We start from the raw sequence: 57242 nt of genomic DNA, 5'->3' as shown, positions 1-57242 counted from the left end.
GCGACGGGACGCTGAGCATGAACGATGACGCCTACGCCCCGTACTACCCCGGAGATGAGGCAGTGGACTGGGTAGGAATGTCCCTGTACCACTGGGGCAGCACCTATCCGTGGGGTGAGAACGAGCTGCCGGAGGCTGACAAGTTTGCCGACCAGTTGACCGGCAACTATGTGGGCGCTAACGGCGATGACAGTCTTCTGGCGGACTTCTACGGCGTGTATGGCACACAGCACGGCAAGCCCGTGGCCATCCCGGAAACAGCGGCCCTCTTCGCGCCCGGAACGGCCGGGGCATCCGAGATGGCCATCAAGGAAGCGTGGTGGAACCAGCTTTTCAGCTCTTCAACCCATGAACGGTTCCCGAACTTGAAGATGATCAACTGGTTCGAATGGGACAAAAACGAGATCGAGGTCAAGGGCCGCGTTGACTGGACCGTGACCAACACCCCCGCAGTACGCGACGCCTTCACCGCCGCACTGCCGGGCTGGCTCCGCTACGGACCCACACAAACCTGCCAACCCCCACAATAGCGACACACACTCCAGGGAGCTGAAGCAGCCAGGTTGGGAAGTAACCCACCAGCGGCGTTCCGAATCCAAAGAACTGGGACACCGGGAGACCCTTTGGTTGTCGCGTTCGCGGGCTATGGCGCAAGAAGGCGGAGTGGCAGTCAGGCGTCATTGCGGCAACTAAATGTCTGTTACGACGGTCAACTCAGAAGAGGCAGGTGTGGGCCCATGGCTCAGTGGCCTTTTGGCGCCTTGAGCACAATATTCTCCAGTTCGTCCCGCAGGCCGTCGGGGTTGACGTCAAATTTTGCCAGGACTTCAAGTTCCAGGGCGCGGGCCTCGTGAAGCAGTCGCTTGCCTGCATCGGTGATGGAAACGTAGTGACTGTTGCGGTTCCCTGGTCGGCGATCTATGTGCCCTTGTGACTCGAGTTTCTGCAGGGTCGGGCCCAAGGTCTGGGCCCGCACGTAGATAACGTCGGCAAGACCCGCTTGCGTGATGGGGCCCGTGGCCGCCAGCGCATCCAAGGCGATCACTGACGGGTACGTTAGCCCGAGGTTGCGCAATTTCTCGTTCAATCCTTGCTCGACAAGCCGGGCCGCGGTGTAGAGCAATCTGCTGGTGGGCCAGCGCTTTACATCAGGCATCGGCGCGTCCGAAAACTGGTAGAGACGGCGTCAGGATACTGGAAGGGAAGCGCCGCCCCAGTCGGTTCCGGAGGCCGTGCACGAGTTCGTGGGTCTCACCGGCCGGTTGTGGTTGCGGTTCGCCCTGCCACTTTTCGTCGGCTAAGTGCCAAGCCCAGGGCCAGCATGCCGACACCCAGGACCAAATGAAGCCAGTTGTCGGCGTTGTTGACCGGAACGAAGTTCGCGGCGGATTCCTGGTCGATGAACAGGCCATAGATCCACAGAACCAAGTAAATGGCTCCGCCGCCCACCAGGTAGTTCCGGGCCTGCCCCGCAGTCCGGGCCATCAAGATGCCCGCTACTCCGAAGAGCAGGTGCACGATGTTATGCAGTATTGATACCTGGAAAATACCCAGCAGGAGGGCATCGGAGGTGTGGCCGGCGAACGACAGGGTCTCGTAGTTCGAGGTGATCCCCGGAATGAAGCCAAGGACTCCTACAAGGAGAAAGACCGCTCCGACTATCTGCGCTGCTCGCTGAATGGTGGTGCGGGTTCGGGCGGGGTTATGGGTGGGGGTCATTCGTTCTCCTCAGTCGCCTTACGTGAGTCTGGATAGTCTGGGACGGTCCCAATACATAGATAATAAGGTTACTTAGCAGTGTTTACCAGCATCTCTCAGCAACCTCACCCCTCCATGCGGCCCGCGCTATTGGGGAGGCTAGGTTTTGATGTCGGCACCCCTTCCTTGGGACCGATTCTTCCTATTGACTGCAAATGATAAGGGTGCTTAGCTTTAGCTACCGGCCTGGTTCTCGACCTCTCCGGCGGGAACCGGGGCCGGTCCAACGGCACCGACGAACCGAGACCCCATGCAAGCGAGCAGACCGGGGCCCCTCGGAGCAGGAGGGGAACAGCACCAAAGTAGTTCCCGTCCGATGGCTCCCTTGGCGCACCATAACCCAGTGACGGAACAGCTCCTCATTGTGGGTAAACGCCGCGAGGCTGCTGAATTCCATCTTGAACGACGACTTCGTCCACCCCTTGAAGGAGATACGAAAACCAACCCTTAGGGGGGACGAATGGGGGAAGGGGAACATTGGTAAAGCCAGGGATTGAGACTTACAACCAGGACGGGCAGTGGAGAAGCCGACGTCAGGGCTCAGACGGGCCCTTCGCCAGCAGAGCTCGCTGAACTTGTTGGTTTGTCCGACCGGACGGTTCAACGTCGTATCTCCCGGTTGATTGGGACACGCGACATCGATTTCCGCTGCGATATCTCGCGCCCCGACGCGGGGTGGCATGCGGCGGCGGTGCTGTGGCTCGAAATGCCGGACGAGATGCTCGAACGAACGGGCAACGCGCTCCTCACCTGGCCGGAAACCCGTACCTGCGCCGCGATTGCAGGATCGAGCAACATGCTCCTGACCCTTGGGCTACACGCAGTAGCGGACCTGCACTCACTCGCATCCCGAGTCGCTGAACGATTCCCTTATGTCCGCATCGTCGATCGGCAACTGGTCATGCGTCAGGTCAAGCTTTACGGCCGGATCCTGGATCCTTCAGGACGGTCGACCGGGGTTGTGCCGGTCGACCCTTGGGGCCTCTCGGAGAGCCAGCAAGGGCGAATCGACGTGCCCAGAACGCCCTGAGACGGCAAACGGTCTCCACAATGAGGGTTTTGTGGGCAGAATGGGCTCATGTGCGGCAGATATGTGATGTCCAAAGCAGCGAGCGATCTTCTAAGCCATTTCGAGGCCAAGGAAGTTGAAGGCAGCCCGCCCGGGCCGAGCTGGAATGTCGCCCCGACCCAGAACGTGCCGATCGTGGCCGAACGCCTGGATGAGGGCACAATTGACCGGCGCCTGCTGATCGCAAAATGGGGTCTGGTGCCGTCCTGGGCCAAAGATGTGAAGATCGGCTCCAAGCTCATCAATGCCAGGAGTGAGAGCATCTTGGAGAAGCCCTCGTTTAGGTCGGCCGCGGTGAAGCGCCGGGCGATTGTTCCGGCCGAGGGCTATTACGAGTGGCAGAAGACCAAGGACGGCAAGAAGATCCCGAACTATCTGTTCTCCGAGAAGGAGCCGTTGCTGGGTTTCGCCGGCCTGTACGAGTTCTGGCCTGATCCCGCGTTGCCCGAGGATGATCCAGAACGGTGGCTGCTGACCTGCACGGTCCTGACCACAGTCACCCAGGACGCGTTGGGACACGTCCACGATCGGTCACCGGTCGTCATCCCGCAGGACCGCTTCGCGGAATGGCTCGACCCTGACCTGACCGACAAAGCAGACGTCCAACACCTGCTCGATTCCCTGCCGGAACCAACCCTGACGCCCCGGGTTGTTAGCACCCGCGTCAACAGCGTTCGCAATAATGGCCCCGAGCTTATTGAAGCGGCTGAGTGATCGGCACCGACTCTCGAAAATCTTTCAATTTTCCCGTCACGATTGCCAATAAGCCGGCACATATAGAGGGGCGGTCCAGTCATTCGCCGTTAGGCTGGGCGCAAAATCACACTGGTGGGGGAGTGTCCCATCATCCCGAGTGTTCCACTTCTAAGGAAGTGGGACACCTGGGGATGGCCAATGTGTAATGCTCAACTCAGGCTGGGTGATCCGCATCGTAGACGAGGCCGATCTGCTGACGGATCGTGTCCATTGCCGCGATGATTGCAACGCTGTCATGGGGCGGAAGGATGCGTCTTGCGGAAGGAGAGTTTTTAATTAGAGACTCCATTTCCAACGCCTGGAATTGCATGCCTCTGCCCTTTGCCGGCTGAGCGAATATCTCAACCATGTGGCCTTGGTGGTCGTAGCGTCCGAAGGTTGCGCTTTGGTTCCAGACGGATTCGATGTTAATCCAGCCTTCGGTTCCGATAATGGTTGCCCGACTGGATCCGGCGGCGTCCAAAGCGCAGTCCAGTAGCGCCTGTTGTCCGTCCGCGTACGTAAGGATCACCGCGGTCTGTCGGTCAACGCCCGTTGTGGTCTTGATGGCGCTTGCCCGAATCTGTTGTGGTGCTCCTAAGACATCGAACGCGAAAGAGACAGGGTAGACGCCCAGATCCAGGAGCGCCCCGCCACCCAGGGCAGGGTTGTTGAGACGATGCGTAGGGTCTTTCGACAGGTTCCGATTGTGGCTGGCTGTAATCTTGCGGATCTCCCCGAGTAGTCCGTCCTTGATGATTTCGCGGACCCGGACCATATGGGGGAGGAACCGGGTCCACATGGCCTCCAGTACTACCAGACCATTCTTCTCGGCCAGCGTCACGACTTCCTGTGCCTGATGGGCATTGATGGTGAAGGGCTTTTCGACCAGAACGTGCTTTCCGGCGTTTATTGCCAGTAATGCATGAGCATGGTGGAACGAGTGTGGAGTGGCAACGTACACGACGTCGACGTCCGGGTTGGCGACCAGCGCATCGTAGCTGCCGTGGGCGTCGGGTATGCCGAATCTTGCGCTGAACGCTCTGCTTGAGTCCAACGAACGTGATCCAACGGCTTGGACAGTGAACCCGTTATCGAGCAAGTCCTGCGTTTGTGCGGTAGCGATTCTGCCTGCCCCGAGGATGCCCCACCGGATGGGGTCGGTATGCGTACGGGTCGCTGTGTCATTCACTATGGGCGGTCTCTCTTATAAGTCCATGGGCTACGAGGGCATCGCCATCGGAAGGTCTTGAACAACCTGGTGGGTTGGTGGAGTCGGCATTTGTTGCAGCCTCTGCCTCCACACGACCTGACCACTTTTCTCCAGCCTGGTCGCCCTCGGGGGTGTTGGAAAGCCAGGCGATCGCTTCAAGCTCGGGGTATCCCAGGGCTGCTGTTTCCGGCCATTGCTTCGCGATCCGTTCAAGGGCTTCAGTGGGAGAAACGGCCCAGGGCACGTGTCGAATATCGGTCAAAGAACCTATGGCCATATGACCGTTCGACAAGGCTCTTTCGAGCAGCCGCAACACCGAGTTTCTTAGGTCTTCACCGCCAACGCGCATGTGGGCTGAGACGTAGTCGGTGAACATGCCCAGGCTCATTAGGTCGCCGTGGTTCTCCCCCAAGATGCGGTGTAGTACCTCGGGTGGCGGATCGGGGTGGACCAGTAAGTGCTGATCTGGGGTCCGCGGATCGCTGCGCGGTATTTGCCCTTCGTTGGAGGACGCGGACGGCTGCGAGGTTCGTTGGTGCTCTCTGTTTCCTGGAGCGAAGAGATCCCGCACCGCGGCAAGCACGGTCCCGCTTACTTGCAACGCGAGGACAGGGTCGAAGACCGTTTTTGATGTGACGGTGACGTAGTTGTCCCACTTGAGTTTTGGGGTTCTGATGTTCGCTGCAGAGATGCCCTCGGTCCACTGGTCTTCGGCGATCAGCACAAACTCTGCCGAGCAGCATTGCTTTGGTTCGGGTGGGTCATGCGGGTGCTGGTTGTCTGCATCTGCAAATGTCGACATCTCTAGGCGGCTTTCGGTTCGGGAGTGGACCAGTCTGGAGCCGCGAAGCCCCCGCACGGCTCCAGACTGGGTTTGTTGCGCCCGCCATCTGCATGACGGACGCAAGCCTTCTTTTAGCGCTTTACGCGCTCGTTGTAGGCCTTCAATGCTGCGGTTCCCTTGTCCTGGGCCGTAGTCAGGGTTGCCCGTACGTCGGCTCCATCAGCAATGGACTGGATGGCGCTGCGTACGTCGGCGCGGCTCTGACCAAATGCCCCGTTGTGGCAACCAGCAGCTGCGTTGGCATCTGTGGTGCTTGCCAGTTGTTCCAGAAGAGCCTTCTTCGCCGGAGCGGTCTCAGAACCCTTCAGCTCGTCCAATGCAGCCTTGGAGGAGGGAAGATAACCACTGTCCTTGAAGATTTCCTTTTGAACATCGGACGATCCCACGAACTCGGCGAACTCAAGGGCTGCGGCCTGCTCGGCGGGCTGGCGGCCTTCTCCGAGGATCCACAGGGCGCTTCCGCCAGGTACTGCTCCGCCCTTGTCGGAGGCTACAGGGAGCGGCAGTGCATCAATTGTAAATTTGGCTGCTGCGGCCGTTGTGCCGAGGCTTGCTGAAGAGGCCAGCAGCATCGCGGCCTGCTGGCTGCTAAATGCGCGCTGCGCGGCAGTTCCGTCACTGCCGACGTTGAGGATTGCACCCGTCTTCAGTGACTTTTGATAGTGCGTCCAGATAGCGACGAGGTCATCGTTGACGTAGGCGAAGGCGTTCGCCGGCTCCGACCCGAGCCCGTTGTCCGGTGTGCAGTAGGCGACGCCGTTGGAGGCGCTGAACTGTTCGTTCCACCACTCATTGTGCTGGAACACCAAACCAGGAGTGCCGGTGGCTTCATGAATCTTGTCAGCCCAATCGAAGAGCTCCTGTATGTTCTTGGGCCGATCGGCGGGATTGATCCCGGCTTTGCTCATTACTGCAGGGTCAAAGAATACGGCGGGCTGGGACACCATCATCGGAACGGCCCAGAGTTTCGAGTCGATCGTGTAGTAGTTTGCCGCAGCCGCGGCGACCGAGTCCGGGTTGAACTTCTCTCCCTCAAACGGGCTGATGGAGCCAGGGATTGTCGCGAGCCCGGAGTCGTGCAGGTAGGCGGTATAGGTGTCTCCGCCCTGGAAGAGGGGAGGGGTGTCCCCGCTCTGGACTGCATTGGTGAGTTTGGCCGCTGTGGCGGCGTAGTCGCCTTGGTAGATCGCGTTGATGGTGATCTGGTGTTTGTTGCTTGAATTGAAGGCGTTGACCTGCTTTAGAAGAGCGTCCGCCGATGAGCCTCCGACTGAATACCAGAAATCCAGTTTGATCGGGCCTTCGGACTTGACTGTCGTTTCTGTCGTTTCGCTCGCGCAGCCGGTAAGACCAACCACCAGGGCGGCCACGGCGCCCACGGCGCCAAGGCGGAGGGACGTAAGATGTTTCATTTCACTGCTCCTTCGGTGATTCCTCGTGCGAGGAATTTTTGACCCACGAGCACCAGGATGATTGTGGGAATACTGACGATGATCAGGCCCGCGAGGCCTGCCCCAATGTCTGTGTCCGCCTCGTCGAAGAGCGCTTTGACGCCCACTTGAACGGTGCGTGCCTCAGGGGACTCCGTGACCAGAAGTGGCCAGAGATATCCGTTCCAGGCGGCGATGGCGGAGACCAAACTGACCGCCATGACGGTGGGCTTGGTTAAAGGAATGAGAAAGCGGGTGAGGAATCTGATGGGTCCCACGCCGTCGAGTCTGCTGGCTTCCACAATTTCGGTCGGGAAGCTGAGGAAAGACTGGCGCAGCAGGAAGATTGAGTATGCGGACGCGATGAAGGGCAAGAAGACGGCCAGAAGCGTATCGAAGAGCCCGAGGCTTCTGATCGTGAGGTAGTTGGCGACAACAGTGGCCTCGTTGGGGATCATCATCGTGACCAGGTAGAGACCCAGAATGAGCGTTGGCCGCTTGAAGCGTCCAAAGACAATCGCGTAGGCCGCAAGCAGGCTGGTGAGCACCTGTAGTCCTGTCTGGGCAACGAGCACCAGCGTGGAATTGAGAATCTGTTGAAACAGCGGCGCCCTGTTGAACGCTGACACGACGTGGTCCCACGTAAAGCCGGTGGGGATGATGTCCAGGAGTGTCCCGGTCACCGCGGGGGAGGGTCTGACTGCACCGAATGCCACGTACGCGATGGGGAGAACGATTACCAGGGCGACGGTACTCAGATATGTAAGGAGCGCTATCCGGGTTGCTGATTTCATTTGTAGTTGACCCTTCGCTCGAGCACGCCGAATTGGATCGCGGTGAGTGCCAAGATGAGTATGAGAAGGACGATCGATCGGGCCGAAGCTGCACCGTAGTCGGCCGTCCCGCCGAACGCGGCGTCGTATATGTCCAGCACGAGTGTCTTGGTGGAATCGGCCGGCCCGCCGCCGGTCAGGACGCTGATCACAGTGAATTCCCTGAGGGACTGAATTGATTGCGTCACAACGATGAAGAACAGCGTTGGTGTGATGAGCGGAAGCGTCACTGACGTTAGCTGGCGCCAGAACCGTGCGCCGTCAATAGCGGCGGCTTCGTAAATTTGCGTCTCAATGGAGTCGAGCGCAGCCAGAAGCAAAAGAACAGTGAAGCCGAGAGCGGTCCACACATCGACCATGATCACGGAGATGAGCGAGATGCTGGTAGACGTCAGCCATCCCACGTTTTCGCCGCCGAACGTATTGGCGATCACGTCGAACAAGCCGCTGGATGGTGTCATAAGCGCCCGGAACGCCAAGCCCGCGACGGCCACTGACACAGCCATCGGAACGAGGACCGTGGCCCGGAAGATAGCGGTACCGCGGAGCCTGGATGACAACGGGACGGCAATGGCCAGACCGAGGACAAGTTTGCCGGTGACGGACCCGGCCATGAAGGCCAGCGTCGTTCCCAGGGTCCGCCAAAAGTCAGGATCGCTGAGCATGTCGGCGTAGTTCTCGCCGCCGACAAAGCCCTTGGGCTGCCCGAAGAGGTTCGTCGTTTGCATGGACAGGAACAGTGTCCGTAAGAGCGGCCAGTAGTCGAAAAGGGCTATGGCGCCGAGACTGGGAATCAGGAACAGGATCGCCCAGAGATGGGGACCCTTACGGCGCCGTGGCGGACCGTTCCGGCCCTGTGGCGGCTTGAGCGCCGGTCTTGATGGATTCGATTGAAGCGCAACCATGATCATTCTCTTCGTTGGGAAATTGGACTATTGTGAAAAGTGTAGGGAACGTTCCCTACAAAGACAACAGGTTTCGGTGAATTGGCCGTGGGCTGCCCGCCGAAACCGGAAAGGGCAGATCATTGCTGCACATCGATTGGGTCAATAATTCAACTCTGACGGAGCTGGCGCTAGTGGGCATGGCTTACGTTCTCTCGGCGCTGGTGGGGATTGAGCGCCACCGCCAAGTCAAGAGCGCGGGGCTGCGCACGCACACGCTCGTAGGCCTCGGAGCGGCGGTGTTCACCCTGGTATCCGGCTACGGATTCAGCTCCATTACAACGACTGATGTCATCCTGGACCCGTCACGCATAGCCGCGCAGATCGTTTCCGGTGTCGGCTTTCTGGGCGCCGGCGTCATCTTTGTGCGTCAGAATGTCGTCTCCGGTCTGACGACTGCGGCATCTGTCTGGCTGGTTGCGGCGATTGGCATGGCTTGCGGGGCGGGGATGCCGGTTCTCGCTGCGACCGGAACGGTGCTCCACCTGCTCACGGTGACCCTGCTTTCACGGGTCGCTCGTCAGATTCCGGTGGCCGGGAGGGGCCGGGATCTGACAGTCCACTACGGCGACGGGAAAGGCACTCTTCGTCTCATCCTTGAGCGTGCGACAGAGCTTGGCTTTGAGGTCGCATTGAAGGGAACCCGTCGTCAGGAAACGGCCCGTGCTGGCACCGTGATTGAGGCGAACCTTCGCTTTAATCGAGGCAGGGTCTCGATAGACCACTTGGTTGAGCAGCTCACTGACGTCTCAGGCGTTCAGCGGGTCGTCAACGCGGCGGGCGCCGATAGTTCCCTGTAAGAATGAGTACCCAGGCCAAACACGACAATAGGAGCTTGAATGACTTCCCCATCCGCGCGGGAGCAGGCAATCGGCCGCGTTGCGGCCGGAGAGCCCGTCAAGGACGTCGCGCTGCGCTTCAACATTCAACCTGTAGCTTTGCAGCGTTGGGTGGCCGAGGAGACGGGTGTTGAAGGACTAGTCTCCGCTGAACAACCAGCCGTACGCAACGGGCACGTGACGATCGTTGATGTAGCCCGGCGGGCCAACCTGTCAAAGTCCGTCGTCTCACGGGCTCTCCGGGGACAATACGGCGTCAGTGATGAGGCCCGCAAAAAGGTGGAGCAAGCGGCCCGCGAGCTCGGCTTCGTGTTCAACGCCGCCGCGCAGAACCTTAGCTCCTACCGGACGAACACCATCGGAGTCCTGGTCCGGGACGCTTCGGCCGCCTTCTATGGTGAGATGCAAAGTGCACTGCAGAAAAGAGGGACCCAGGTTCAGAACCGGGTTTTCATCACGTCCGGGGCACTGGACAACCATGATGAGAGACGTGCCCTGGAGGATCTCATTGCCCTTCGCGTCGACGGCCTCATCGTTTGCAGTGGCAGGCTTCCGGCAGAGGAAGTGAAGCGCTTTTCCGGCCGTTTCCCCGTGGTGGTTGCCGGCAGGCCGGAAGCAGATCCGGCTCTGAACAGCGTGTTCGGAGATGAAGACGCCGGAGCAGCAGACCTGGCGCAGCATCTGATGGACCTGGGTCACAGGGAAATTGGCGTGCTGCACCCATCAATGACCGCCTCGCCCATTCTCCACCGACGTACGAACATCATGGCCGAAGAACTTAAACGGCGCGGCGCCACCCCTCACTTCTTGCCTATCGAGTCAACAGAATCTGTGTCATCCTCGCTGGCGGCAGCACCCGCCGCGGTCACTGCCCTCATGTGCCCCAACGACCGCTACGCTGCTGCCTGCCTGGAGCTCTTCGAACAAGGCCGGCCACGGCTTTCCGTCACCGGATTTGATGGGGTGGGAGGACTGGCCAGCGAACTCATCGGCATTACGACCTGGCGTCAGCCGATAGATGAGATGGGAAGCGCTGCGGTCGATCTCCTCATGAAGGTAATCGCCGAGCCGGGACGACCGGTCGAGCGGATCGCCATTCCCGGACAGCTCCGGCCTTCCCGGTCCACGGTCGGGATCTAAGAATCATCTGGACAACGCCCTGGTTTTATCGGACCATTGTAGGGAACGTTCCCTACAACCATTGAACAGCACTCATTAGGACTAAGAAATGACGACAAAGTACACATACGGGGTCTACCTTCGACCGGACCCGCTCACCTGCAAGGCCGTTTCCGACCTGACCCGCTTGGTGCGTCGGCAATTCGGTATTGTCTCCGCTGCGGCTTTCCCACCTCATGCAACCCTCGCTGGTGCCGTTCCCAGCAACGCCCTTGAAGACGATCTCATTGCAGCACTGGACCCCGTTCTGAGCACTACAAGCGCGATTGAAGTCCACAACGCCGGCATCTGCCGACACAACGTCGCCATAACCTTCGACGTGGACCACACCATCAGTGGGCAGAAGAACCAAGCCATCAAGGATCTGGCTGTGGCCGTCAATGCAGCGCTGGCGCCCTATACCGAAAGCGGCGAGGGACTGCGCGCTAAACCCTTTGACGCCGAGAACTTCCGCGCCCACCTGTCCTTGGCCTCACATGATTTGGAAGCGGCCCCCCATCTGCGCGAAGAAGTCGAGTCATTCCTGAGGGCAATGCCCCACAGCGCACCCTCTGATTTTGTGGCAAACACCGTGACGCTCTTCCGGTTCTACAGCCAAGACTGGGCAGGGGAGTGGTGGCACGATCTCCAGTGGACCCACCTGCGGTCGTGGATTCTTAAGTAGCCACTGGTTCATTGGACGCGGTCTGCCCGCGGGAAAGTATGCGAATGATTAAGCCAGAGAGTATTCAAAGGCACGGCCTCACGGGACTCCTCGTTACGGTCACGGCTGCCGCGGATATTGAAGCACACCTGACATCTGCGGTCGAGCGCATCAGGATATCCACGCGAAGCCGAACCCAAGGCATATTGGTGACGCGGCAAGCACCTGGGACGTTCATTGTTGATATCAGCGCCGATGTCCCCTCCGGTACCGTTTACGAAAGGGATGCAACATGAGAATCTTCGCCACCGCTGGATCGCAACGTCTGCTGCGGCAATGACGATGAGAATTCTTGTTACGGGTGGCTCCGGTTATATCGGTTCCCACACCGTTTTGTCCCTTCAGGAAGCCGGCCACGACGTCGTCGTGCTTGATAACCTCGTGAATTCCAGCGAGGAATCCCTCCGCCGGGTTTCGGAGCTCACCGGCAAGTCTGCCGCGTTCCACAAGGTTGATCTGGTGGATGAGTCCGCTGTTGAGGCCGTGTTCGTCCAGCACCAGATCGACGCCGTGATCCACTTCGCTGGGCTGAAGGCCGTGGGAGAGTCCGTTCAGGAGCCCCTGGCTTACTACTACAACAACATCGTGGGCACCTTGAACCTGCTCCGGGCCATGGACAAGCACAACGTGCGCTCCATCGTTTTCAGTTCTTCTGCCACCGTCTATGGGGAGCACAACCCGATCCCGTACATCGAGAAGATGGAGATCGGCGCGAACAACCCGTACGGCCGCACCAAGGAACAGATCGAGGACATCCTTTCGGACTTGGGCAACGCGGACGACCGCTGGCATATCGCTCTGCTGCGTTATTTCAACCCGGTGGGCGCGCATCCGTCCGGCCGGATCGGCGAGGACCCTCAGGGCATCCCGAACAACCTTGTGCCGTTCATTGCGCAGGTAGCTGTGGGACGCCGCGAGAAGCTGATGGTCTTCGGCGGGGATTACGACACCCCGGATGGCACCGCGCAGCGTGACTACATCCACGTGGTGGACCTGGCGGATGGCCACGTAGCAGCCCTGGACTATATCGCCGAGCGCGCAGGCGTTCGGCGCTGGAATCTCGGCTCCGGCCGCGGCTCCTCGGTCCTGGAGGTGCTGCGCTCCTTTGAGAAGGCCGTCGGTCAGCCGATTCCGTACGAGATTACTGGCCGCCGTGCCGGCGATCTCCCCGCTTTCTGGGCCGACGCATCTTCCGCCCTGGCGGACCTCGGTTGGTCCACTACGAAGACCGTGGACCAGATGTGCGAGGACCACTGGCGCTGGCAGAAGAACAACCCTTACGGGTACAAACGCGATGACTGACCCGTAAAACGGGAAATCCAGCGATCGACCTTCTGAGCTACTTCGATGCCAAGGAAGTTGAAGGCAGCCCACCGGGGCCGAGCTGGAATGTCGCCCCGACCAGAACGTGCCGATTGTGGCCGAACGCTTCGATGGGGGCAACTATTGACCGGCGCTTGCTGATAGCAAGCTGGGGTCTGGTGCCGTCCTGGGCCAAGGATATAAAGATCGGCTCCAAATTTCTCTGGACTAACTGATTCCATCAGCTGCTGGGCAGCGTCCCACTCTGGGCTGTTCCACTTCTAAGGAAGTGGGACACGTAACCGTGTGGCTTTAGGGCACCTTCACCGGGCATTCATCGGCCGGGTCAGGTGGGAATCCCGTAGTCCTGGAACGGCGTGGACTTCGATACACCTTTGGACGATTGGGACCTTTTCGGCGCGATTCTGAGCGGCGGATGGCTATTGTTGCGTAGGGTGCTGGCGGCAGTCACTACCCAGCTAGAAGAGGATAAGTGAGTAGAGCCAAGTGATGTCTCGTAAAGCCGATAGGCCAACGGCCCCGTCAGTCGTTATTCGTTTCTCTGACTGGATTGCAGGCGGCGACCCCAAAAATATAGAGGGCATCTGCAAGTGGGTTCTTCGTCAAGGCGACGACGGGGCGTGGACTGTACGCTCTGCTGAGGCTGCAACTGGCAAGAGCCCTTCCTTGCTGACAATCACAAACATGGCCACTTCAAAAAACGCTGGTAACCCGTCTGCATATTCGAGGATTCATAGACTCAAGAGCTTTGACGGAATCCAGGCTGATTCCGTTACCGAAGCCGCCGCGGAGAGCATCGCGGGGCTGATCGAGATGTATGGGGAATCGGGACCCCCAACAGCTCCGTTGATGACCATGAAAATCGCCGTAAGCGCAGCCGAGAGTGCGGAGGTTGCTGCAGAACGACTGGCGCACGCGTTTTCCAATTGGCTGCTCGGACAAGCCCCCCACGCTTCTTGTCACCTGGTTGAAGTAGACACCGTTCTCGGCTATCGGTATTCGCTGGTACGCGGATTCTTGGCTGTGGAACCTCCTCAGATGGACACTGCTGACGGTGTGATCTTCGCTTCTGCCAAGGAGCTAATCTCGGACGTCATTCTCGGGTTTTCGGCCTACCTTGACACCTTGTTCACAAGCCTGAGTCCTGAGGTGTGGGGCATGTCCATAGGGCGACCCGGGGGAGTCATCGTGTTGTTGTACGGCGGACTCATAGCAGGGCAGGACAATCTCCCTGCCGACAAAATTCAGCTCCTTGGACCGAGCATTCACCTTGCCCGTAGTGAGAGGACCGATCCTGGACTGGAGCCCAAGGCATATGCGAAGGCGGCTCACTGGTGGGTAGCAAAGCTGAACACCATGTTCTCCATCGCAACCGAACCAGCCAACTACGCCCCAGTCGGCGTTTACGACGAAGCCATGGCCCTCGAGAAGCTAGTGACGTTGGAACAGGTGTTCCGCGACTGCCAATCGCTTGCGACGATCACCCGCGATAACCATGCGCGGCTGAGCCTCAGCTTTCAGGCGTTGGGAAGATTCGATGGGCTCATCAGTGGATTCAAGTGGGATTCACTGTTTACCCATAGGACTGCCAGTGGCTTGCTGCAGACCCTTCGGGACCGTATACCGCCAGAAGTCCATCCAGTCCTCCTCCCGCGAGCCGAACGGGCAGTCGAGGCACTGGTCAAAATCAGGGACGGATTCTTCGAAGCTCGACGAGCGTCGGCTGACGGTATCCAGGTTCCGAATAAAAAAACTGGGCAGCTGGAGGAAATCTCGTTAGAGCAAGCTACCCGTGAATGGCTGACGTTGTATAGAAACAGCCTGCATGGGTTCGATCAGAGTCATCGCAAACCGCGGGATCGTGCTCTATTCGCTGCACATGACGGCAGAATACCCGGGGAAATCGCTGACCTTGCATGGCTACAGTTGTTGGTTCTCGTCTCACGCCCGGAGCTCCTGATCCGGTTCAGTCCTCCCAAGAAATGACGTACAGCGGAGTCGCTTGTAGGGCTGAATCGTAGGTCGCATATTTAGCACCTACAGGTCTTGACTGCAATTGGCGGAGGTCCATCATGGGAAGCCTAGGCGTCGGCAGCAATCCCTGTTGAAAGGTTTGTCCGTGGCACGCTATCGCATCACGATCACCAACGTGGTTGAAATGGACCAGGAAGCCCTGCAGGAAGCAGCGCTAGAGTTTCCCACCGTCAAGGCCGGCCTCCGGCAGGAGGCTGAAATCTCGGTGGCGACGACGGCTGATCCTCAACACGCCGGGTTTTTGTTAGGCCTGGAACTGCATAATCAGATGCTGATGTTGCTTCGCGGTCGGCGTCCTGTTGTACCGAGCGGGGTGCCTGATGTTCAGGTGGAGCGGCTGCCGGATCCAGGGGGTACGGGGTGAAGGCCGTGGTGCTTGCAATCCTACGGACAACGGCGCGGTTAGGATGACCTCGTTAGGTCAGTTCCCCGTATTGCCGCCCGTGGGGGTGGGCATCATGAAGGAGGATCACGCATGGCAGGAAAATTCGAAGTTTACAAAGACAAATCCGGCGGCTACCGGTTCCGGCTGAAGGCCGGCAACGGCGAAGTCATCGCCAGCAGTGAGTCTTACACCACCAAGGCCGCCGCCCTGAATGGCGTTGCTTCGGTGAAGAACAACGCCAGTTCCGACGTCGTGGACCTGACCGGCTCTTAACCCACGCCATCCGCCTGGTATCGAAAGCAAGGCCCCCGCAAACTGCCAGAGAGCAGCAGCGGGGGCCTTTGCTGTGTCATGTAAGCATTTACCGACTCTGGTTATTGTCGGTGCCTCCTGAAAGACTACCTGTCAGGAAACCCTGACAGGAAGGTGTATTCGCATGGGCTGGACATCAAACGACTACAACCATGAGGGCTGGGTGGCTTTTGGCGCACCCGACGGGCGGCTCTCACGCAGTTCAACCGGGGCGGGAATACTCTTCCACGGGATCACCGGCGAATACCCACCTGCAGGGGAATTCGACCCCAATCAGGAAATCGTCCCTGACGACCTGATCATGAGCTGGCGTGGCGCTTGTACCTGTGGGTGGCAGGGCGAGCTCTGGCACAGAGTTGCCTCAGCTGCAGAAGCTGACATTGCTACGCGTAAGGAATACGTCCCCGTAGGGGACACAGCGGATGTCTCGGGGGAGGTGGAGGACGCCATCCAGCAGGAGTGGCACGTCCATATCGCGCCGTCCGAAGCGATCCTGGGCGTAGAGGCAGCGGCCAGGGAACATCGCCAGGCGGCCAACCGTCTGGACAAGACAGTATCGGCGGCGAAAGCAGCAGGTGCATCCTGGGCGGATATTGGCCGCGCCGCTGGGATCACCCGCCAAGCCGCACACGAACGCTGGGCCGACAAGTAGCCTTGCGAATCAGCTCAAAGACTTGGGACCAGGGGTGCGGTCCCATCCAGGCATGCGCGTGTTGAGTTCTTTGATACGGCCAGGGTATTGGCCCTTGTTGGCATACACTTTTTGCCTCGCGACCCAACCGGCCAGTGCCCTTTCGGTTGGGTCCCCGGAGTTGCGGTGTGGTCGTCTGCCGTCCTCGTTGACCCAGTTGATGAACTCTGTCGCCCGAGTTTGCCACTGGCGTTCAATTTTGAGTGTGGTGCCATCCGACCAGGCCGGGAAGACTGCGTCGAGTATCTGTGTGGCTTCGTCCGCGAGACGGCCGCGCCGCTTCTGATGTCGTAGAGCAACGAGAGCCCCGGCGAGGCGTTCAGCCTCACTTCCGCTCTGACCATCGGAGGTAGGAAGGCCGCCAGTGCGCTGAACGTAGGCGGCTATGTGGTGCGCCGATTCCACGTAAGAGCGTCTGTTAGCTGGTGCGGATGGCAATAGCTTTGGAGCCTTCAGGGATCAGTGTTTCGGCGGCCGCTTTGGCGTTCTCGTACGTCTCGCCTTCGGCGTCGACATGGCTGAGTTCGCCGTTGCCGGCCTCTACTGTCAGGGTTACTTTCACTCCCATATTTTAGGCTGCCTTGCCTTGGAAGGTCCGTTCGAGCCCCACGAGCAGGGCCGATGTCCTGTCGCTGCGTCGGAGGTCCACTGGCCGTGATCCCTGCAGGGCGGGAGAGGGGACCATCATCCAGAGCGCGAAGTAATTGTGTGGGATCCGTAGCTCCATGGCCCGTTCGAAGAGTTCCAGCACCACCGGGTCCAAGGTCAGGTCTGGGCGGAACTGGAAACCAGGGCAGTATGTCCCTTCGTCGTCGATGAAGACGCGGACGAGCTGCCGCATCATCGGTTCGGGATCCTCGTGGATGGCGGAGAGCCTTTCGCGGACCGCTCCAGGGAAGGCAGATGGAACTCGTTGCGGATCCGCCCCCACAATTGATCGGGGATCGGGGAGCGGTACAAGTCAGCGGGCACTAGCTGACGGATTCCAGCTGCCACACGGCAGCCAAGGGCTCCCGCCGCAATGTGAAGGTCCGAAGTTCCGCGTTGGCGGACGGCAGCTTGGCTTGGACCTGCCAGTGCTCGACGCTGACCAGGTCGCCGGTTCCGATCGCTGCCCGGTTCCGGCTTTCCCACCAGGAGTCCCTGGTGAACCAGTGCGCGGTGTGGACGTCTGGATCGACCATTCAGATCCGGCCGTGGTGACGGATCGCCAACGGGGTGCCGTCGGGGCTGAACCGGACAGCGACGTCATGGCCTGTGGTGGGTGATTCAGGTGCAAGAGTCATGGTGGTTTCCTTTCTTACGTGGCGCCGGTCAGGCGGCCTTGACGAGGGGGAGTTCGTCCCAGTGCGTGGTGTACCTGGGGGAGAGCATGTTGCGTTTCATGGACCAGTCCGGCCCGCCCTTGATCCCGGCATGGCCCAGACCGATGGAGCCACGGCCGTACCGTTTCGCCACGTCCTCCAACAGAATCCCAACGCCCCGTTCTTCGTGGGGGTTCTCGAACAATTCCAAGGGTTTCTGGTTCCCGGACGGGCGCAGGTCGGTGACCATGATCCCGGCACGGACATATTTCACGCCCTCGTGCACCTGGGGGAGCAGCGCGTGGGCAGCCTTGGTGAGCAGCACCGGGTCAGCGGTTGGCATCGGCAGCGCCAGGCACACTGAGGGAAAGGACTTCTCGTTCGGGTTGAAGTGCGACGTCGCCGCGAATGCCGTCAGCACTTTGGCTTGCAGGTCGTGTTTGGCCAGACGTGCGGAGGCCATTTGCGCGTAGACGCTCATGACCTGCCGCAACCCAGCCGTTGTGGTGATCGGTGTGGAGAAGGACCGGGAGAAGATCAGCTGGTCCCTGCCGATCCGTTCCTCTTCCATCGGGATGCACGGTGTGCCTTGCAGTTCCAGGACGGTGCGCATCATGACGATGGAGAACTTGTCCCTGATCGCTACCGGGTTCGCACGGGTCAGGTCTGCGATGGTGAAGATCCCCATCGCGTTCAGGCGCTTGGTGAGCCTGGTGGCCACGCCCCAGATTTCGATCACGGACAGCTTGGCCATCAGTGCTTCGCGCTGCTCGGCCGGCACTGACTCCCACCGGCACACGCCCCCAAAGGCGGGGTTGTTCTTCGCCCACTTATTACACAGCTTGGCCAGTGTTTTCGTTGGTGCGATCCCGACGCAGACCGGCACGCAGACGTGCCGTCGGCACGCGGCCTTCATCGTCCGGCCCAGAGCCAGCAGCTCGTCCGGTTCGCCCTTGATGCCAAGGAACGCCTCATCGATGGAGTACACCTCCAGCCAGGCCGAATAGCGGCCCAGGAGCTCCATGACGCGTGAACTAACGTCTCCGTAGAGCTCGTAGTTGCTGGAGAGGGCTACCAGGCCCCATTCCTTCGCCCGGGGTCGGAGCTTGAACCACGGATCCCCCATGGCAATGTCCAGACGCTTCGCCTCAGGGGAACGGGTGACAGCGCAGCCGTCGTTGTTGGAGAGCACAATGACAGGCTTGCCCTCCAAAGAAGGGTTGAAGGCACGCTCGGCCGAGGCGTAAAAGCAGTTCACGTCCACGTGCGCGATTTCCTGCATCCGGCGCATCACCGCGGGCTTAGACATGGTGCAGACACCGTTCAGCCACCCCAAAAATGCTCAGGTCTGCCAAAGCTGGAACCTTGATGTCGGGGAAGGTCGGGTTATCGGCCTGCAGGACAACGCCCGCGGGTGTGATCCGCAGTCGCTTGATTGTCAGCTCACCATCGAGGACCGCGACGGCCACGGAACCGTCCTTCGGTTCCCGTGCCCGGTTCACCACAAGCTCGTCGCCGTCGCTGATGCCGGCCTGCTCCATGGATTGGCCGACAACGCGGACGATGACGGTGTTGGTGACGTCGTTGACCAGGTGCTCGTTGAGGTCGATCCTGTCGTCAAAGTAGTCCTGGGTGGGCGAGGGATAGCCGGCGGCCACCGCTACCGGTGACAGCTGAACCGTCACCAGAGAGAGTCCCGTATCTATCACACGGGGGCCAACTATCACGCCCACAACACACCTTTTATTCGAATATATGTTCGGGTTAACTGTACTCCAGGGGGACCGACAGGATAGCCGCCCTAGGGGCGGCGTGGACGGCTTGCACGCCAATAGGGGACAGCTTTGAGCTGTGCGGAGGGCTCCACCTGCCCCCAGTGGGCACAACCCGTCCACGACGGGGCATTACGGGCGGTTCGGCCACCCCGGCCGGGGTACGTTGCTGGTATGCAATCGATGGTTCTGATGTGCATCGTTCTGGGGGCCGCCATTTTGTGGATTGGCTTCGTTTTCTTCATGCTGTTCCGCCTCGATCGGGCCCAGAGAAGAGCCCAGCGGGCCGCCCGTAGGGACGCACGTAGAGACACGGAATGGAACCTGGCCAGAAAGAAGGCCCGGGGTTCTCTGAAGAGTTCGGTCCGAGGTCTCCGGAAGCGTGCCGCGTTCCCACGGTCACGACGGTGAGCCAGGACAGGCGAAAGGCCGGACAGGCTTCTGGTTACCGCTATCCGGCCTTGCCGGCAGATTACTAAGGCATTGATCGACGAAATGGGGGATTATCGCCGTCTGCCACTAATCCGCTGACTCAATTGAAGACCTCTCCTTGGTCCTGCACACGAGTAGTTGGTACTCGTTTTCAAGGGTGCCACCCAAGCCCCCTACTTGGCTTCCGTTCGGAGTCTGGCGTCGAACCAAGTCCGTCGTGCCGCCCGACCAAGGGAGCAGCCAAGTAACTGCCGAAGGCTGGTAGGAACTACCTCTTGAGATGCGGCGGGAGTTCTACCTCATCGGGATCCAACTCCGGACGGACCCGAACGTACCCGACGGGATGTCTGAAGGATTTGCCGGTCCACGCGACGTCGGCCGATATCTCAACGACTATCGGCTCGACCAGCGTCAGCCGCACTGTCCCTTTGTCGTTGCTGAACCTGTTCAGGGAAGTTTCGGTGATCTCTTCGGGCCACGGGTGCCCTGGCCGTGCCGGTCGGAGCTGGCGGCCCAGCTCACGCCCTATCCGCGTTGAGAGCACCGTCGAGCGGCCGACGATCCGTAGCTGTCCATCGACTGGCAAGCCGGCGATGATCGCCTGCGGCTGGGTCAGCGGGCCGATAACGGCCGCGCAGACCTTCTGTAACCAGGAAGCTGTTGTTGTAGGTGCCTCAGCGCAGCGGTTGTAGACGCTCCTAATGGCGCAGCCCTAGGTTCTCTTTGGCCGGGTTATCCGGCACTGCCAAGGAGCCGGGCCGTGTTTCAGTAGACCGAACGCTTAAAGACGCGGCCGGAAGTGGCGGAATCTGCCGCGCGGCGGGGCAACAGGTCAATATGAATGCGGGAGCTGGTGAACGTTCCCCCATTGAGAAGGTGGGAGACCTTGGGCGAGGGTGGGCCGCTGGCATCGGAGGCAGCGCAGGAGAAGTCTTGTTGCGTGAATGACGCTTGGGCTTTGGTCAAGCTGAAGGGAGGACCGCCCCTATGGCGGTCCTCCCTTCATGTGGTGTGTGGTGGCTGGGCTTGCGCTGGTGGGCCAGCGCATCATCGAGGGGCGACTAGGGGATCAACTGCGCGACCAAACCCAGTCCGGGGACGATTATCGATACGGAGATGGCCATCGAGATGGTGTTGCCGATGAAGGGGTGGAAGTCTTTCGGGAGTCGGGCAGAAACGGCGCGGGCTATTAGCGGGCAAAGCAGAGCGCCTGCGATGGCGCCGCCGATGATGGAAAGTGCGCTGCCGTTGTAGGCGAGTACGCTGGCCGGTCCTACGGAGACGACGGAGATGTATGTGGGCGCCCACCCTCCGGCCCGGTAGAGCTTTCTCCAGACGATAACGCCAATGGCTGATGTGAGAGCCTGGACGAAAAGGATCTGGGGTAGGAGATTCGTTCCGTATGCCGGGAACAGTGGGTTCATCAGGAATGCTGCGACGACTCCAACGATCACGCCGATGCTGGCTAGTTCGTTGGCGTAGAACTGGGTTTCGGTGAAGTCAGCGACAACCCTTCGGACTGTCCAAATGGCATCCTTGAGAATTGTGGGCGTTCCAGGAATGGTGCGTACTGGGGCTGGGGGCTTGGTTGGGGCATCGGTGTCCTGTTGTGGAGCGGGTTTTGGCAACCGCATCCAAGGCAGGTAACGGGCGATGATAAATGTGGCCGCAGCACCGATGGACATTGCCAGGGTGTTGGCAACAACCGGGGGCAGGGCGAGAGGGCCCGTCACGAAGTTGATGAGAAGCATGGCGACCGGGGTGGTCGTGGCTGCTCCCAGGATGGCGCCGGTCAGGAAAACCGGCCAACCTTTGCCGTAGACCAAAACGGTAGCGGTTGCAACGCAGACGAACGGCACGAAGGTGGGCTGCCATCCTTCGCCGAGTCCTCCGCCAAAGGCGAGGTTCGACAGGACCAAGCTCAGTGTTGCCGATCCCAGAATCCATGGCCACAGTCCGGTTCCATAAGATATGGGCATCCCGGCCCACCTCTTGCCGCGGCTGCCGGCCCACCATGCCAGCGCTGCGCCTGCCAGCAGGCCGAGAGAGGCCAGCCAGGACTTGTAGAACTGGGGTTCTGTCATGTCGCCAAGGGCCCATTGGGCGCGGGTGAGGAGATCGTTCGGCAGGGGTTGGACCCACTCAGTGTAGGTGGGACCTTGTCCGGTGAACAGGGGAGAGAGTGCGCTGATACCTGCGGTTAGGGCTCCGAAGAGAGCGACGACAGCTGTGGCGCCGATGAGAAGTCCTACGAGGCTGAGTTCGGTGCGGGGCGTTGGCGCCGAGGTTGCCATTTGTGGGGGAGTGCCGAGTTGGGTGTTGGGAACCGGTACGTCGGCGAGCATTTCTTGAGACGGATTTTGTCTCGTGTTGTCGGTCATGGGGGAGGCCTTAGGTCAGGGTCTGAGTGGCTGGACTAGCGGACGAGGGGGGTGCCGTTGAACCCGAGAAGGGGGTCGTAGAGGTCTGTTCGGCGGTCACGGGCCAAATCGTTGAGGTCGTTCCAGATCATGGCTGCCCGGGATGCTGTGAGGTCGAGATCCGCGTAAATGATGGTTTTGGCTTCGGCGTCTGCGATCCCTCCTATCGGCCAGCCGTTCGTTCCGGTGATCAGCGAACAGCCGAGGAACTTGCCTCCTCGTTCTTCGCCGACCCGGTCGGCTGCGACGATTGGGATGGTGTTGACGTGCGAGGCGGACATGGTGAGGTAAGAGGCCATGCAGTTGCCGGCGTCGTCAAAGAGGGGCGGAGGCGTCCAAACCCAGTTGTTGGTGGAGCAGATGATGTCCGCGCCTTGGGCAGCGAGGATTCGTGCTACTTCCGGGAACCAGATGTCCCAGCAGATCAGCAGGCCGATGCGGCCGATTTTTGTATCGAAGACCGGGTACTCAGTGCCAGGTGTGAAGAGCAGCTTTTCCCGGTTCCACAGGTGAGTCTTGCGGTATTTTCCGATGAAGCCCTCGGGGCCGATGAGGACGGCTGTGTCGTAAAGCGCTACGCCTTCTTGTTCCAGGATGCCTGCGACCACGTATGCGTCGTGTTGGCGGGCGGCTTCAATCCAGGCTTGCGAGGTGGGGCCGTCGGGGACAGATTCGGCGTGGAGATATGCTTCTTCCCTGGTGTCGAAGGAGTACCCCGTGCTGGCTAGTTCCGGCAGGACGATGAGTCGTGCACCTTCGCGGGCAGCCTCAGCGATAAGTAGCAGAGTGCTTTCGACATTTGATTTCTTGTTTTCGATGCCGACCTGGGGATCGGACTGTACTGCGGCGACTTTGATTTCGCTGGCCGCCGGGGTGGTTCCTGTGCGCATTTGGCTGGTTCCTTTTGATGTGAGGGTTATTTGGGGTGTGAGTAAGCTGCTGTTGAACTGATGAAGGAATTGCGGACCTCGTCAGGGGTGTCGACATACCGAGTCGGTTCGGCGCTCATGGCAATCCGGATCTCCTCGATGTCAGCACCGGAGGCCACTAGTGCGGCCAGAAGGATGCGTGCCTGACTTGGTCTGAGGTGGCCGGTGGGGATGGCTCCGGCTGACATCAAGTCAGCACCCCCGCCACCTCCTCCGTAGACTCCCCGGATCGGGCCTCCGGCGACCCGGGACGAGACGACGACGGGAATCCCGTTCCGAACGTGTTCGGCAACGGCAGCCACGATGTCGGGATTCGCATTGCCATACCCGGTCGCTTGAAGGACGATGCCCCGCGCGCCGGCCTGGATATTGGCATCCAATGCCACTCGGTCCACGCCGGGGTATATCGCGATGGTGTCGATGCGTGTGGCTCCGATCGCGACTGCACGCCGCGGCCCGTCAGCCGGCGGACTGACTTTTGAATGCACACGCACACAGCGGTCAATCACGATCCCGAACGGCCCATGGTCTACATCGAAGAAGGCTGACAGGGCACTGTTGTGGATTTTGCGTGTTCCTCTTGCCGCATGCAGCACGCCTCCAAAACAGACGAGGACACCACATCCACGGGCATTCGAGGACGCCGCCACAGCAATGGCATCCGTCAAATTCTCGGGACCGTCAGTGTTGGGATCATCAGCGCTTCGCTGGGCACCAGTGAAAACCACAGGACGGGGATCATCGTGGAAAATATCGACCAGCATGGCGGTCTCTTCCAGGGTGTCGGTTCCATGGGTGACAACGACCCCACAGGTGTCCAGCTCACCCAGGGCTTCTCTGACAGCGTCGTGGACGGCATCCATATCAGCCAACGTCATCGAATAGCTATTAGTCGAAAGAACCTGAACGACGTTGACGCCGACACCATCCGGCGTTGCAATGCCCGTCACCAAAGCTGACCCTGGGATGGCGGCAGATTTCACCCCGCGACCATCGGTCGTGCTGGCAATCGTTCCGCCAGTCGTGATGACAACCACTTTTCTCATTATCTGCCCAATCGTTTGCGCGTCGTATCTGAGTCAACCATAAGTGATATGGTGTGGATCACGCAATCGTTTGTGCAAAGTATTTCGCGATTCCAGAAAGCAGGCCTGATGAGCACCGATCCACTGCCGTTCGCAGATGAGGCTGGCCGCCCTACGCTGCGGACAGTTGCCGAGATGGCAGGTGTTCATGTTTCGACGGTGTCGCGTGTGTTGGCCCCGTCGCTCCGGCCCGGCGTTCGGACAGCTTCGAAGGCCACGACTGAACGGATCAAGGCCATCGCCGATTCGCTGGGCTATTCACCGAATCCAATTGCCGCCGGTTTACGCACCAGTCGCAGCTCCTTGGTAGGAGTGCTTGTTCCAAGGCTGACTGACATCGTGCTTGCCACAATCTATGAAGGGATTCACGAGGCTGCCCGCGGTCATGGATACCAGACCTTCGTTGCCAATAGCGAGGACAGGCAACCCGAGCGGGAAGCCGGGGCGGAAATGCTTCTCGCGCGGCGGGTCGATGGGCTGATCCTCGGAGACTGCACACTGGATTCCACGTTTGCGGATTCACTGCAGCAACGCGGCATCCCGTTTGTGCTGGTAAGCCGCCGCTCCGGCAAGCATCCTGCCGTCGTGGGCGATGACTACGCTGGAGGCCGGCTCGCGGCCGAACATCTGCTCTCTCTCGGACATGCCGATGTGGGGATAATTGCGGGCGAGGCCTACGCAAGCACGGGTTTCGACAGGACCGCAGGGTTCGTGGACGCCTACGCGGAGGCAGGAATCAACATACCGCACTCCCGGATAGTTCACTCCAGCTTCGACGTCATAGGTGGGCGGGAAGCATCGACCCGGATCTTCGCCAGCAAACCCTGGCCCACAGCACTGTTTGCAGTAAACGACTTCGCGGCCATTGGAACATTCGGCACACTGCGCGGTCTGGGACTCCGCGCCGGGGAGGACATTGCTGTCGTGGGCTACAACGACACCGTCCTGGCCGCTGAACTCCCCGTTCCTCTCACGTCCGTACGTTCCTCAATGCGTGAGATGGGCGAAAAGGCTTTTGAACTGCTTCTTTCCCGCCTCAACGGTGAGCCCGTCGTATCCCACATAATCCCGCCAACCCTCGTTGTCAGAGAATCAAGTTCCGGCGCACGTTCAAACCTCAGCGTCGGAAGCACCTAGATCGCAACTCCGACCTGACCTCACAGCCGTAATTCGACCAGAGCGCCACGCATGCCGACTCCAAGGACGTGGACCCTTCTACCGACGGAACCTGACGCACTTTGTTCTGAAGATGCAATGTCATGGAAGCCTGGCGAGGCGGCCATTGCTGGGTTTTGAAGGTGTCTAGAGGAACTCTTAGCGGTCTGAATTGATGTGGACACGGAATGGCGCTGGTGGGCATGGAGGAACTTTATTTCCCCGGGATTTTCTAGACCTCGATGCAGGAACGCCACAGGGAATCGTCCCGCTGCTGGCCACTTCGGCCCTGTTTCGGCTAGGGCACTCCCCATCTACACTCATGGGCGGAGTCCCCTTCCTTCCAGGGCCAGGACTTCGCCGAGCCACTGATGGCTACGGGCCTCTTCCAGGCGTTCTTCTGCGTGGACGGTCACAATCCTTCAGACGATCGGCCTGTGCCGGTCCACCTGCAGACCTCTGTGTGGCCCCTCTCAAGAGCTAGCTGTGTACGGCGATCGGAATGACCCTCTCTCGACGGGCCAAGTTGTCTTTGAGTGCGTCCCTTTCTTCGAGCACGTTCAGGAGGGCGTTCGCATAGGCTGTCGAGGTCCCGGTTAGCTGCGACAAGCCGGGCATTGCGTTCCCGTTCGTGGGCCACGGCCTTTCGCAAGATTTCGACCTCGGGTTTTGTCCGGTTCAGTTCCCTTGCGCGCTTTTGGAACAGTGCGTTGAGGTCGGGGTTGTCGTGGGTCAGGCGATGGCGCTTGACGCCAGCGAGCTCGACTAAGCGAAGACTTGTGAGCGGACCGGGGACCCCGCCTTCCAGTAGATTGCCCATGGCTTGCTCGAGGGCTTGCCGGGTCCGTTCCTTGTCCGGGGTCGTCACAGGGTGCCCTCTCCATGGGTGTCGATGATGCCTTGGATTGATTCTCTGATGGTGGTCGTGCGCTGGTGACGGATACTCGGGGCCAAGGAGTCATCCGGAAGGCGCTCAAGCCTTGCGCGAAGTTCATCGATGTCCTGGCCGGTCCGGGCGATGTTGGCGCAGGATGGCTGACATTCACTCAGATCGGGGCCCTCGGCCGTGGCGGTGATGCAGCGTGCCTTGGCGAGATCGAAGACGCAATGCAGGCCACGACCGGGGTGTACCTGGAGCACGGGATCTTCGAGAAGTTTCCGTGCCTGGCGGCCGGTGAGGAGGACTTTGCCGGAGAACTTCTCGCCGGTTGCGTGGACTCGCCTTGCGAGTTCGGCGGCGGCCGGCCCGCTGACGTGGCCCCCAGCGTCAAGGTAGGCTTCGAGGTCCACCGCCTGATCGATTCGTTCAAGCCACTGTTCAAAAGCAATCTCGTCAGGGAATCCTGAGGCGTAGTTTCCTGCGTAGCCCTGAGTGACATGGACATTGATATGCCCGTATTGGATGGCGGCCGCGACCAAGCCGCGGGGCCGGCGTACGATGTGCCAGGCGAGGGTTCGGCGGAACCTGCTAGGGGTGATGCGCCCATCGGGATCGTTTGGGATGGTGCCGGGATAGTTGTGCCGGTGACAGAAATCGTTGACCCATTCCATGAACGAAGCGATGTCCAGTGCCATTTGCGTGGCTGTCAGGGCTTGGCCGGGCCGTGATCTGATGATCTTGCGGGTACTCGGGCGGGTTTCCTTTGGCCGGATGCTTCTGGGAAAGAGTAAACGTCCGTCACCGAGTTTCTCCGCGACGGTGATTGCTTGTGCGACGAGGGGATGGACAACCCATGGATTCGCCCGCGGTGCTCCTTCCTCTGCCTTCCCACCATCTGTTCCGGTTGCTCCCTTCCACCGGGTGCCTCTAACTGTCCACTGGTTCCGCTCGGGATCGTGAAGGAGGCATCCGGCAGTGAGGTTCAGGATTTCTCCTGGCCGCATGCCAGAGAGATAGGCGGTCACGACGTAGCAGGCGGTGAGGAGCAGCCGAGCATAACCCAGCGCGTCGTCGTACTTCATAGGACCTTTGTGCCAGGGGATTCCGTCGATGGTCGCGGTACAACCCGGGGTCAGATAGGCGTCGTGGTCAATCCTGATGCCCGAAGCTTCGATAAAAGGTCGGTCGTATTTGGCGTGGGTCGAGCCCAGCGTGCCGGTCAGTCGTCCGAGATGGGCCCATCGGACCTCATGTGAACCGTCGGGAAGCACCCGGCCTGGTAGCCCCAGGCCTGCTGCGCGATGCTGCCCCATGACATGCGCCAGCTTCTCACGGCGGCGGGTCTCATACAGCCTTTGGCCCACTGGACGGTATCGGGCGCCGCCCTTGAGGATCCTGCTGTATTCGTCGAAGTTGGGGAGGATGTCCGAGGAGATCTCTTCCACGAACCGGATTGCCCATGTCAGGAGTGGGACGAGTGTTGCGTCGCTGATCCGGGGAGTCCTGTTGTGTGGCTGTTCTTTTGAGCGGCCGCCCAGCAGCTCCCTGGCGGGTGCATCGTCCCAAGGTGGCGCTTGCGGCATGGCCAGCCGATGTGGGACGACATCCCGATACGCCCAGAGCCGTCGAACTTCAGCTACGGAGTGTTGTCGGGAACCGTAGGACACCCCGGTATCGGCTAGGTGCGCCAGGTACTCATCAAGACGGGCCGCGTCCATCTCGATGAAGGACTGCAGACCTCGTGCGCGAGCCCAAATAATGAGCCGCTCGATCGGGCCCTTCACGAAGGACACCGATCGCAGTGAGCAGCGTACCCCGGCGCGCGCGGAAGCCAGGGCGCGCGGTGCTTCTTCGTTGATCAACTGCCACAGGTACTCCTTGACGGCGTTCCGCCATGGCTGCGGAATTCGTTGAAAGTTGATGGTGGTTGAGTCGCTGTGGTCCTCGAAGATCCCGGGAGTAAGGTCCCACCGGTCTTCGCCGAATCGTGACAGTGTCTCCGGGTCGATTTCCGGCCGTAGCGGGCGGCTGAGCAGGACGGGGGTTCCGGGCAGTGGTGCTTTTCGGGTCGGTGCGATGGCGTGGGTGCTCAAGGGATCTCCAATTCATTTTCAAGGAGCGCGTGGACGAGGCGGTTGTCTTGGTCGGAGGCTCTGCTGGCTTCCACCGCAATGTCTGCGTGCTGGAGCTGAAGGACATCTTCGAGTCGAGCGGCGGCGGGTGCGAAACGGTGGTCCCAGTGCGATGGCGGCATCTGGATGCGTCGTCGCCGGAGCTCGGTCAGCATCAGGGCTTGAATTGGCACGTGCCGGGGTTCGGTAAGTGAGCACGGGCATGTCAGGCACAGCAGGAATGATGCCGTGCACGGCTTCCCTTGCTCGCTGTAGGGGCTGTGTTGGTTATCCACGCAGGCGGTTCCGACGGTGTCGAATCTCCCGGTGAGTACTTGTCCGAGGATCTCCTTGCTGACACCGAATTTCTTCGCTATCCCTGCTGCGTCGTCAAGGGCAGCACGGCAGTCTTCATCGCTGAGGGTGCGGCTCAGGTTCTCGGCGCGGATCCTATTGACCTCTCCCTTGAGAGCGCCTGCTACGACGTCCTGGTAGGTATGGAGCGATGTTCGGTCTCGAGCGAGGTAGGTAGAGGCCAGCGTGGAGCTGGTTTGGGCCACCGGGCGCTGATGCAGCTCGAGGAAGGTCCGGCGGAGCCGACGTGAATCCACACGCTGGGGGATGCCGTCTTTGTCCGGGAAGCCCTCCAACGGGCAGAACAAGCCAACAGCAGGGGTGCGGTAACCCAGACTCCCGGGGGTGCCTAAGCGATAGCTGAAGGAGTGGTAGACGATCAGATCGGGATAGTCGAGATACTGTCTGGCGTCACGGCCGAGCTCAAGGGCAACATCGTAAACGCCGTGGGCTGAGCCGTAGTCGTCGCGATCCATCCTCGGTTTATGCCGGGTGGAAAGAATCAGGTCCATTTCTGATCGACGTGGCCCGCGCCGCGGTTTGCTCCCACGGGTGACCAATGCGGGAAGCTCGCCAGGAGCTGTCGCCGTCGTATGTTCGGCGGTCATTCCCAGCACTGTTGATGCATTCAGTCCCGTCATGCACATCATCAGGATGGCCATGGCTTCGGCTTCGAGCCGTGAAGGATGCAACTCGGAGACCAGGCCCGCGCAAGACGTGTACCGCACCTTGCCGCATGGTTTTCGGGGGACGCCCCCATGAGCTTCGATGTACGCCAGTTTCGCGGCCTTCGGTCCCTTCCGGAATGAGGTCTCGCCCGGGCGAGGGTTTACGGATAGGTAATTCTCGATCTCGGACCGGGCTGCACGAATACGCGCCAGGGCCGCGCGGACGATACGTCTTGCCGCACGGCGGATTTGACGGAAGTCGGCCTCGGTATAGGCCTCGATGGCGGCACGGGGTGACACCGCCCGAACTGGTGTGTAGAGGGCATCTCGGAAGTCATTCGGAACCTCGTCGACCCCTCGAAGGACCGCTCTGAGGGCATGAATGACGACTAGGCCTTCTCTGGTCCCGAGCATGCGAAGCTCAAGGATGTAGCCTGCCCTGAGCTGACTTACGTGTGCAGCCGGTTTCGGACCGGCACGGATGAGGTTCGCGAAGGTGCGCAGGTTTTCAAAGAGGCCCTCGGCGGACGGTATGGTCCGCCGCGTCCCCGATGGTCCCGTCGCTCGTGCGAAGCCTGCGGCAAGTTCCCGGGTCAGCACGGGGGGCAGCTTGAGCCTGCCGAAATGGAAGTCACGAGAACCCCTTCCGCGCTCCGGATATACCCGAACGAAGGGAGCCTCACCTTCGAGGAAGAGCGTCTGAGGTGTTGAGTATCCCGCCGTCGGCAGGGATGCCGGCCGTCCCGTCACGTCCGGTCCGCGGGGTCGAGCAGGCGAACCCGGGGATCGGAGCGCAGGAACGCCAGGACACCGTCCCCGCTTAGCTCATCGCCGCTGTGTGCCATGAGGAACTCAACGTCCAGCCCGATGAAGGGTTCGAGATAGATGTTCCTGGTGGTGTTCACGTCGGAATGGCCGAGCATTGTCTGCACCAAAGACCATGTGTCGCCGAACTGCTCGCGGAAGTCTTCCAGCCGAGATGACCCATTCGTACCTGTCGGCGCTCCCATATAAGCCGTCCGGCGGCGTACCATTTCAGCGCGAAGCTGTGCCGGAGCATGTGGGGATGGCATTCGAGGCGGTCGATTCCGGCCTTCCGCACCCGTTTATTGGCTAAGGCGAAGGACTTGTACCACGCGCTTTTCGCCCGTGGTGATCCGTCTTCGTTCAACCACAATGCCAGCGGTTCCAGACCGTCCGGTCCTTCGAAGAACAGCAGTCTCCGTTCTGCCGGGAACAGGTCGTTCAGAGCCACCTGAACATCACCTCGACCCGGTTCCCTCATCCGCATCAGGCCTCGGTTGCTGATCCCTTGGACAATCCGGAGTCCAGGCAGGGTTTGATATAGACCGCTCTCTTGTCCGCGGCGAACCGCGGCGGCCCGGTCGGTCTGGACGTAGTGCCATATGCCATCGAGCGCCTCGCGACCCATCCAAAAGCGTCTACCCCTTCCACCCTTTGCGCAGCTGGCCGCCAGCCGAGCGGATGCATATGCTTTCGCGACACCATCGGCAGGGAGCTCGCTGATAAACATCGAGGAGAGCTCCTGCAAGCGGAGCCCGGTCCCGTAGAGGCCGTCAACGAATGCGGTATCCCGCGTCTGGGATCGTGGCCTCCAGCGCGTTTTCTCAACTCCGCTGCGGTCTTTTCCATGGACGCCGATGTCACGCCAGAGGCGGAACGCCCCAGGGGAGAGCCATTTGACGTCCGCTGAACGGATTGCCGAGGCCTGAGCCCGGGAATCACGCACCGCAGCCCGGTTCCCATTCCAACTTTGCGTATGTACCGGAGGTAGAAGCCGATGGGCGCCAAGACGAACCGCGGCCCAATCATGGAAGGCAAGGATTGCCGCGAGGTCACCCTGCCATGTCGCGCCCGAAACACGTCGAGGATTCGCCAGATCCGAGGTCCTCCAAAAGCGATAGTCGAAAAGATCGCTTTCTGAAGTTCCTTTCCATTCCTTGCCCCGAAGCTCGAGGAAATTGAACCAGGACCGAAGGGCAAACGCGTACTTTCGATTCGTTCCGGACGCTAAACACCGCATCCGACCGCTCGCAAAGAATCTGTTGCCCGCATCATGTGGAATGCCGTCCTGATTCAGAAAGAACGGGCGCCCAGTATCAGGGCGCACTCCATGCTCGCCCACACGGACCAGCAGACCCCCATCTGCTACCGGGGAAGAATTCTCCGCGAAATGCAGCCACCACGTCCCACCCACAGATTCGACCATGGCCTGACAGTACGACCGATCTCTTGAATGCCCTGTGCAACACGCAAGACATGGCGAGAGAACACACCACGTCCGTGACGTCTTTGTGCTTGACCTTCAACCACGCCCTTGCCCCGGGCTCGTAGGTCTGGGCTCCGCCCTTGACCACGAGCCCTTCCACGCCGGTGGCGGGCAAATCCCGCAGCCAGGTTTGTGCCAGCTCACGGTCTGTTGTGGTGGGGGAGAGGTTCAACGGGGCGGTCCATTCCCGGGCAAGCTCCTCGAGCAAGGACCGGCGGCCGGCGAACGGCACGCTCCTGATGTCCTGCCCGGCGACGGCCAGAACGTCGAAGGCCGCGAAAGAGGCCGGCAACTCATGAGGGCCGGCATCGCCGCCCGGGATGTGACCATCCGCCGCTGCAAGGCGTCGAAGTCCAGACGGTCCCCGTTCCAGATGACGGCTTCACCGTCGATAACGCACCCTGGCGGGATCTGCGCCGCAGCGGCAGCGGCAAGATCAGGGAAAACCCTCGTGAGTTCTTTGCCCTGCCGGGACCAAAGCGTCACGGATTCGGCGTCGACGACAAGGACCGCCCGGCATGTTAACTGCACTTTGAGTTGGCTTGTTGGTCATCGTTGAAGGGGAGGCTTAGCACATGGAGCAGCTGGGGAGAGTCGTGGAACCGAAGCAAGGTCTACCCTGCAGGGTGGTGTTTCCGGATACGGAGCATCCTGCGGCGACTTCGTTTCTAAGGGACTTGTCAGCTTCTGATTGCTCTCCCGCGACTCTGCGCAGTTACGCTTACGACCTTCTGCGGTGGTTTCGATTTCTTCACCAGAGGTTTACGCCATGGGAGAAGGCTGAACGACTGGATGTTCGGGCGTTGGTTGAGTATATGCAGGCTGCCCCGACAGCTAATGCCCTCCGTCGGGGCCTGGATAAGCCGGCTCCTCTGAATGCGGTTACAGGTAAGCGGGGCCAGGGTATGGCATTTTCGGCGAACTCCATCAACCATCAACTGACCGTACTGTCGAGCTTCTACGATTTCGCTCTGGAGATGGATATGGGGCCGCTGGTGAATCCCGTTCCCCGGCAGAGAGACGCCGGATCGCGACTAAACGCGCACCACAACCCGATGGAACCATTCCGGGTCTCTCGCCGGGGGACCCTATCGGCAGCGTGTGCCGCGTCCGGCATGGCGTGGAATTCCTGACGATGCCGTATCTGCTATCTTCACGGAGTTGAAGCACCACCGTGATAGGGCCTTGCTTTCCTTCTGGCTTAGCAGTGGTGTCCGTGCGGAGGAACTACTTACCCTCCGGCACGGAGACTATGACTTCGGGGAGCACACCTTTGTTGTGACAAGCAAAGGCACCAGGAATCGTGACCTCGTCCCAGCCAGCGCTGATGCTTTCGTTTGGTTGGCCCTGTATATGCGGGAAGGGCAGCCAGCTTCACCAGGAGATCCTGTGTGGTGGACTCTTGCCCCGAGGAACCGGAGGCCACTGACGTATGGTGCGGCGCGGCGGATGTTCAGTAGGGCGCAGAAGTCCCTTGGTTCGAACTGGACTCTGCACGATCTGCGGCACACTGCTGCTGAACGAATGATTGGAGACCCTGCGTTCACGCTGGTGGATGTCCAAACAGTTCTCCGTCATGCCCAGGTCACTACGACAACTGTCTATACGCAGCCGAGGATGGAAGATGTGCTGCAGAAAGTCCTGGAGCATTACGCCAGACCGCGGCCACCAGCGCAGACCATTGAACCGGAATATGACGGTGCTGCCGTCCGCGAGCTACTGGGACTGGGCGAATGATCAGTACCAAAACCACAACGGATCCCCGGTCGCCAGCAGGAATTGCAGCGGCCGAGACCTATCGGCGGGGAAGGGAACTCCGGCTTCCGGCTGATAGCGCCCTCACCACTGTTAACAGGGCATGGCCGCGGCAGGCTTTCGACGGGGGTGTTCCTGCCCCGGCCGGTCAGGACGAGCAGCTTCTCGGCCTTCAGAGTCTTGGGGTAGAGGAAGCCATCGAATGGGCGAGGAAATCCACTCTCACCTACGGCTTGTCCCCAGCAAGCTTGACGAAACGGGTTGCGGCATTAGGCCATGCCCTTCGGTGGCTGAACGAGTTTCCCGGCAGTACTTGGGAGGAGCGCTGGTTAGCCTCCGGACTGGATCAAGCCCCACGTGAAGGGTTGAAGGAACTCAGTGAGCGGCTGTCAGTCGGACAGGCGTACCTCAGCTCCGGCATCAGCGCTCTGGTCCGGGCGCGGCTCATTCGTCCTTCCTACGAGTGGATGTTTTCCGCCAAGAACTGGATCCGAAGCCAAAGCCGTGGTTCGTTGTCCTTCCTCGAAGTTTCCGAACCAGCTGAGACAGCACGGTTACGCGCGCTGCCGGAGTACCAGCGGGCCCACGAGCTGATCCGACGAAACGCCGAGAATGCCATCACCAGGATTTTGGTCCGAACAGGAAAACGACTTTCCCAACTGACTGGAGAGGACGTGCTCGCGTACTCACACATCGCACGGTCCACCCGCCACGCCAAGGAACACCTGGCGTGGGAACTGCTCGTCGCATTAGGCCCGCTTGCGGAAGAACCGCCCACACTGCGTGCAGCCTGGCACGCCAGCGTCTCCTCACGCCGCCACACTGTCAAGACCTTGGTTGAGCGATACCGGATCCCGGAATCGGGCGTCCGTGACCTGCTCATCGTCTACCTTGAAGAACTCAAACCCAACATGGACTACGGGTCACTTGAGGGAATTGCTTACCGGCTTGTTCGCTTGTTTTGGGCCGAAGTCATCGATATTAATCCTGAACAGGCGGACCTTCGGCTTGCCCCGGAAGTGGCCGCGCAATGGCGGGAACGGATTCACCGCACCCTTGCGGGACGACCCCGGAGTGATACCGCATCAACCTACTTCGCCATCAGGGCTCTCTACAGGGACATTGCCGAGTGGTCTCATGATCAGCCTGAACGGTGGGCGGTCTGGGTCGCCCCCATCCCGTTTCCGCGCACCGAGTCCAGAAGCGTCTCCAAGCAGCGCAAACATGTCCAAGCCAGAATGCAACAACGAACCCGCTCTCTCACCCCGCTGCTGCCGGGATTCATGCGCTCGGCTGCCGCCCTCCGGGAACGAGGCACGGCCCTACTGGCCGCGACATTGTCCGCGCGCCACGGCGAGATCTACGCCGTCGAAGGCATAACTTATCGCCGGCACGACCCGCCGATACTCAAATCATCGAGCATAAGGGCTCGGGTCTGGGCTGAGGTGGTCGCTGCTGATGAAGGCTGCATCCCGCCCACGCCGGTTGGTAAAAAGACTGACGTCACTGCTGTCGAAGCAGACGGATTTTGGGGGTGGGCGGTCGCGTCGACCCTGAAGGAAACGGGCATACGCCTTGAGGAACTTCAAGAACTGACCCAGCTCTCTCTGCGGCACTATGTCGCACCGACCACCAGCACGATCGTGCCGCTGTTGCACATCGTTCCATCGAAAACCGACCAGGAACGTCTCGTACCGATGTCGCCGGAGCTGGTCAAGGTGCTTGTTGATGTCCAACGGAGGGCTCGAGGAATCGGGCAAACTGTACCGCTGTCCGTTCGCTATGACCCGAATGAAAAGACGTTTAGTGATCCGCTTTCTCATCTGTTCGCACGGCTGGTAGGGCCCACCCAAAACGTGCTATCCCACACCTACATCAGCCGGGTGCTGAACGCCATCGCGGCCCACGGGCGCCTTACAGAAGCCGGCACGCCGGTGACTTTCACCCCACACGACTTCCGCAGGCTCTTTGCTACCGAGCTCGTTGGAACCGGTCTGCCACTCCACATCGTCTCCACGCTTCTGGGCCACCTCAACCTGGAAACAACCAGAGGGTACACAGCGGTCTTCCCCGAACACGTGATCCAGGCGCACCATGCCTTCATCGAGCGCCGACGGAAGGTCCGTCCCGACAACGAGCTTCGCCCGGCATCAGCTGAAGAGTGGAAGGAATTCGAACAGCACTTCCTGCTCCGAAAGGTGGCATTAGGTACGTGCCATCGTCCCTACGCCACTCCATGCATTCATGAACATGCATGCGTGAAGTGTCGCTTCCTGCAAGTGGACCCAGCCCAAATCGGCCGTCTTGAAACCATGACCCTGAATGCAGAGGAACGCCTCGCGGAAGCGCGTGACCACCAATGGCTCGGAGAGGTTAGCGCACTCGAAGAGAGCCTCGTTCACCTCCGTAGGCGCAGCGGCGAAGCAGAGCTGATTCGCCGGAACCCGGCCCCGGCCGAAGTGTCTCCCACGGGTTAGGGCCATCGTTTCGGCGGCCTTAGAGCTTGGCCGCCCTTCTATGCGTTTACCGTGGCTGCGCCGGCTTCTTCCGTCGCTACTGGGGGACCAATCAGCACCGGCGCATTGATGAGGGCCCGGTCGTAGACCACCAAGGCGTTGTTCTCGATGATCTGATCCTTGGATGTGACCAGGCCTGTTCGCTTGTCCCTGGATAGCCTCACAACCCTGTTATGGCGGTAGACCTGACCCGCGGATTCGTAGAAGTAGGCATCCTCTTCGCGGATGTGGAACTTGACCTCGGGAACACGTTCGGCACGAAGTTCACCGCACAGGTACTCGTCATTGGTGCTGACCAGGAATTGGAAGGACTGGTCAGTGTCGTTGCGAACCCTGTAGTCCAGGTAGTTGTAGATGATTGAGGTGCCCGAGCCAAAGGGGATTTGACGGTTAAAGTCCGGAAATAGGTCCAGATCTCCATGGTGGTGGTGCTCGACCACCGTGAGTTCGCTGTGCAAGACCATCCAATGCAGAAGGTTGGTGAACTGACACAGCCCACCGCCAATGCCTGAATCGGCCCGGCCATGGTTGATGACCAAGCCTTCGCGGTAGCCCTTCGCTTCAGTGCAACTCCCTACGAGCTTCCAGAACGAAAAAGTCTCACCCGGTCGAATAACCACAGAGTCCACCAACGGGGCCGCGATTCCCAGACTCACCGCTTTATTCTCTTGCAGGTGTAAGTCCACGTTCCCGAGCTTGCGGCGGATCAGCGAGTTGTGGCGGTAGACCACAGCCGGCAGGCGTTCGCCTGTCCGACGCTTGGCAAACGTCGTAGGAGAAAACAGGTCCTGCAGCTGCCGCGTCAGAATCATTCGTTGAACAGCAAGTCGGTACGTCAGCGGTGAGATCTCACAGAACAGTTTTCGTGCCATCGTTCCCCATAAAAAAGCCCCCTCCGGGGCGACCCAACCGGAATGCCGGCATCACTTCAATCATTCCAGACGCTGGATGAAAAGCTGAAAACGAGAACCGACGTTGCAGCCCTTGCGGCCCACGTCGTCCGAAACCTTGACAGGGTCCAGTGAATATAGCCGTCCCACTTGGGCTCGTAGTAGGAAGCGCCTGGGAGCGCATTAGGACCGGGGAGAGCCTTGACGAGCTTCGCCAGGGCAACAGCAACCGGTGGTTGCAGTGCCCGTGGGATGGACTCGTCCATGAGCTCAGCCTAGAGGACCAAGACCAGAACGGACCTTCGCTGCGCTTCGGCCTGTAAAAGCATCTTCTTGCCTTACATGTGGCTGGGTTGTTCTCCGTACAAGGCCACTGATCGTAGCCGTCCGGGGGCCCGACCCGTCAACCCACGCAACCGGGCAATCCCACGCGGTCGCTGCGCTCCCTTATTTCGCGGGATTCCCCGGTCACTCTTCGGGGTTGACGGCCCACCCTCGACCGGCTGGACCAGTGGGGGCCTCGCACGGCGGGGCAGGAAGGAGGTGGCTACATGAGCATCGACGAAGCGATCAAGCTCGCGACTTCGGTCGTGAGCTTGATGACAGCTGTCATCGCTCTACTCTCCATGCGGAACGCGCGCTTAACAAGCAAACGCTCCCGAGGTGCAACTCGGAAGCGTAAGCGTAAAGCAAGGAAGTAGGTGTAGCTACGAAACCCGGTGGTCGTGACCGCTTCGGTTGCGGCCACCGGCTCCTTCTCAGACTAAGTCCTACTCACCGATAAGGAAACCTCATGGAACCACTGACCATCGTGAACTTCGTTCTCTCACTCACAGCACTGGGAGCCTCGATCATGGCGTACCGCGCCACCACAAAAGTCCCCAAGGAAGACGGCAGCTAGACCGGATCCGGGGCGGGTCTGCCAGACGGCGGCCCGCCCTACGGGTTTTAACCCGTGAAACCCGTAGCTATGACGCAGCTCAGAAGTAGCCGAAGTCGTCATCCATCGGGCTGGAGGCTTCCAATTCTGCGATAGCCCGCAGAGCCGCTTCTTTTGAGACCTCCCGCCCACGCGGATCCAAAAGAACCCACACAAAATCTGGATTTGGACCGGACCGGACAGGACGACGCCTCCAGCGGTACCCGTATTCTTTGAGCTTTTCCTTCTCTGCATGGAACTGTTTGTCCTTCTGGATAGCCCTCTGAGCACGGGCTTCCTCGGAATCACCAGCAACGCAGTTTCGACAAGTATGCCGCCGGCCGTCAGCGCTGGAAGGCCAGGGCTGGAAATCAGAAGCCGGAAGCTCCGTCCTGCAGCGCTTGCACATCTTTGGGTCATGAACGTGGGGGTGCTCACTGAGATCGACTTGCTCATTGCAGTATCCACACGATTTCAAATCCATGCCCGCAAGTTAGCAGAGAGCAAGGACAAAAATGTCCCGCCTGGGATTGGGGGAAACCAGGCGGGACATCCCTACCGTACCAACCCAGCCTGACAAGACTCAGGGAACAAGCATGCTCGCAGGGCTCGCACCCCTTGGGGCGTCCACTCCGCTTCGCTCCGTGGCCGGCTGTTGGGGCCAGGGCGCGCCGTCGCAGAGCTCCGGAGACCCTGGCCCTGATGTGTCTACGACGTTTTTTGGCTGCTGTCCTTCGGATTGTACGTGTCCGCTCCACCCCGTCTAGCCCCTCCTACGTCGGGGCCTGCGGCGCAGGAAATGTCCCTCCGGCGCTCCTGCGTCGCTTATTTCCTCCGGGAATTTCCTGCCCCTTGCCCAAGGGTAGACAGACCTCCGTCGGCCACAGCTCCGCAAGCTTCGCCAGCAGCCAAAAAACAACGGGGGGAGCGGGGAGCTGGCCGGTCACCATTGGTCGCCCCACCCACCCAACTTCTCGGACAAGAAGGACCAACACCACATGGATGCAATCACCACCACGACGGTGACCACGGAGGACACCGGCGAAACCATCGACGGGGTCACCGTGCTGGGCGACTACCACATGAACGACGGCTACGACTGGATGGGGCTCATCTCAGAGCACGGCTGGGCCGTGATGCCCAGTTGGGGTTCCGAGGGCTGGGAATTGGGCCAGTGGCCCTATGTCATGGTCGCCGGGATCCGCACCGCCGATGAAATCGGCAACCTGTTCGGCATGGCCACCTACTGCGAGGGCGACGTGAAAACAACGTTCTACCGGACCAAGGCCCGGTACTGGGACGCGGTCAGTGAACAGGCGTTCCTCCACTGGAAGAACGGACAAGCCCACGGCCCGGCAGACCTGCCCGAAGCCGCCGCAGAGCTTCCCAGCCGCTACCGGATTCCACCCTTGTTCCAAACAGCCGCCGCCTAACACCCCTCGACTCCTTGCCGGGCGGAACCCCCACCGCCCGGCAAGGCCCAATCCCACCAGCAAAGGATCCAGGACAATGACCGAAAACCGCACCATCACCAACAGCCCCGCCCAAGCCGTGGTCTTCCTCGAAACCCTCGCCGCGATCGCGGAGATATCCCCCGTGGCTTACAGCACCGACGGAGCCGAAACCCTCGCCGCGCATATCCGGGGAATGGCCGAAGCCGTCAACACAGAGGCGCACGTGAACCCGTCCATACTGGAGACCACCCGGCAGTACGCGGCACTGGACTGGCACTGCGAAGCCATAGCCGTGCTGTTCGCCGCCGAACACCGCCCCACATTCTTCTAGCAGGACTGGGTGGGCCGTTCGCCTTGGTGGGCGGGCGGTCCGCCGCGGGTGGCCGCCTGGGTGGGTGGTTGCCGGCGACGGACCGCCGTTCCCGCAACGGTCCGGGACCACTGACCTGGTGCGTGCGGCGCGCCGGTGTCTGTTCTTCCCTGGGGCGGTTCGGTGGGGTCCAGGGGAAGCATGCTCGCGGGGCTCGCACCCTTTTGGGCGTCCACTCCGCAAGCTCCGTGGCCGGCTGTTGGGTGCTGCCGGTCCGTCGCAGAGCTCCTGCCCGTCATCACCTGCTTGTCTACGACGTTTTCTGGTTGCTGTCCTCCGGATTGTAGGCGTCCACTCCACCCCGTCTAGCCCCTCCGTGAACTCCGGGGCCTGCGGTGCAGGAATTTCCCTCCGGCGCTCCTTCGTCGCTTATTTCCTCCGGGAATTTCCTGCCCCTTGCCCTGCGGGTAGACAGGGCTCCGCTGGCCGCCAAGCAAGCAAGCTTGCCAGCAACCAAAAAACAACGGGGGGAGCGGGGAAGCTGGCCGGTCACCATTGGTCGCCCCACCCACCCAACTTCTCGGACAAGAAGGACAAACACCATGCTGAACCACCTGATAGCGCTGTATGTACCGGCGCGACTGAGCGAAAGCGTCACCGTCCACAGCCTTGACGCGCGACACGCAAGTCTTCAGATCATCGTCGGCGGCGGACTCGAATGCATTGCCCGAGGCGACTGGCAGGTCTACCTGAACGCTGAAACGCAAACCACCGGAGCCTCAAACGTCCGCGCGGTGCAGCTGCTCCACGAGACCGGCCTTGACCTCCCGGTCACCGGGAACGCCGTGTTCCTGGGCAGGGCGGGACTGAACCATGACACCGACGTACCGGACTACCTGATCCGCCGGGCAGAGGCACTGTTCGATACACGCCTGATCCAGCCAGCGGCCTAGCCGCCCACGGTGGCCGGGAACCAGACGTTCCCGGCCACCACCCACCACCCAACTTCTCGGACAAGAAGGACAAACACCATGATGGAAAAGCTCACTCTCACCGGCCCCGCTGACCTGCTGGCCTACATCCCGCACCTGCTCGGAGGAACCCCCACGGACTCCTTCGTCGTGCTCACCGCCACCGCCGGGGCTCTTGGCGCCACGTTGCGCGTGGACGCACCCATGGACGCGGCCCCGCTGGGCTTCGCCCAAACAGTGACCAGCCTCGCCGCTCAAGACGAGAACGCCACGGCCTGCTACCTCATCGTCTACACCGACGAAACCGGCGACGATGACCGGTTCCCCTACGCTGCGCACGTCGCCGCCCTGGGCAACGAACTGGCCACCGCAAGGATGCCCGTCCGCAAGGTCTACCTCGTCACCAGCACCCACTGGGCCGCTTACGGCACCACCGAGCGGAACCCGCTGGAACAGATCACCGACAGCAACGCCAACGCCACCTTGACCTTCATGGGAAGCGCCGCGACCGTGGACGTCTACAACCCTGCATTGCTGGGCAAATGGGTTGAGCCGGTGCAGGTGCCAGCCCTCACGGAAGAAGCCGTCGAGCAGGCACAACAGGAATGGGACACTGCGCTGCAGACACCCGGCACGCCGGAGAAGGAGACCGCCCGGAACCTGGCGGCCTGGTTCCAGGTCCCGCACCTGCGAGACATGCTCATGGCCGAAACCATCACTACAAAGAACGGCAGCATGCTTGGCCTGCTGCGAGGCAAATTCGACGGCCGCCCGGACTGGAAGCGCGTGGACCGCGCCGAAGTCCTCGCTTTCGAACTGATGAAGGTCGTTCCCGAAGGCCAGCGCGCGCCGATGCTGACCCTGATGGGATGGCTGCAGTGGCTCAAAGGTTCCGGAACCCACGCCGAGCGCTACCTGAAACTGGCGGTCGAGGACGTACCTCACTACCGGCTGGCAGTTCTTCTTCGCGAAGAGCTCGTAGCTATCGTGCACATCGCAGAGGTGGCCAAGAACCCGGAGACCGCCTACACACGCCCCACCAGCTAACCGGGACGGCCGGGCAGGATCAGCAAAGGTCCCGCCCGGCCGTTCAGGTAGCAGGGCGGCCTCCTCCGCTGGCGCTCCCCCGGCCGCCATGACGCTGCGCGGGCGCAGCCGGCAAACCCGGTCAATGCGGACGATCCACGGCTACAGTGAAATCCAACGAGAACACTGCACCTGGGAGAGCCGCATGGGAACCGAATACATCCTGACCGAGGACGACAAACCAGCACCGGACGCCAGCGTCCTCGAAGACCTCATCGAACTTCAGCTGCTCACCGCCGGCGAACCCCTAGGGCCGGTCGATTTCACGCACACCCAGGAACACCACAAGCTCTAACACCACTACAGCAACGACGCTGCACCACAGATTTCCTTTGTCCGAGGAAACCAGAAGGGCCGGCCACAAGGCCGGCCCTTCGTCATGCATCGACGTGGTAGCCACAAAGCGCCACAACACAACGGCGGCCAGAGCGTTTAGCCCGGCGATAAACAGATCCCCTGCCGCGGGCCGGCCAATGAACAGATCAATGGCCACCAGCACGAGTAAAGCCGCGGCGGCCACGGTGAACAGCACCGCCAGGAAGCGAAACCACCTCAGACCACGACGAGCCCGGCCGGGTCCGGGCCGCGGTACCGGATCAGTCATGCCTCAGTGTCCCGGTTTATACCCGGCCCGGCTACCTCCAGTGGCCCGTGTTGTCCAGCCCGACGTAATGGGAGTGACCGAGGGTCTTTCCACGGTTGAAATCCCGGAGTGCACGTTCTGACTCCGGATCCGAATCGACCGGCCGCTGCTTGGTCCGCCTCAACAGATAAAGCGCGATTGCCGCAACGATCAACAATCCTGCCGCAATTACTACACCTAGCAACTCCATGGTGCCCCCTTTTATGAACACAACTATAGATTCCCCTCGCCGAATGGCCCAGGTACCTGTGCCATCACGGGTTACTCCCACGGCATGGTCTACTACCCACTAGGATGCTCCCGTATTGCTGTCCACCGTGGCCTGAGAGCGCAGTGCATGCTCGCAGAGCTCGCACCCGTTGGGGCGCCCACTCCGCAAGCTCCGTGGCCGGTTGTCGGGTCCAGGGCGCGCCGTCGCAGAGCTCCGGACACCCTGGCCCTTTTGTGTCTACGACGTTTTTTGTGGCTGTCCTGCGGATCATACGGTTCCGCTCCGGCTCCAGCTGCTGACCCCTTCGTTCCTCAGGGGCCCTGCGGAACTGGAATTCTTCGACGGCGCTTCGCTTATTCCCTTTCGAAGATTTCCAGCACCTTGCCCTGGCGGGAGCAGACGCCTCCGTCGGCCCCGTAGAGCACTACGTGCCAGCAACAAAAAACAACGGGGGAGCGGGGACGTTGGCCGGTCACCATTGGTCGCCCCACCCACCCAACTTCTCGGACAAGAAGGAGCAACACCATGAACGACGAAAACCGCATTGCACGCGCGGCCCTGACCCGCATGTTCACCCCGGGCGATGACGTAGCCCGTAAGCTCGTAGCCCGTCACGGCGCACACCCCGCCTACCGCATGGCCCTCCGTGCCCAGCCCCTGTTTCCGTTCTGGGACGACACCGCTGATGAACTTTCCAAAGGGCTGGACCGCTGGGCACCGGCACCCCGCGACCTCGACACCGACACAATCGAGGCCGAGCTGGAGACCATTGAACGCCTTGGCGGCGGGTTCCTGATCCCCGGGGATGAGCACTGGCCCGAGGGGCTGGACGACCTGCCCAACCCGCCCTACGGGCTCTGGTACGTCGGGAACATCGCCCAGGGAATCCCGGACCCGCAGCGCACAGCGGCATTGACCGGATCCCGGGATTCCACCAGCTACGGTGCTGCCGTCACCTCCGAAATGGCCCACGGATTGGCCCGGCGGGGCATCTGCGTTATCTCCGGTCTTGCCTACGGCATCGACGCCCACGCCCACCGTGGCGCACTTGCTGGCAGCACCGGGACGGGACCGGCGACGATCGCCGTCGCAGCTGGCGGACTTGACCGGGTTTACCCGTCCGGTAACGCCGACCTCGCGGCCGCGATCAAAACCACCGGCTTGATCGTCTCCGAACAGCCCATCGGTAGCGCGCCTACGCGGGCACGCTTCCTGGACCGGAACCGGATCATTGCCGCTCTGGCCGGAGTGACTTGTGTCGTCGAAGCACGGTGGCGCTCCGGTGCGTTGAACACCGCGCACCACGCCGAAACCATCGCCCGGCACGTCGCGGCAGTACCCGGAAGCGTGCACAGCGCGAATTCCGCAGGCTGCCACCGGCTCCTGAAAGACGGCACGGCGGCGCTGGTTTCCGACGCCGCCGAAGTAGCCGAACTACTCGCCAGCTAGACCAACCGGTGGCCGGGACATTGTCCCGGCCACCACCCCATTCGCGTAAAGGAGAAATGACCATGGCTGAAAACCCCGATACACAACAGAGCGCCGAAGAGATCGAATGGTTTCCCGCCCGGGAACTGGTGGACGCGATGAAAGCCGAAGGTCTGGAACTTCAGGTCGGCCAGACCGGTGGAGGCACCGCCACCTTCTTCCTCCAGGCTGAAGGCAGCCACACGTTCCTGATTGGACCCGGATCGTACAGTTGGGCTGACCCCCAGGAATCCCAGTTCACGACAGCTGAGCTCTACTACGGGCCGGACCAGTATGACGAGGACGGCGAACCGGTGGAGTTTTCCGACGATGAAGAGAAGACCGTCACGCCGGGAACACCGATGGCGGAGATCGCCCATGAAATCGCCGCCAACTTCCGTCGATTCAACACCCACCCGATCCCGGCAAGGACCGACAGCGGGGCATAGGCGCTGGGTGGGCCGTTCGCCTTGGTGGGCGGGCGGTCCGCCGCGGGTGGCCGCCTGGGTGGGTGGTTGCCGGCGACGGACCGCCGTTCCCGCAACGGTCCGGGACCACTGACCTGGTGCGTGCGGCGCGCCGGTGTCTGTTCTTCCCTGGGGCGGTTCGGTGGGGTCCAGGGGAAGCATGCTCGCGGGGCTCGCACCCTTTTGGGCGTCCACTCCGCAAGCTCCGTGGCCGGCTGTTGGGTGCTGCCGGTCCGTCGCAGAGCTCCTGCCCGTCATCACCTGCTTGTCTACGACGTTTTCTGGTTGCTGTCCTCCGGATTGTAGGCGTCCACTCCACCCCGTCTAGCCCCTCCGTGAACTCCGGGGCCTGCGGTGCAGGAATTTCCCTCCGGCGCTCCTTCGTCGCTTATTTCCTCCGGGAATTTCCTGCCCCTTGCCCTGCGGGTAGACAGGGCTCCGCTGGCCGCCAAGCAAGCAAGCTTGCCAGCAACCAAAAAACAACGGGGGGAGCGGGGAAGCTGGCCGGTCACCATTGGTCGCCCCACCCACCCAACTTCTCGGACAAGAAGGACAAACACCATGAACGCAGCACCCACGCTGGAAATGCTCGACCCCACTACCCTGATCGTGGACATCAACGTCCGTAAAGACGCAGCCCTGACCCCGGAGTTCATCGCCAGCATCAAAGAACATGGCGTCATTGAACCGGTCATCGCCCACCGCAACGAGGACGGCACCGTGCATGTGCGGATGGGCCAACGCCGTACTCTTGGCGCCGTCGAGGCCCAGTGCCCCCTGATCCCGGTGATGATCACCGCATCCACAGAGGACGCGGAGCGGATCGTCTCGCAGGTGGTGGAGAACATCCAGCGCGCAGCAATGACGGAGGCCGACGAAGCCGACGCCTACCACCAGCTGTCCCTGATCGGCGTTTCCGCGGCAGCGATCGCGAAGAAAACCGGACGGAAAAAGGCCGCCGTTGAAGGCGCTTTGAAGGCCAAAGCATCCGATGCCGGAACCGCCGCCCTGGGCAAGGGACTCACCATCGAGGAAGCCCTCGTGATGGCCGAGTTTGAAGGGGACGAGGAAGCCACCGCTGAACTGGAATCGGTCATCCAAGACGAACCCGACCAGCTGTTCCACGTCGCCCAGCAACTCCGGGACGAACGCGAACGTGCGGCCGCCGTCGCCACGTACACCGCGGAAGTCGCAGCTACCGGGAAAACCATCGTTGAAAGGCCCGGTTACGACGATGAAGAAACCGCCAGCGTCACGTCCCTGAAGCGGGCCGATGGGGAACCAGCCACGGAGGACGACGCGAACGCTGTCTACATCATTCAGGACTACCGGGGTGAGTTCTCCACCGTCCCGGTGATCGTCGGATGGAAGGAACTTGGCTTCACCGAGCGGTCCAACTACCACTCTTCATCAGCCAACAAGGGGCCGATGACCGAGGAACAGAAGGCCGAGCGGAAAACCCTGATCGCCAAGAACAAAGCCATGGAATCGGCCACGACCGTGCGGCGGGAATTCGTGAAATCCCTGCTGGCCAAGAAGCAGGCACCGAAGGGCTGGCAGTACTTCACCGTCCACGCGATCACGCACCACACCGACGTCGCCCGGACTTACGACGGAGAAGTTGCAGCCGAAATGGTCAGCGCCAAGATCGACGGGCAGAAGTCATGGGGATGGAACCCGTTGAAGGATCACGTAGCCAAGTCCACGGCCCGGCCCGAGTTCTCCTTGATCGCACTGGTCTGCGCCGGATACGAAAAGACCATCGCCAAGGACTCATGACGGTCCCCGTTCCAAAGCCACCGGGACTACCTGAACCAGTTGATCCTTTGGGATTACACCCCGAGCGAGGTTGAGCAGATCATCATCGACAGCGGCAAACCCGCCGAGGAAGAAGCGGCATAAGAACCCCTTGCCGGGCGGAACCCCCACCGCCCGGCAAGGCCCCCGGCCGCTCACCACGAGCAGGGCCGGGAACCTCCCACACGTCGGGCGGTCCGCCGCCCAGGGCGAACCACAGCAGCCAATCACCAGCGACGGACCGCCGTTGAGCGCCACCAGGCCCACACTCACCAAAAGCCGCGCCACGCCGGCTACCTTGTAGACTGAACCACAGATTTCCTTTGTCCGAGGAGAGCGAAACAGGACCGGCCCACGCCGGTCCTGTTTTGTTTAACCCGCAAAACCGGGCACCTTCCCCATGGGACAAGACAATCCGCCGCCGGCCCACCACCCGCTGGGGAACAGGTCTTTTCAGCCGGGACCACCCACTGTGACAAGCAGAAGCACCCGACGCAGGCAGAAGAACCTCACGCCCTGGGCAGCTGCTAAAGAAGCCGGGGGAGTACCGACGGGCTACTACCCGCAATTTCCCCAACCTCACCAGACGCCCAAATCACCAAAAAATCATTACCAAAAACAGGTAAATAACCCCTAGAAATAAGGGTAAAAGCCTTTAAATCCAATTGGATAAAAGCTAGAATAGTAGTAGCAAGTCAGCCAGACGAACCTAACCAAAACTGATACGAAACGCAGGACTGAAAATGACTTCCTCAATCACCGATTACACGGTCTACACCAAGCCCGGTTGCCCGAACTGCGACCGCACCATGGAGTACTTCGACTCCAAAGGCATCACCTACACACCCGTGGACATCACCGAAGTGCCGGCCGCGCTGGAGTACATCACCCAAGAGCTGGGCTACTCCCAAGCACCCGTCATCGTGAACAACTCCGATGACCAGGACCACTGGTCCGGCCTGCGCCGTGACAAACTCGTCCAAGCGGCCATGACCCACAAGGCAGCGTGATAGCCATGACCACCCCGCACCCGGTGGACGGGTTCGAGATCAGCCCGCGGATCCCGTTGGAAGTTGACTTGTTCCGGGAGACCAACCCCAGCGGCAGGATTTACCCCGACAGCCTGGACCCGTACGCCGGCGTCTATGCCAACCCCTACAGCGTTGACGATGACCGCTACCTTGCCGCGATCAGCAGGGCCCCGATAGGGGAGGGCGGCCTCTGGGACGAGTACACCGCAGACCAGCACCAACCCAACGACCTCACCCACGACCAACCGGGCGACACCGAACCTCAGAACGAACCCAAAACACACACCGAGAACACCAACAGCGCACGAGGAAAAGGAACCATCATGGCCGGCGAAACCACCATCACTGTCATTGGAAACCTGACATCGGACCCCGAGCTGCGGTTCACCCCATCGGGTTCGGCGGTAGCGAATTTCACGATCGCTTCAACGCCCAGGACCTTTGACCGTCAGTCCAACGAATGGAAGGACGGCGAGACGCTTTTCCTCCGTGCCAGCGTCTGGCGGGAAGCAGCCGAGAACGTCGCCGAGTCCCTGACCAAGGGCACGCGCGTCATCGTATCGGGCAGGTTGAAGTCCCGGTCCTACGAGACCAAAGAAGGCGAAAAGCGCACCGTCATAGAACTGGAAGTAGACGAGATCGGTCCGAGCCTGCGCTACGCCAACGCGAAGGTCAACCGCACCCAGCGCAACAACAACCAGGGCGCAGGAAACGGCGGCGGGTTCGGTAACCAGGGCGCCGGCGGACAGGCAACCCAACAGGACGACCCCTGGGCCGCGAACTCGTCAGCCAGCGCCGGGTCCTGGGGCAACGGACCCAACTCCGAACCCCCCTTCTAAACCAGGACCATTGATGAAGTCGAGCGAGAAGAAGGGTCCCTACTTCACCGAAGAGGACCTGAAGCAGATCAGGGCAGCGGTGCAAGCCGTGGGACCGCTGGAGGGCTACGCCTCGATTACGGACTTCGTTGAAGCAGCTGCACGTCGGGAGCTGCGGCGGCTGCAGCGCAAGTACAACGACGGCCGGAAATGGCCGGGAGTTGAAGCAGGCGAACTCCGTCCAGGGAGACGGACCCGGGCCGAATCGGCAGCCAGAGAGGACCGGTAAATGATCCGGCCTAAGCCAGGAAAGCCTGCAGCTTCCGAACAGGTGGAGCGAGTGCTCATTCAGGACGTGATGCCCTACGAAACACCGGACAGGCTCGGTGATCTTCAGGGGCCGGCGGAGGGGCAGATCACTCTGCCTCACCACGTGTACTGGGGGCCAAGAGCTGATTGTGATCTGGACCAGCCCGAAGGAGTTATCAAGGCGTATCAGGCGGTGCTGCGTGTTGGGACAGCTGAGGACCAGAGGGAACTTCTCAACGCCGGTCTTTTGCGCGATATCTGGCCTCAGCTGATGCTCCCTGTGAGATGCAGGAAGCTATGGGAGGACAGGTTCCCTCAGCTAACCCAGGACGTTGAAGAGCGCGATACGGATTGATTTGCACTCGGCTAGGGCCCGTACCTTTCGGTACGGGCCCTAGCTGTTTGCACGTCGCTTCTTGTGTGGGCTGGGTGGTGGGTCTTGGGGGAAAGCGTTCAGTACCTCGTCGTGAATCCCCCTGCCGCTTGGGACGTCTCCCGGCACTCTCGGTGCCTGTGGCCGCCTGCCTCTGCCCAGCGTGATCAGTGTCTGTCGTCCCGGCTGAAAGGAAGCCGGCCCTGATCGTGTGGTGTGTCGGCCAGCGTTGAGTCTTGGACCATGGGAAACGTTCCCGTTGGTGACCGACTGCGTTGCCAGGCTGTGCACGGCCACCGCCCGTCCTGGTGAGTGTCCTCGTTTTGGTGACGTGGTGGTTGTGTGCAGCCGGTTGGGTGGGTCCCGTCGTCCACGGTAATGATGGTATTGGTCTTGAACCGGCGTGGCTCATCGTCCATTTGACGTGCTCCTCGGGGTGCTGTCTTGCACATGTCGTGTCCGCTGGTTCAAGTCTTTTCGCGTGGCTTGGGCGGTCATGACTTGATAGGAGCTTGACCATGATCCCCTTACCGTTTTGTCTGCCCACCTGGGTCACGTGATTCTCAACTCGTCAGGGAAGGCCCTATGCCGGATCAGGAAGAAGTGCGTGTCGTTGTCGGTGTGGACACCCACGCAGATGCCCATCATGTGGCCGTTGTTAGTGAGTATGGCCGGCCTTTGGGGGACCAGGAATTTCGTGCAACCGACGCAGGCTACCGGGCTATCGTTGCGTTCGCTCGGTCTTACGGTGAAGTCGCTGCGGTGGGAGTTGAATGCACCGGCAGCTATGGCGCTGGACTTACTAGGCTTTTACGGTCTGAAGGCCTCACAGTGGTGGAGGTGAACCAGCCCAACCGGCAGCATCGAAGGTTGAAGGGCAAGTCCGACCCCCTCGATGCCTACCAGGCTGCTCAGGCCGTCTTGGCAGAACGTTGCACCGCTGTTCCCAAACATAAGGATGGCCCGGTTGAGTGCATGCGGCTATTGCGGGCATCTCGTTCCTCAGCGATGAAATCGAGAACTGCTGCCATCAACCAGATCAGGGACATCATGATCTCGGCACCTGAACTGATGAGGGAGAAGTACCGGGGCATGGTGACGTCTGCGATGATCGGGACGATGGCGCGTGCCAAGCCTGCTGGCCACTTGGCAGATCCGGTCCACGTGACTGCCTGGACGTTAAAGAAATTGGCCAAGAGGTATCAGTCACTGACCGACGAGATTGCCGAGGCCGATTCGGCGTTGAAGGAACTTCTGGACGCATACGCTCCGTTGCTTTGCGATCTGCCGGGAGTGGGCGTCGAAGTTGCCAGCCAGCTGCTCGTGACAATCGGAGATAACCGAGAACGCGTTGGCAATGAAGCTCAATTCGCGGCCTTGGCAGGGGTCGCGCCCGTTCCCGCTTCTTCGGGCAAGACAAGCCGATACAGGTTGAGTCGAGGCGGTGACCGAAACGCCAATAAGGCCCTGCACCATGTTGTCTTGGTGCGCATGGGGTCGGATGCCAGGACAAAGGAGTACGTGGCGAAGCGGACCCATGAAGGGAAGAGTAAGCGCGAGATTATGCGATGCCTCAAACGCTACGTTGCAAGAGAACTGTATCGACAGATTATGAACCCGGCCCCGGCGCCCTCGATAGCCGACGTGCGGCGGTTACGAATACAGCTTGGGCTGACTCTGCAAAACGCAGCTGAACACTTCAACCAATGGCCGTCCTACCTTTCACGGTTGGAGCGTGGGCAATCGAGAAACGACGCGCTTATCGCCGAGTACCGGCGATGGCTGAACGACCAAGAGAGATCCGCTAACACTCCGCGCTCTCTAGCATTGCGAGATGATGAAGACGCTCGCGCTTTCCGATCACCTAGCATGGCGATGTGAGTTCTCGGGGGACTCCATACCCGATGCTATTAACAGCGGGCCGACAAACAGGCAAGCACCCCAAGATTTTCAATCGACGAGTGGGAGAGTAGTGGCAAAGCCGAAGTATGGTCCGGGAAGTCTTTTTGCGGTGCCCTTGAACGGCGGGGGCTACGGCGTAGGGCTCGTCGCTCGCATGAGTTCTAAAGGCATTCTGCTCGGCTACTTCTTCGCCCAGAGATGGGCGCAGGTCCCAATGCTGTCAGACGTGAAGAACCTGTCTCCGAACGACTCCGTCCTCATCGGAAGGTTCAGCTACCTCGGCCTGAAGCAAGGTCAGTGGGAGGTACTTGGCCCCATGGCTGGCTGGGTGCCGGAAGAGTGGCCCATGCCCGTCTTCGCACGGACGGAACCGATCACTGGCCGGTCAATTCAGGTGCATTACGATGACTCCGACCCCAGCCGGCGCTTGGGCGAAGAAGCAGTACCCGGTGGCGACAATGAGGGAAAGCCCGAAGACGGACTTATGGGTGCTGGATACGTAGAGAACGTTCTTACGGGCCTACTCGCGCAGCCCTAAGGTTGACCCCTACATCTACCGGGTCAACCAGGCACTCAACATGACCTTGAGGCTGTCCATGGCTGGGGGCTATTCGGGTTATCCACGGCTGAATTATTGGGAGCCATTGGGTAGCTCCCCCGGCCGCCGTAGCGGTGGATAACCCATAAGAATTGTCCCCGGTTGTGGACAGCCGAAGCAGTGCCGACAACGGTTTCGCGACCTACCTGTACCTCAGGTTTGACAGCTATAGGAGCGTCATGTGTGCGGGAAAAGCCCGAAGGTTTTAGCTTTTGCCGTGCCCATGTGGGCGAGGGGTTACTGGTCCGATGCCACCGAGGCAGGCGCTGTTTCCCGGGCGGTCTTCTTGCCGCGCGGTCGTCCGCCGGCCTTCCTACCTGGCGTGTCCAGGCCGAAGCCGCGCAAGTCCGATTCGGTCCAGTCGGCACGCAGCGCAGCTTGGTAGTCCTTGGCGTACTTTTGTTCGGCTGCTGCGAGCAGCTGTGCGGCTTCCTGAAGTTCGACGCTGCTGGCTGCTGCGTTCTTCACAGCGTTGACCTTGGCGTCCCTGGCAGCGTCAATTTTCGCGGCCGCTTTAGCGGCAATGTCGTTGATGTCCATGTGGCCAGTCTAGCGGCCCTGACTGACACCGATAGGTATGGTTTTTGGTGCGTCGCACAAAGGGTGCAAAAAACGCGAAAACTTAGCCCTTCGGAGCAAGCTATACACTTACACGGGTGTAAGTGGCTTGTCGTCCTCGACACTGGCGGTCGAGTACGGCACACTTGTCAGTGTGGTCCCAGGTTCGGGGTCGCTGCGCTGGGCCTTTGAAGGAGGGATTGGGATGTCGGAAGAGGAGAACGCTCACCGCCCCAATCTGTCCCGCCGTCGTCGTGCGAACACTCCGGCCGGAACGAAGAAGCGCCGTGACGTGTGGGTCACGGTGGAAGAGGAAGCGGCTCTCGTGGCGAGGGCCGAACGGGAGAAAGTGACCGTTCCGAACCTGTTGGTTTCGGCGGCCCTGGCAGAACGTACCGACTCACCGACCGAGCGCCGTGCCATCGGTGCTGAACTCATGCAGCTGCACAACCTGTTGGCGCGTTCGTCGAACAACATCAACCAGCTCGCACGGCAGGCCAATGCGACGGGTGAGTTCCCCGTGGAGGCCCGTGAAGCGTTGAAGCATCTTCGTTCCGTGGCCATGCGAATTGATCGGGCCATTGAGGGGTTGATGTAGAGATGATTCCGAACATCACACGTGGTTCGCGCATGGGCGGGCTCATGGTTTATCTGGCATCGACTGACTCGGACAAGACCAAGAATGCGCACACCGACCCGCACTTGGTTGCAGGTGATGCGGCCATCATGAGTTGGTATGACGACGGCGTTCTGGACCAGGATGATGCCCTGGCGATTGCCAAGCACCTTGACCAGCCGCGCAAGCTCTTCGGGGTCTCCGTTCAGGTCAAGGACTTTGCCTGGGACGCGGCCAAGAAGGAGCGCGTTCACGTTGGCTACAAGGACGCCCAGGTCTGGCATTGCTCGCTGAGTCTGCGTGCCGAAGAGGGTGCGCTGACGGACCAGCAGTGGGGCGACATTGCCAACGATTTTGTGGATGCCATGGGCTTCACTGCGGCCAGTGGAAAGGCCCAATGCCGCTGGGCAGCCGTGAACCACGGCACTAGCGAAAATGGTAATCACCACATCCACATCGCCGTCTCACTCGTTCGTGAAGATGGGACCAAGGCTTCCACTCACGGGGATTACAAGAAGGCGCAGCAGACCTGCCGTGAACTGGAAGTTAAGTACGGCCTTGAACAGCTCTCCAGCGTGTATGCCACCCGTGGTTACGACCGTGCTGAGAAGGCCACGGCCGTGCGGGACGAACGGGAAATGCACCGCTCATCGCTGGCACGAAAAGTGCGCGCCAGTGCCAGCGCATCTGCAACGGAAGGCGAGTTTGTTCGACGGGCCCGTGACACCGGCATGTTGCTTCGCCCCCGCTACGCGAAGAACACCGCCGACGTCATTGTTGGCTACTCGGTGGCTGAACGTCCCAAAGCTGGGGAGCGTCCTATTTGGTTTGGTGGTGGCACGCTCGCGTCGGACTTGAAGCTTGGTGCTTTGCGTGAGGCGTGGATGGATTCGCCGCATCTTGCCACTGAAGCGGCAGCCGAGTGGAATGCCGCTGCGCGTAACAAGCGCACTGTCTCCAGGACCGGACCTGAGAAAGCTACCCCGTCGCCGCAGGTATGGGTGGAGTACACCCGAAACGCCACCGCCCTGGCGGAACAATTGCGGTCCATTCCACGTGACGATCACGCCACATGGGCTAAGGCAGCACGAGAAGTTTCCGGGGCCTTTGCTGCATGGTCACACCGTCTCGAACCCACGCCCGGACCGCTGGCTGCTACGGCTGCGGAACTGTCCCGCACCGCCCAGCTCCGTGCACCCAGGGAGCACAGCAAGCCGATTGCACTGCCGTCCATTGCCGGGACCGCGATGTTGTTCATGGCAGCGTCGAGTAAGAACAAGGCTGCCGCGCAGACAGCGCTCATGGTGCAACTGATCAACACCGCCTTCGCCGTGTACGAAATGCATCAACAGTCCGGCCGGACCCGGGAAGCCCAGCGCATTCGTTCAGTGGTGGAAAACCAGCTTGCACCGTTCACCGGGACCATGCCCAAGGCGGCACCAGTGGATGCCGATAAGCAGCAATCAGCTGAGGCAACGGTGCCGCCACGTGCAATTGATATCGCACGCCGAGGCATGGTTCCCATCCGTCCCGGATCCGCAGTGCCCACCACACCAATCGCTGCACCAGCAAAGACCTATCAGCCCAGCCGTCGCGATGCCGGCCCGAGCCTCGACCGATAAGAATCACACCACTAGTGCAAGGGGAACACCATGAGTGAATCAGACGGAATCGACGATGTAGTAGACAGCGGACTGCGGCACTCATTGATGATCGCGTCCCGTATTGCAGAGACTCTGGCTCGTAAGCGACAGGAAGCTCAGCGGCAGCAGGAACACCTGGACACACAGGCAGCTCACGAAGTCCAAGCACGCTTTGCCGCCGAACGCAGTGCAGCGCACGCAGCACTCGCACCGGTTGAAAAGGACCAGTGGTGGGATACCGCCCAACCGTCCGACATCGCTACCGCCCACACCGTCGCAGAAGCGTGGAAGGACCACGACCCCACCGCTCTGGCAGCGTGCGAAAGGATCCGCCAGGAAGTCTTAGCGCGGTACGGCATCGACACCCGAGACGTCGGTACGGACACCGCGGATCTTGAGTCGGGCATTCACACCGTGGCCACAGAGAGGGCGCGCTTGGCAGCACCTGGAACCGCCGCGGGAGTGCAGGGCCAGGACGACCACAAGAGCCAACTCAAGAGTGCCATTGAATGGATCTCCGAAGTAGAGCCAAGGTTCTACGCCGAGTGGAACAACCGCCATGGATTCACGGACACCGTAGAGGATCAACGATCCGTCGAAAGGGAACTCATTCAGCACTGGCAAACCGCCACAGCACCGGCCGTTGGCCAAGGCCCCGAGGGCGTTGACCAGACTGATCTGGACCGGGCTACGGAATGGGCAAAAGAACATGATCCGAAGTTTTACGACGACTGGAAACTTCGTCACGACTTTGCCGACACGGTAGCCGATGAGCGCAGCGACGAGAACAGGCTCATCCGGCATTGGCAGGCAGCTACAGGCGCCCAGCTGGCATCACAGTCAGCCGCAGTGGAACACGAAAAGGCAATGCAGCTCCTGGCCGCTGCCCGGGTCGAAGAACTCCGCGCCCAGGCGGCGAAGCTCGCACCCCAGATGGAACGCCACCAGGTGCCCGTGGAGTACCTGGCTAACCCCGATCTAACCAAAGCACTCCAGCTGGCACACAACGCCAAGACACCCAAAGCGTTGGAGGTAGCCGACGCGGCCGTGAAGGAGCGCCTGTACCTGATCGGCAAGGACGGCATCAACGGACCCGACATCGACCAGCTCCGTAAGGAGACCACGGCCAACATGAACGGTGCGAGCGAGGAACACTTCAAAGACCCCGCCTTCGTGGACGCAGCCAAGAACCTGCACGAAGCCAAACTGTTGGCTGAGGGCGGTTTCAAGGGCGACAAATGGTCGACGCAGGAGCAGAGGTACGAGCGCGCCGAGAAAGAACTCTTCGCACGCATGGAGGGCGTCGGCCGAGAGATTGAGAACCGCGTCACAGGCAACGACAGCAGCCGGCTAAAGGACCAGGGCTTGAAGACCGAAACCGCTGCACAGTCCGGCTACGGCTCCGCCGAACATCACCAGAAGTTCGCGGAGTCCCTAGCCGACACCGGCGCCAACGAAACGCAGATCCGTGGCCGACTCGCAGCCGCCCGCAGCGAAGGCAAACACCCCAGCGAAGCCGTGACAACCGGGAAAGCAACCAAGGCCAAGAAGTCCCGCACAGGTGCGGCTGTAGGCGCCGAGAGAAGCAAAGGCGGGTTATCCCGATAGCCGACAGAACCCCGGAGTCCCAGAGGCTGAGTCTTCACAGCCAACGTCAAGCTTCGGGTGGGCATAATGCGAGCGAAGCTTCGGTCAACCGCTATTTGATCGAGGCTTCGCCAATTAAGGCCTCACGCTTGGGCTTTCGAAGCCTTCGGGGCGCGTTATCTTCAAGCGATGCTTCGAACGGCAGCGAGACCAAGGTCTACGCCGCATTCATCCCGGCCTCTTGCATGACTAGAAGGACCACCCGGCTCGGGTTAGCTTTCCGGGCTTGCCACGGCCGGCCATCTTGGCCGCCTCTGCGAAGGAGGATGCCTCTGGTACCTCCGGTACTATGGCGGGATTGAGGCCCCGGCGGAGTTCCTGCTAAAGGACTATGTCTCTACTTCTTCGGCGCCGCTGGCGGTGACCCCGGCTTCATCGTTGCCGGCGGAACCGAGTAGCTGGCCGGCTTTTGTCCTTCCGCGAACTTTGTGGTCCGGCTACGGCCGCTGGAGTCAGGGTTGTTAGATTTGTTGTCAGCCATTTCATTCTCCTTGTCGTTGTGTATTCCCCCATTATCGCGGCCGGGACACTCGTTAAGGAGTCATGGTGCCCACGGAGCCCATAGCTGCGTTGCTCTACGTATGCCTTTTGCTGCCCGGAATCGCGTTTATCTGGCGGTATGAGGGCCACGGCTCGGTCGTCAAGCGTTCCGCCTTTCGTGAGACGGCGGCGGTGGTCATAGCCAGCGCGGCGTCACTCGTGGCGGTTTTCATCCTTCACTACGTCGCGGCCTTCTTTTTCGAGCCAGCCCGAAGCACGCTACGTCAATTCTTCATTGACCCGGGAGTGCTCTTTCGGCAGGACGCCCAGCTGTTTTTTGGCGTCACCCTCCTGGATCTTGCACTGGCGGTATCGTTTGGTGCCTTCTTCGGAAGCAAAACCGCCTCGCGTCTTCTGAAGGGATGCCGGGCTAAATGGTTGAAGATGAGGAAGAAAGAGTCGGACACCATAGAGCGCGGTCAATCGGCCTGGAACACGGCGTTTGAGATGATGCCTGGCCACAGAGTGATCGTGGGAGTGCAGCTGAAGAGCGGCGCTTGGGTTCAAGGTGCTTTGAAATCGTTCAGCAGAAACGGCGACGAAACACCTGACAGAGCCTTCACGCTTACCGGCGAGATCTGGTACCGGATGGCTGACAGTGAGAATGTGCATCGCCTTGAACCGCATGGAACTGTCGTTATCCAGGCGCCAGAGGTGGATTACCTCACCGTGGGTTACGAAGAGCCCGCACTTACGACCAAAGACCTGACGGACACCTTGCCCCGCTAGGCTGAACTGTCAGCGGTAGGAGGGCCGCTTGAACCCTCGCCGGCCCGCAGAGACCATACGGCCGAAAGGTGACCCGTCGCGAATGTTCTGCTCGAGAAATCTGACGTCCTTTGCAGAAGCGCGTAAAGGCTGATGGAAGGACCGATGCGGTTGGTCGGTCCTTCCATCAGTTTGTAACCGGGGGTGCTGTCTGTTAGGCCAAGAACCTAACCTACTGCGTCCCATGTGTTTGTGGATGCTCTATAGCGCTTCACGAAAGGCCTTGGGAAGCCGGGCGAACCCCAGGAAAAGATCTGGTCA

General features: G+C 60.7%; 56 protein-coding genes and 2 pseudogenes (1 of these 58 only partly in view). 35 read left to right on the top strand and 23 right to left on the bottom strand.

Annotated features, from left to right (window positions below; genetic code table 11):
- Positions 1-530, top strand: the final stretch of a protein-coding gene (locus QEH68_RS22310; protein ID WP_280628097.1) for a glycosyl hydrolase. Its footprint begins 718 nt before the window's first position; only the last 530 of its 1248 coding nucleotides appear in the window; its start codon lies off the left edge, out of view; its stop codon occupies positions 528-530.
- A gap of 212 nt (positions 531-742) precedes the next feature.
- Here the strand turns inward: QEH68_RS22310 and QEH68_RS22305 are convergent, their stop codons facing one another.
- Together QEH68_RS22305 and QEH68_RS22300 are read right to left on the bottom strand one after the other, a co-directional pair.
- Complete coding sequence (locus tag QEH68_RS22305) at positions 743-1156, bottom strand: MarR family transcriptional regulator (RefSeq protein ID WP_280628096.1); 414 nt, start codon at positions 1154-1156, stop codon at positions 743-745.
- Between the two features lie 95 nt (positions 1157-1251).
- Positions 1252-1719: a DUF4383 domain-containing protein gene (locus QEH68_RS22300; protein ID WP_280628095.1), complete on the bottom strand. Its 468-nt coding sequence runs from the start codon at positions 1717-1719 to the stop codon at positions 1252-1254.
- 532 nt (positions 1720-2251) lie between these two features.
- Between QEH68_RS22300 and QEH68_RS22295 the strand changes: the two genes are divergently transcribed.
- Together QEH68_RS22295 and QEH68_RS22290 are read left to right on the top strand one after the other, a co-directional pair.
- Positions 2252-2788: an Lrp/AsnC family transcriptional regulator gene (locus QEH68_RS22295; RefSeq protein ID WP_280628094.1), complete on the top strand. Its 537-nt coding sequence runs from the start codon at positions 2252-2254 to the stop codon at positions 2786-2788.
- Between the two features lie 66 nt (positions 2789-2854).
- Positions 2855-3541 (top strand): SOS response-associated peptidase, encoded by a 687-nt coding sequence (locus QEH68_RS22290; RefSeq protein WP_280628198.1) that lies wholly within the window; start codon positions 2855-2857, stop codon positions 3539-3541.
- Positions 3542-3737: 196 nt separating this feature from the next.
- Here QEH68_RS22290 and QEH68_RS22285 read toward each other — a convergent pair whose 3' ends face one another.
- From QEH68_RS22285 to QEH68_RS22265, 5 genes are all read right to left on the bottom strand, one after another.
- Positions 3738-4754, bottom strand: coding sequence for a Gfo/Idh/MocA family oxidoreductase (locus QEH68_RS22285; RefSeq protein WP_280628093.1), 1017 nt, complete (start codon positions 4752-4754; stop codon positions 3738-3740).
- Positions 4747-5499: a hypothetical protein gene (locus tag QEH68_RS22280; RefSeq protein WP_280628092.1), complete on the bottom strand. Its 753-nt coding sequence runs from the start codon at positions 5497-5499 to the stop codon at positions 4747-4749. The genes QEH68_RS22285 and QEH68_RS22280 overlap by 8 nt, the downstream gene beginning before the upstream one ends.
- A gap of 191 nt (positions 5500-5690) precedes the next feature.
- Positions 5691-7031, bottom strand: coding sequence for an extracellular solute-binding protein (locus tag QEH68_RS22275; RefSeq protein WP_280628091.1), 1341 nt, complete (start codon positions 7029-7031; stop codon positions 5691-5693).
- Positions 7028-7843, bottom strand: a complete 816-nt coding sequence (locus tag QEH68_RS22270; RefSeq protein WP_280628090.1) for a carbohydrate ABC transporter permease — start codon at positions 7841-7843, stop codon at positions 7028-7030. The genes QEH68_RS22275 and QEH68_RS22270 overlap by 4 nt, the downstream gene beginning before the upstream one ends.
- A complete protein-coding gene (locus QEH68_RS22265) occupies positions 7840-8787 on the bottom strand; it encodes a sugar ABC transporter permease (RefSeq protein ID WP_280628089.1) in 948 nt (315 codons plus the stop codon). The genes QEH68_RS22270 and QEH68_RS22265 overlap by 4 nt, the downstream gene beginning before the upstream one ends.
- 122 nt (positions 8788-8909) lie before the next feature.
- Here QEH68_RS22265 and QEH68_RS22260 point away from each other — a divergent pair, with 122 nt between their 5' ends.
- The 10 genes from QEH68_RS22260 to QEH68_RS22220 all read left to right on the top strand — a co-directional run bounded on the left by QEH68_RS22260 (position 8910) and on the right by QEH68_RS22220 (position 16253).
- Positions 8910-9626, top strand: coding sequence for an MgtC/SapB family protein (locus tag QEH68_RS22260; protein WP_280628088.1), 717 nt, complete (start codon positions 8910-8912; stop codon positions 9624-9626).
- 39 nt (positions 9627-9665) lie between these two features.
- The gene (locus QEH68_RS22255) at positions 9666-10805 is read left to right on the top strand and encodes a LacI family DNA-binding transcriptional regulator (protein WP_280628087.1); all 1140 of its coding nucleotides are present in this window, start codon (positions 9666-9668) and stop codon (positions 10803-10805) included.
- 88 nt (positions 10806-10893) lie between these two features.
- Positions 10894-11508: a 2'-5' RNA ligase family protein gene (locus QEH68_RS22250; protein ID WP_280628086.1), complete on the top strand. Its 615-nt coding sequence runs from the start codon at positions 10894-10896 to the stop codon at positions 11506-11508.
- Positions 11509-11552: 44 nt separating this feature from the next.
- On the top strand, positions 11553-11783 hold the full coding sequence (locus QEH68_RS22245) for a hypothetical protein (protein WP_280628085.1): 231 nt from the start codon (positions 11553-11555) through the stop codon (positions 11781-11783).
- 46 nt (positions 11784-11829) lie between these two features.
- Positions 11830-12849, top strand: a complete 1020-nt coding sequence (gene galE / locus QEH68_RS22240; protein ID WP_280628197.1) for a UDP-glucose 4-epimerase GalE — start codon at positions 11830-11832, stop codon at positions 12847-12849.
- Positions 12846-13085, top strand: coding sequence for an SOS response-associated peptidase family protein (locus tag QEH68_RS22540; protein ID WP_348537394.1), 240 nt, complete (start codon positions 12846-12848; stop codon positions 13083-13085). Before galE ends, QEH68_RS22540 begins: the two co-directional genes overlap by 4 nt.
- 469 nt (positions 13086-13554) lie before the next feature.
- Positions 13555-14856 carry a hypothetical protein gene (locus tag QEH68_RS22235; protein WP_280628084.1) on the top strand — a complete coding sequence of 434 codons (1302 nt, stop codon included), beginning with the start codon at positions 13555-13557 and terminating at the stop codon, positions 14854-14856.
- A gap of 133 nt (positions 14857-14989) precedes the next feature.
- Positions 14990-15268 carry a hypothetical protein gene (locus QEH68_RS22230; protein WP_280628083.1) on the top strand — a complete coding sequence of 93 codons (279 nt, stop codon included), beginning with the start codon at positions 14990-14992 and terminating at the stop codon, positions 15266-15268.
- Positions 15269-15379: 111 nt separating this feature from the next.
- Positions 15380-15562: a DUF1508 domain-containing protein gene (locus QEH68_RS22225; RefSeq protein ID WP_280628082.1), complete on the top strand. Its 183-nt coding sequence runs from the start codon at positions 15380-15382 to the stop codon at positions 15560-15562.
- A 163-nt stretch (positions 15563-15725) separates the two neighbouring features.
- Positions 15726-16253 (top strand): hypothetical protein, encoded by a 528-nt coding sequence (locus QEH68_RS22220; protein ID WP_280628081.1) that lies wholly within the window; start codon positions 15726-15728, stop codon positions 16251-16253.
- A 457-nt stretch (positions 16254-16710) separates the two neighbouring features.
- Here QEH68_RS22220 and QEH68_RS22215 read toward each other — a convergent pair whose 3' ends face one another.
- The 9 genes from QEH68_RS22215 to QEH68_RS22175 form a co-directional block, all read right to left on the bottom strand.
- Positions 16711-16854, bottom strand: coding sequence for a hypothetical protein (locus QEH68_RS22215; protein ID WP_280628080.1), 144 nt, complete (start codon positions 16852-16854; stop codon positions 16711-16713).
- Between the two features lie 9 nt (positions 16855-16863).
- A complete protein-coding gene (locus tag QEH68_RS22210; RefSeq protein ID WP_280628079.1) occupies positions 16864-17136 on the bottom strand; it encodes a hypothetical protein in 273 nt (90 codons plus the stop codon).
- A gap of 127 nt (positions 17137-17263) precedes the next feature.
- On the bottom strand, positions 17264-17476 hold the full coding sequence (locus QEH68_RS22205) for a hypothetical protein (RefSeq protein WP_348537391.1): 213 nt from the start codon (positions 17474-17476) through the stop codon (positions 17264-17266).
- A 130-nt stretch (positions 17477-17606) separates the two neighbouring features.
- Positions 17607-18905: a Y-family DNA polymerase gene (locus QEH68_RS22200; RefSeq protein ID WP_280628078.1), complete on the bottom strand. Its 1299-nt coding sequence runs from the start codon at positions 18903-18905 to the stop codon at positions 17607-17609.
- Positions 18898-19329: a translesion error-prone DNA polymerase V autoproteolytic subunit gene (gene umuD, locus QEH68_RS22195; RefSeq protein WP_280628077.1), complete on the bottom strand. Its 432-nt coding sequence runs from the start codon at positions 19327-19329 to the stop codon at positions 18898-18900. Before umuD ends, QEH68_RS22200 begins: the two co-directional genes overlap by 8 nt.
- Positions 19330-20068: 739 nt before the next feature.
- The gene (locus QEH68_RS22190) at positions 20069-20386 is read right to left on the bottom strand and encodes a hypothetical protein (protein WP_280628076.1); all 318 of its coding nucleotides are present in this window, start codon (positions 20384-20386) and stop codon (positions 20069-20071) included.
- A gap of 475 nt (positions 20387-20861) precedes the next feature.
- A complete protein-coding gene (locus QEH68_RS22185; RefSeq protein ID WP_280628075.1) occupies positions 20862-22181 on the bottom strand; it encodes a hypothetical protein in 1320 nt (439 codons plus the stop codon).
- Between the two features lie 35 nt (positions 22182-22216).
- On the bottom strand, positions 22217-23110 hold the full coding sequence (locus tag QEH68_RS22180) for a nitrilase family protein (RefSeq protein WP_172323426.1): 894 nt from the start codon (positions 23108-23110) through the stop codon (positions 22217-22219).
- A 26-nt stretch (positions 23111-23136) separates the two neighbouring features.
- Complete coding sequence (locus QEH68_RS22175; RefSeq protein WP_280628074.1) at positions 23137-24186, bottom strand: asparaginase; 1050 nt, start codon at positions 24184-24186, stop codon at positions 23137-23139.
- Between the two features lie 117 nt (positions 24187-24303).
- Between QEH68_RS22175 and QEH68_RS22170 the strand changes: the two genes are divergently transcribed.
- The gene (locus QEH68_RS22170; protein ID WP_280628073.1) at positions 24304-25371 is read left to right on the top strand and encodes a LacI family DNA-binding transcriptional regulator; all 1068 of its coding nucleotides are present in this window, start codon (positions 24304-24306) and stop codon (positions 25369-25371) included.
- A gap of 882 nt (positions 25372-26253) precedes the next feature.
- On the opposite strand, the gene QEH68_RS22165 is transcribed toward QEH68_RS22170, so the two are convergent.
- The 4 genes and pseudogenes from QEH68_RS22165 to QEH68_RS22150 all read right to left on the bottom strand — a co-directional run bounded on the left by QEH68_RS22165 (position 26254) and on the right by QEH68_RS22150 (position 32178).
- Positions 26254-28362, bottom strand: a complete 2109-nt coding sequence (locus QEH68_RS22165; protein WP_280628072.1) for a hypothetical protein — start codon at positions 28360-28362, stop codon at positions 26254-26256.
- Positions 28359-29702 (bottom strand): hypothetical protein, encoded by a 1344-nt coding sequence (locus QEH68_RS22160; protein ID WP_280628071.1) that lies wholly within the window; start codon positions 29700-29702, stop codon positions 28359-28361. The genes QEH68_RS22165 and QEH68_RS22160 overlap by 4 nt, the downstream gene beginning before the upstream one ends.
- Before the next feature lie 446 nt (positions 29703-30148).
- Positions 30149-30337 carry a hypothetical protein gene (locus tag QEH68_RS22155; RefSeq protein ID WP_280628070.1) on the bottom strand — a complete coding sequence of 63 codons (189 nt, stop codon included), beginning with the start codon at positions 30335-30337 and terminating at the stop codon, positions 30149-30151.
- Positions 30338-31522: 1185 nt separating this feature from the next.
- Positions 31523-32178 (bottom strand): annotated as a pseudogene (locus QEH68_RS22150) (ATP-dependent DNA ligase).
- Between the two features lie 89 nt (positions 32179-32267).
- Between QEH68_RS22150 and QEH68_RS22145 the strand changes: the two are divergent.
- The 3 genes from QEH68_RS22145 to QEH68_RS22135 all read left to right on the top strand — a co-directional run bounded on the left by QEH68_RS22145 (position 32268) and on the right by QEH68_RS22135 (position 35924).
- A complete protein-coding gene (locus QEH68_RS22145) occupies positions 32268-32825 on the top strand; it encodes a site-specific integrase (RefSeq protein WP_280628069.1) in 558 nt (185 codons plus the stop codon).
- Positions 32794-33429 (top strand): site-specific integrase, encoded by a 636-nt coding sequence (locus tag QEH68_RS22140; protein ID WP_280628068.1) that lies wholly within the window; start codon positions 32794-32796, stop codon positions 33427-33429. The genes QEH68_RS22145 and QEH68_RS22140 overlap by 32 nt, the downstream gene beginning before the upstream one ends.
- A gap of 851 nt (positions 33430-34280) precedes the next feature.
- Positions 34281-35924, top strand: a complete 1644-nt coding sequence (locus QEH68_RS22135; protein WP_280628195.1) for a tyrosine-type recombinase/integrase — start codon at positions 34281-34283, stop codon at positions 35922-35924.
- Between the two features lie 38 nt (positions 35925-35962).
- Here the strand turns inward: QEH68_RS22135 and QEH68_RS22130 are convergent, their stop codons facing one another.
- Complete coding sequence (locus tag QEH68_RS22130; RefSeq protein WP_280628194.1) at positions 35963-36835, bottom strand: VanW family protein; 873 nt, start codon at positions 36833-36835, stop codon at positions 35963-35965.
- A gap of 1935 nt (positions 36836-38770) precedes the next feature.
- Here QEH68_RS22130 and QEH68_RS22125 point away from each other — a divergent pair.
- From QEH68_RS22125 to QEH68_RS22105, 5 genes are all read left to right on the top strand, one after another.
- The gene (locus QEH68_RS22125; RefSeq protein ID WP_280628193.1) at positions 38771-39205 is read left to right on the top strand and encodes a hypothetical protein; all 435 of its coding nucleotides are present in this window, start codon (positions 38771-38773) and stop codon (positions 39203-39205) included.
- A gap of 76 nt (positions 39206-39281) precedes the next feature.
- Positions 39282-39557: a hypothetical protein gene (locus tag QEH68_RS22120; RefSeq protein WP_280628192.1), complete on the top strand. Its 276-nt coding sequence runs from the start codon at positions 39282-39284 to the stop codon at positions 39555-39557.
- A gap of 581 nt (positions 39558-40138) precedes the next feature.
- The gene (locus QEH68_RS22115; RefSeq protein ID WP_280628191.1) at positions 40139-40489 is read left to right on the top strand and encodes a hypothetical protein; all 351 of its coding nucleotides are present in this window, start codon (positions 40139-40141) and stop codon (positions 40487-40489) included.
- Between the two features lie 78 nt (positions 40490-40567).
- Entirely contained in the window at positions 40568-41554 is a 987-nt protein-coding gene (locus tag QEH68_RS22110; RefSeq protein ID WP_280628190.1) for a DUF4192 family protein, read from the top strand.
- Between the two features lie 184 nt (positions 41555-41738).
- Complete coding sequence (locus QEH68_RS22105) at positions 41739-41888, top strand: hypothetical protein (protein WP_210077908.1); 150 nt, start codon at positions 41739-41741, stop codon at positions 41886-41888.
- Here the strand turns inward: QEH68_RS22105 and QEH68_RS22100 are convergent.
- Positions 41841-42197: a hypothetical protein gene (locus QEH68_RS22100; RefSeq protein ID WP_280628189.1), complete on the bottom strand. Its 357-nt coding sequence runs from the start codon at positions 42195-42197 to the stop codon at positions 41841-41843. The genes QEH68_RS22105 and QEH68_RS22100 overlap by 48 nt on opposite strands.
- A gap of 775 nt (positions 42198-42972) precedes the next feature.
- Between QEH68_RS22100 and dprA the strand changes: the two genes are divergently transcribed.
- The 9 genes and pseudogenes from dprA to QEH68_RS22055 all read left to right on the top strand — a co-directional run bounded on the left by dprA (position 42973) and on the right by QEH68_RS22055 (position 51149).
- Positions 42973-43896 carry a DNA-processing protein DprA gene (gene dprA, locus QEH68_RS22095; protein ID WP_280628188.1) on the top strand — a complete coding sequence of 308 codons (924 nt, stop codon included), beginning with the start codon at positions 42973-42975 and terminating at the stop codon, positions 43894-43896.
- 62 nt (positions 43897-43958) lie between these two features.
- A complete protein-coding gene (locus QEH68_RS22090; RefSeq protein WP_280628187.1) occupies positions 43959-44363 on the top strand; it encodes a hypothetical protein in 405 nt (134 codons plus the stop codon).
- 579 nt (positions 44364-44942) lie between these two features.
- Positions 44943-46283 (top strand): annotated as a pseudogene (locus tag QEH68_RS22085) (ParB/RepB/Spo0J family partition protein).
- Positions 46284-46921: 638 nt separating this feature from the next.
- Positions 46922-47188: a glutaredoxin family protein gene (locus QEH68_RS22080; protein WP_280628186.1), complete on the top strand. Its 267-nt coding sequence runs from the start codon at positions 46922-46924 to the stop codon at positions 47186-47188.
- A 5-nt stretch (positions 47189-47193) separates the two neighbouring features.
- Entirely contained in the window at positions 47194-48048 is an 855-nt protein-coding gene (locus QEH68_RS22075) for a single-stranded DNA-binding protein (protein WP_280628185.1), read from the top strand.
- A gap of 13 nt (positions 48049-48061) precedes the next feature.
- Complete coding sequence (locus QEH68_RS22070) at positions 48062-48316, top strand: hypothetical protein (RefSeq protein WP_280628184.1); 255 nt, start codon at positions 48062-48064, stop codon at positions 48314-48316.
- Positions 48317-48691, top strand: a complete 375-nt coding sequence (locus tag QEH68_RS22065; RefSeq protein WP_280628183.1) for a transcriptional regulator — start codon at positions 48317-48319, stop codon at positions 48689-48691. It begins immediately after the preceding gene.
- A 603-nt stretch (positions 48692-49294) separates the two neighbouring features.
- Positions 49295-50590, top strand: a complete 1296-nt coding sequence (locus QEH68_RS22060) for an IS110 family transposase (protein ID WP_280628182.1) — start codon at positions 49295-49297, stop codon at positions 50588-50590.
- Entirely contained in the window at positions 50544-51149 is a 606-nt protein-coding gene (locus QEH68_RS22055) for an Imm26 family immunity protein (protein WP_348537393.1), read from the top strand. Before QEH68_RS22060 ends, QEH68_RS22055 begins: the two co-directional genes overlap by 47 nt.
- A 297-nt stretch (positions 51150-51446) precedes the next feature.
- On the opposite strand, the gene QEH68_RS22050 is transcribed toward QEH68_RS22055, so the two are convergent.
- A complete protein-coding gene (locus tag QEH68_RS22050; RefSeq protein WP_280628181.1) occupies positions 51447-51749 on the bottom strand; it encodes a hypothetical protein in 303 nt (100 codons plus the stop codon).
- A 223-nt stretch (positions 51750-51972) separates the two neighbouring features.
- On the opposite strand from QEH68_RS22050, the gene mobC reads away from it, so the two are divergent.
- The 4 genes from mobC (at position 51973) to QEH68_RS22030 (ending at position 56942) form a co-directional block, all read left to right on the top strand.
- Positions 51973-52365 carry a plasmid mobilization relaxosome protein MobC gene (gene mobC, locus QEH68_RS22045; protein WP_280628180.1) on the top strand — a complete coding sequence of 131 codons (393 nt, stop codon included), beginning with the start codon at positions 51973-51975 and terminating at the stop codon, positions 52363-52365.
- 2 nt (positions 52366-52367) lie between these two features.
- Positions 52368-54005 (top strand): relaxase/mobilization nuclease domain-containing protein, encoded by a 1638-nt coding sequence (locus tag QEH68_RS22040; RefSeq protein ID WP_280628179.1) that lies wholly within the window; start codon positions 52368-52370, stop codon positions 54003-54005.
- Positions 54006-54035: 30 nt separating this feature from the next.
- Positions 54036-55634 carry a hypothetical protein gene (locus tag QEH68_RS22035; protein WP_280628178.1) on the top strand — a complete coding sequence of 533 codons (1599 nt, stop codon included), beginning with the start codon at positions 54036-54038 and terminating at the stop codon, positions 55632-55634.
- 582 nt (positions 55635-56216) lie between these two features.
- Positions 56217-56942 carry a DUF6338 family protein gene (locus QEH68_RS22030; protein ID WP_280628177.1) on the top strand — a complete coding sequence of 242 codons (726 nt, stop codon included), beginning with the start codon at positions 56217-56219 and terminating at the stop codon, positions 56940-56942.
- Positions 56943-57242: the final 300 nt, after the last annotated feature.

The organism is Paenarthrobacter sp. OM7 (assembly GCF_029873575.1).
GTDB lineage: Bacteria > Actinomycetota > Actinomycetes > Actinomycetales > Micrococcaceae > Arthrobacter.
The sequence above is the reverse complement of the archived record's forward strand: the minus strand, read 5'-3'. Positions and strand labels throughout refer to the sequence as shown.

What these genes read in the sequence shown, in the direction of transcription:
- QEH68_RS22305 (WP_280628096.1), bottom strand. Translation starts at nt 1,156, where the DNA reads ATGCCTGATGTAAAGCGCTGGCCCACCAGCAGATTGCTCTACACCGCG.
- QEH68_RS22300 (WP_280628095.1), bottom strand. Translation starts at nt 1,719, where the DNA reads ATGACCCCCACCCATAACCCCGCCCGAACCCGCACCACCATTCAGCGA.
- QEH68_RS22290 (WP_280628198.1), top strand. Translation starts at nt 2,855, where the DNA reads ATGTCCAAAGCAGCGAGCGATCTTCTAAGCCATTTCGAGGCCAAGGAA.
- QEH68_RS22275 (WP_280628091.1), bottom strand. Translation starts at nt 7,031, where the DNA reads ATGAAACATCTTACGTCCCTCCGCCTTGGCGCCGTGGGCGCCGTGGCC.
- QEH68_RS22270 (WP_280628090.1), bottom strand. Translation starts at nt 7,843, where the DNA reads ATGAAATCAGCAACCCGGATAGCGCTCCTTACATATCTGAGTACCGTC.
- QEH68_RS22265 (WP_280628089.1), bottom strand. Translation starts at nt 8,787, where the DNA reads ATGGTTGCGCTTCAATCGAATCCATCAAGACCGGCGCTCAAGCCGCCA.
- QEH68_RS22255 (WP_280628087.1), top strand. Translation starts at nt 9,666, where the DNA reads ATGACTTCCCCATCCGCGCGGGAGCAGGCAATCGGCCGCGTTGCGGCC.
- QEH68_RS22250 (WP_280628086.1), top strand. Translation starts at nt 10,894, where the DNA reads ATGACGACAAAGTACACATACGGGGTCTACCTTCGACCGGACCCGCTC.
- QEH68_RS22245 (WP_280628085.1), top strand. Translation starts at nt 11,553, where the DNA reads ATGATTAAGCCAGAGAGTATTCAAAGGCACGGCCTCACGGGACTCCTC.
- galE (WP_280628197.1), top strand. Translation starts at nt 11,830, where the DNA reads ATGAGAATTCTTGTTACGGGTGGCTCCGGTTATATCGGTTCCCACACC.
- QEH68_RS22235 (WP_280628084.1), top strand. Translation starts at nt 13,555, where the DNA reads ATGGCCACTTCAAAAAACGCTGGTAACCCGTCTGCATATTCGAGGATT.
- QEH68_RS22225 (WP_280628082.1), top strand. Translation starts at nt 15,380, where the DNA reads ATGGCAGGAAAATTCGAAGTTTACAAAGACAAATCCGGCGGCTACCGG.
- QEH68_RS22220 (WP_280628081.1), top strand. Translation starts at nt 15,726, where the DNA reads ATGGGCTGGACATCAAACGACTACAACCATGAGGGCTGGGTGGCTTTT.
- QEH68_RS22210 (WP_280628079.1), bottom strand. Translation starts at nt 17,136, where the DNA reads ATGATGCGGCAGCTCGTCCGCGTCTTCATCGACGACGAAGGGACATAC.
- QEH68_RS22205 (WP_348537391.1), bottom strand. Translation starts at nt 17,476, where the DNA reads ATGGTCGATCCAGACGTCCACACCGCGCACTGGTTCACCAGGGACTCC.
- QEH68_RS22200 (WP_280628078.1), bottom strand. Translation starts at nt 18,905, where the DNA reads ATGTCTAAGCCCGCGGTGATGCGCCGGATGCAGGAAATCGCGCACGTG.
- QEH68_RS22185 (WP_280628075.1), bottom strand. Translation starts at nt 22,181, where the DNA reads ATGACCGACAACACGAGACAAAATCCGTCTCAAGAAATGCTCGCCGAC.
- QEH68_RS22180 (WP_172323426.1), bottom strand. Translation starts at nt 23,110, where the DNA reads ATGCGCACAGGAACCACCCCGGCGGCCAGCGAAATCAAAGTCGCCGCA.
- QEH68_RS22170 (WP_280628073.1), top strand. Translation starts at nt 24,304, where the DNA reads ATGAGCACCGATCCACTGCCGTTCGCAGATGAGGCTGGCCGCCCTACG.
- QEH68_RS22145 (WP_280628069.1), top strand. Translation starts at nt 32,268, where the DNA reads ATGGAGCAGCTGGGGAGAGTCGTGGAACCGAAGCAAGGTCTACCCTGC.
- QEH68_RS22130 (WP_280628194.1), bottom strand. Translation starts at nt 36,835, where the DNA reads ATGGCACGAAAACTGTTCTGTGAGATCTCACCGCTGACGTACCGACTT.
- QEH68_RS22125 (WP_280628193.1), top strand. Translation starts at nt 38,771, where the DNA reads ATGGATGCAATCACCACCACGACGGTGACCACGGAGGACACCGGCGAA.
- QEH68_RS22120 (WP_280628192.1), top strand. Translation starts at nt 39,282, where the DNA reads ATGACCGAAAACCGCACCATCACCAACAGCCCCGCCCAAGCCGTGGTC.
- QEH68_RS22115 (WP_280628191.1), top strand. Translation starts at nt 40,139, where the DNA reads ATGCTGAACCACCTGATAGCGCTGTATGTACCGGCGCGACTGAGCGAA.
- QEH68_RS22110 (WP_280628190.1), top strand. Translation starts at nt 40,568, where the DNA reads ATGATGGAAAAGCTCACTCTCACCGGCCCCGCTGACCTGCTGGCCTAC.
- QEH68_RS22105 (WP_210077908.1), top strand. Translation starts at nt 41,739, where the DNA reads ATGGGAACCGAATACATCCTGACCGAGGACGACAAACCAGCACCGGAC.
- QEH68_RS22100 (WP_280628189.1), bottom strand. Translation starts at nt 42,197, where the DNA reads ATGACTGATCCGGTACCGCGGCCCGGACCCGGCCGGGCTCGTCGTGGT.
- dprA (WP_280628188.1), top strand. Translation starts at nt 42,973, where the DNA reads ATGAACGACGAAAACCGCATTGCACGCGCGGCCCTGACCCGCATGTTC.
- QEH68_RS22090 (WP_280628187.1), top strand. Translation starts at nt 43,959, where the DNA reads ATGGCTGAAAACCCCGATACACAACAGAGCGCCGAAGAGATCGAATGG.
- QEH68_RS22080 (WP_280628186.1), top strand. Translation starts at nt 46,922, where the DNA reads ATGACTTCCTCAATCACCGATTACACGGTCTACACCAAGCCCGGTTGC.
- QEH68_RS22075 (WP_280628185.1), top strand. Translation starts at nt 47,194, where the DNA reads ATGACCACCCCGCACCCGGTGGACGGGTTCGAGATCAGCCCGCGGATC.
- QEH68_RS22070 (WP_280628184.1), top strand. Translation starts at nt 48,062, where the DNA reads ATGAAGTCGAGCGAGAAGAAGGGTCCCTACTTCACCGAAGAGGACCTG.
- QEH68_RS22065 (WP_280628183.1), top strand. Translation starts at nt 48,317, where the DNA reads ATGATCCGGCCTAAGCCAGGAAAGCCTGCAGCTTCCGAACAGGTGGAG.
- QEH68_RS22060 (WP_280628182.1), top strand. Translation starts at nt 49,295, where the DNA reads ATGCCGGATCAGGAAGAAGTGCGTGTCGTTGTCGGTGTGGACACCCAC.
- QEH68_RS22055 (WP_348537393.1), top strand. Translation starts at nt 50,544, where the DNA reads ATGATGAAGACGCTCGCGCTTTCCGATCACCTAGCATGGCGATGTGAG.
- QEH68_RS22050 (WP_280628181.1), bottom strand. Translation starts at nt 51,749, where the DNA reads ATGGACATCAACGACATTGCCGCTAAAGCGGCCGCGAAAATTGACGCT.
- mobC (WP_280628180.1), top strand. Translation starts at nt 51,973, where the DNA reads ATGTCGGAAGAGGAGAACGCTCACCGCCCCAATCTGTCCCGCCGTCGT.
- QEH68_RS22040 (WP_280628179.1), top strand. Translation starts at nt 52,368, where the DNA reads ATGATTCCGAACATCACACGTGGTTCGCGCATGGGCGGGCTCATGGTT.
- QEH68_RS22035 (WP_280628178.1), top strand. Translation starts at nt 54,036, where the DNA reads ATGAGTGAATCAGACGGAATCGACGATGTAGTAGACAGCGGACTGCGG.
- QEH68_RS22030 (WP_280628177.1), top strand. Translation starts at nt 56,217, where the DNA reads ATGGTGCCCACGGAGCCCATAGCTGCGTTGCTCTACGTATGCCTTTTG.